The sequence below is a fragment of the Methylobacterium sp. 10 genome (genome assembly GCF_000519085.1).
In the GTDB taxonomy this organism is placed as follows: domain Bacteria; phylum Pseudomonadota; class Alphaproteobacteria; order Rhizobiales; family Beijerinckiaceae; genus Methylobacterium.
The window spans coordinates 3,261,863-3,316,797 of sequence record NZ_KI912577.1 but is presented as its reverse complement, the minus strand read 5'-3'; the positions used below and the strand labels follow the sequence as shown (position 1 = coordinate 3,316,797).

General features: G+C 66.2%; 56 protein-coding genes and 1 pseudogene (1 of these 57 cut by a window edge). 28 read left to right on the top strand and 29 right to left on the bottom strand.

Annotation, left to right across the window (positions count from 1 at the left end; translation table 11 throughout):
- Positions 1 to 383: 383 nt before the first annotated feature.
- Together K368_RS0115500 and K368_RS0115495 are read right to left on the bottom strand one after the other, a co-directional pair.
- A complete protein-coding gene (locus K368_RS0115500; RefSeq protein WP_245259585.1) occupies positions 384 to 641 on the bottom strand; it encodes a hypothetical protein in 258 nt (85 codons plus the stop codon).
- A gap of 11 nt (positions 642 to 652) precedes the next feature.
- Complete coding sequence (locus K368_RS0115495; RefSeq protein WP_027173129.1) at positions 653 to 1,279, bottom strand: GNAT family N-acetyltransferase; 627 nt, start codon at positions 1,277 to 1,279, stop codon at positions 653 to 655.
- 315 nt (positions 1,280 to 1,594) lie between these two features.
- On the opposite strand from K368_RS0115495, the gene K368_RS0115490 reads away from it, so the two are divergent.
- From K368_RS0115490 to K368_RS0115465, 6 genes are all read left to right on the top strand, one after another.
- Positions 1,595 to 2,512, top strand: a complete 918-nt coding sequence (locus K368_RS0115490; RefSeq protein WP_027173128.1) for a branched-chain amino acid ABC transporter permease — start codon at positions 1,595 to 1,597, stop codon at positions 2,510 to 2,512.
- A 25-nt stretch (positions 2,513 to 2,537) separates the two neighbouring features.
- Positions 2,538 to 3,872, top strand: a complete 1,335-nt coding sequence (gene livM / locus K368_RS0115485) for a high-affinity branched-chain amino acid ABC transporter permease LivM (RefSeq protein ID WP_027173127.1) — start codon at positions 2,538 to 2,540, stop codon at positions 3,870 to 3,872.
- Positions 3,873 to 3,928: 56 nt separating this feature from the next.
- Entirely contained in the window at positions 3,929 to 4,789 is an 861-nt protein-coding gene (locus tag K368_RS0115480) for an ABC transporter ATP-binding protein (RefSeq protein WP_027173126.1), read from the top strand.
- Positions 4,786 to 5,556, top strand: coding sequence for an ABC transporter ATP-binding protein (locus K368_RS0115475; protein ID WP_051439887.1), 771 nt, complete (start codon positions 4,786 to 4,788; stop codon positions 5,554 to 5,556). Before K368_RS0115480 ends, K368_RS0115475 begins: the two co-directional genes overlap by 4 nt.
- On the top strand, positions 5,553 to 5,909 hold the full coding sequence (locus K368_RS0115470; RefSeq protein ID WP_027173124.1) for a DUF6867 family protein: 357 nt from the start codon (positions 5,553 to 5,555) through the stop codon (positions 5,907 to 5,909). The genes K368_RS0115475 and K368_RS0115470 overlap by 4 nt, the downstream gene beginning before the upstream one ends.
- A gap of 76 nt (positions 5,910 to 5,985) precedes the next feature.
- Positions 5,986 to 7,107, top strand: coding sequence for a branched-chain amino acid ABC transporter substrate-binding protein (locus K368_RS0115465; RefSeq protein WP_027173123.1), 1,122 nt, complete (start codon positions 5,986 to 5,988; stop codon positions 7,105 to 7,107).
- Positions 7,108 to 7,304: 197 nt separating this feature from the next.
- Here the strand turns inward: K368_RS0115465 and thrS are convergent, their stop codons facing one another.
- Entirely contained in the window at positions 7,305 to 9,332 is a 2,028-nt protein-coding gene (gene thrS, locus K368_RS0115460) for a threonine--tRNA ligase (protein WP_027173122.1), read from the bottom strand.
- A 352-nt stretch (positions 9,333 to 9,684) separates the two neighbouring features.
- On the opposite strand from thrS, the gene K368_RS0115455 reads away from it, so the two are divergent.
- Positions 9,685 to 11,046, top strand: a complete 1,362-nt coding sequence (locus tag K368_RS0115455) for a 2-hydroxycarboxylate transporter family protein (protein ID WP_027173121.1) — start codon at positions 9,685 to 9,687, stop codon at positions 11,044 to 11,046.
- Here the strand turns inward: K368_RS0115455 and K368_RS0115450 are convergent.
- Genes K368_RS0115450 through K368_RS0115440 form a run of 3 tightly spaced genes read right to left on the bottom strand, consistent with a single transcriptional unit; the run spans position 11,033 to position 12,324 of the window.
- Positions 11,033 to 11,503 carry an OsmC family protein gene (locus tag K368_RS0115450; protein WP_027173120.1) on the bottom strand — a complete coding sequence of 157 codons (471 nt, stop codon included), beginning with the start codon at positions 11,501 to 11,503 and terminating at the stop codon, positions 11,033 to 11,035. The genes K368_RS0115455 and K368_RS0115450 overlap by 14 nt on opposite strands.
- 40 nt (positions 11,504 to 11,543) lie before the next feature.
- Positions 11,544 to 11,876, bottom strand: a complete 333-nt coding sequence (yidD, locus tag K368_RS0115445) for a membrane protein insertion efficiency factor YidD (RefSeq protein ID WP_027173119.1) — start codon at positions 11,874 to 11,876, stop codon at positions 11,544 to 11,546.
- Positions 11,877 to 11,880: 4 nt separating this feature from the next.
- Positions 11,881 to 12,324 (bottom strand): iron-sulfur cluster assembly scaffold protein, encoded by a 444-nt coding sequence (locus K368_RS0115440; protein ID WP_027173118.1) that lies wholly within the window; start codon positions 12,322 to 12,324, stop codon positions 11,881 to 11,883.
- Positions 12,325 to 12,555: 231 nt separating this feature from the next.
- Between K368_RS0115440 and folE the strand changes: the two genes are divergently transcribed.
- From folE to K368_RS0115425, 3 genes are read left to right on the top strand one after another with little or no spacing between them, the layout of a single operon-like run.
- The gene (folE, locus tag K368_RS0115435) at positions 12,556 to 13,383 is read left to right on the top strand and encodes a GTP cyclohydrolase I FolE (protein ID WP_027173117.1); all 828 of its coding nucleotides are present in this window, start codon (positions 12,556 to 12,558) and stop codon (positions 13,381 to 13,383) included.
- Positions 13,384 to 13,400: 17 nt separating this feature from the next.
- Positions 13,401 to 13,841 carry a phosphoribosyl-AMP cyclohydrolase gene (gene hisI, locus K368_RS0115430; RefSeq protein WP_051439886.1) on the top strand — a complete coding sequence of 147 codons (441 nt, stop codon included), beginning with the start codon at positions 13,401 to 13,403 and terminating at the stop codon, positions 13,839 to 13,841.
- A complete protein-coding gene (locus tag K368_RS0115425) occupies positions 13,838 to 14,902 on the top strand; it encodes a patatin-like phospholipase family protein (RefSeq protein WP_155935163.1) in 1,065 nt (354 codons plus the stop codon). Before hisI ends, K368_RS0115425 begins: the two co-directional genes overlap by 4 nt.
- Positions 14,903 to 14,969: 67 nt before the next feature.
- Here the strand turns inward: K368_RS0115425 and K368_RS0115420 are convergent, their stop codons facing one another.
- Entirely contained in the window at positions 14,970 to 15,401 is a 432-nt protein-coding gene (locus K368_RS0115420; protein WP_027173114.1) for a CBS domain-containing protein, read from the bottom strand.
- A gap of 129 nt (positions 15,402 to 15,530) precedes the next feature.
- A complete protein-coding gene (locus K368_RS0115415) occupies positions 15,531 to 16,355 on the bottom strand; it encodes a rhomboid family intramembrane serine protease (RefSeq protein WP_027173113.1) in 825 nt (274 codons plus the stop codon).
- A gap of 352 nt (positions 16,356 to 16,707) precedes the next feature.
- On the opposite strand from K368_RS0115415, the gene K368_RS0115410 reads away from it, so the two are divergent.
- The 4 genes from K368_RS0115410 to K368_RS0115395 all read left to right on the top strand — a co-directional run bounded on the left by K368_RS0115410 (position 16,708) and on the right by K368_RS0115395 (position 19,955).
- Positions 16,708 to 17,325, top strand: a complete 618-nt coding sequence (locus K368_RS0115410) for a PAS domain-containing protein (RefSeq protein ID WP_027173112.1) — start codon at positions 16,708 to 16,710, stop codon at positions 17,323 to 17,325.
- A gap of 114 nt (positions 17,326 to 17,439) precedes the next feature.
- Positions 17,440 to 18,066, top strand: a complete 627-nt coding sequence (locus K368_RS0115405) for a PilZ domain-containing protein (RefSeq protein WP_051439885.1) — start codon at positions 17,440 to 17,442, stop codon at positions 18,064 to 18,066.
- Positions 18,067 to 18,491: 425 nt separating this feature from the next.
- Positions 18,492 to 19,118, top strand: a complete 627-nt coding sequence (locus K368_RS0115400) for a transglutaminase-like cysteine peptidase (RefSeq protein WP_027173110.1) — start codon at positions 18,492 to 18,494, stop codon at positions 19,116 to 19,118.
- 153 nt (positions 19,119 to 19,271) lie between these two features.
- The gene (locus K368_RS0115395; protein WP_027173109.1) at positions 19,272 to 19,955 is read left to right on the top strand and encodes a transglutaminase-like cysteine peptidase; all 684 of its coding nucleotides are present in this window, start codon (positions 19,272 to 19,274) and stop codon (positions 19,953 to 19,955) included.
- Between the two features lie 112 nt (positions 19,956 to 20,067).
- On the opposite strand, the gene K368_RS0115390 is transcribed toward K368_RS0115395, so the two are convergent.
- The 8 genes from K368_RS0115390 to K368_RS0115355 all read right to left on the bottom strand — a co-directional run bounded on the left by K368_RS0115390 (position 20,068) and on the right by K368_RS0115355 (position 27,151).
- Positions 20,068 to 20,394, bottom strand: a complete 327-nt coding sequence (locus K368_RS0115390; protein ID WP_027173108.1) for a hypothetical protein — start codon at positions 20,392 to 20,394, stop codon at positions 20,068 to 20,070.
- A 186-nt stretch (positions 20,395 to 20,580) separates the two neighbouring features.
- Positions 20,581 to 20,793 (bottom strand): DUF3126 family protein, encoded by a 213-nt coding sequence (locus tag K368_RS0115385; RefSeq protein ID WP_027173107.1) that lies wholly within the window; start codon positions 20,791 to 20,793, stop codon positions 20,581 to 20,583.
- 121 nt (positions 20,794 to 20,914) lie between these two features.
- Positions 20,915 to 21,775 (bottom strand): serine O-acetyltransferase, encoded by an 861-nt coding sequence (gene cysE, locus K368_RS0115380; RefSeq protein ID WP_027173106.1) that lies wholly within the window; start codon positions 21,773 to 21,775, stop codon positions 20,915 to 20,917.
- A 208-nt stretch (positions 21,776 to 21,983) separates the two neighbouring features.
- Positions 21,984 to 22,940 carry a helix-turn-helix transcriptional regulator gene (locus K368_RS0115375; RefSeq protein ID WP_081739583.1) on the bottom strand — a complete coding sequence of 319 codons (957 nt, stop codon included), beginning with the start codon at positions 22,938 to 22,940 and terminating at the stop codon, positions 21,984 to 21,986.
- Positions 22,941 to 23,369: 429 nt separating this feature from the next.
- Entirely contained in the window at positions 23,370 to 24,281 is a 912-nt protein-coding gene (locus K368_RS0115370) for a transglycosylase SLT domain-containing protein (RefSeq protein WP_027173104.1), read from the bottom strand.
- Positions 24,282 to 24,507: 226 nt separating this feature from the next.
- Positions 24,508 to 25,335, bottom strand: a complete 828-nt coding sequence (locus K368_RS0115365; RefSeq protein ID WP_027173103.1) for a Cof-type HAD-IIB family hydrolase — start codon at positions 25,333 to 25,335, stop codon at positions 24,508 to 24,510.
- Entirely contained in the window at positions 25,332 to 25,865 is a 534-nt protein-coding gene (locus tag K368_RS0115360) for a gluconokinase (RefSeq protein ID WP_027173102.1), read from the bottom strand. The genes K368_RS0115365 and K368_RS0115360 overlap by 4 nt, the downstream gene beginning before the upstream one ends.
- Before the next feature lie 32 nt (positions 25,866 to 25,897).
- The gene (locus K368_RS0115355; protein ID WP_027173101.1) at positions 25,898 to 27,151 is read right to left on the bottom strand and encodes a hypothetical protein; all 1,254 of its coding nucleotides are present in this window, start codon (positions 27,149 to 27,151) and stop codon (positions 25,898 to 25,900) included.
- Between the two features lie 334 nt (positions 27,152 to 27,485).
- Between K368_RS0115355 and K368_RS0115350 the strand changes: the two genes are divergently transcribed.
- The 7 genes and pseudogenes from K368_RS0115350 to K368_RS24740 all read left to right on the top strand — a co-directional run bounded on the left by K368_RS0115350 (position 27,486) and on the right by K368_RS24740 (position 35,886).
- On the top strand, positions 27,486 to 28,655 hold the full coding sequence (locus tag K368_RS0115350; protein ID WP_027173100.1) for a polysaccharide biosynthesis/export family protein: 1,170 nt from the start codon (positions 27,486 to 27,488) through the stop codon (positions 28,653 to 28,655).
- Between the two features lie 194 nt (positions 28,656 to 28,849).
- Entirely contained in the window at positions 28,850 to 30,025 is a 1,176-nt protein-coding gene (locus K368_RS0115345; protein WP_155935161.1) for a branched-chain amino acid ABC transporter substrate-binding protein, read from the top strand.
- Positions 30,026 to 30,135: 110 nt separating this feature from the next.
- Positions 30,136 to 31,233, top strand: coding sequence for an ABC transporter substrate-binding protein (locus K368_RS0115340; protein WP_027173098.1), 1,098 nt, complete (start codon positions 30,136 to 30,138; stop codon positions 31,231 to 31,233).
- Between the two features lie 439 nt (positions 31,234 to 31,672).
- A complete protein-coding gene (locus K368_RS0115330) occupies positions 31,673 to 33,091 on the top strand; it encodes a deoxyribodipyrimidine photo-lyase (RefSeq protein ID WP_027173097.1) in 1,419 nt (472 codons plus the stop codon).
- Positions 33,092 to 33,381: 290 nt separating this feature from the next.
- On the top strand, positions 33,382 to 34,752 hold the full coding sequence (locus tag K368_RS0115325; protein WP_051439884.1) for a chloride channel protein: 1,371 nt from the start codon (positions 33,382 to 33,384) through the stop codon (positions 34,750 to 34,752).
- 48 nt (positions 34,753 to 34,800) lie between these two features.
- Positions 34,801 to 34,980: a DUF1328 domain-containing protein gene (locus tag K368_RS0115320; protein ID WP_018044058.1), complete on the top strand. Its 180-nt coding sequence runs from the start codon at positions 34,801 to 34,803 to the stop codon at positions 34,978 to 34,980.
- Positions 34,981 to 35,026: 46 nt separating this feature from the next.
- Positions 35,027 to 35,886 (top strand): annotated as a pseudogene (locus K368_RS24740) (SDR family oxidoreductase).
- Between the two features lie 237 nt (positions 35,887 to 36,123).
- Here K368_RS24740 and K368_RS0115310 read toward each other — a convergent pair.
- Positions 36,124 to 37,803, bottom strand: coding sequence for a lysine--tRNA ligase (locus tag K368_RS0115310; protein WP_027173095.1), 1,680 nt, complete (start codon positions 37,801 to 37,803; stop codon positions 36,124 to 36,126).
- A 247-nt stretch (positions 37,804 to 38,050) separates the two neighbouring features.
- Between K368_RS0115310 and K368_RS24735 the strand changes: the two genes are divergently transcribed.
- On the top strand, positions 38,051 to 39,556 hold the full coding sequence (locus tag K368_RS24735) for a calcium-binding protein (protein ID WP_051439883.1): 1,506 nt from the start codon (positions 38,051 to 38,053) through the stop codon (positions 39,554 to 39,556).
- Positions 39,557 to 39,608: 52 nt separating this feature from the next.
- Here the strand turns inward: K368_RS24735 and uraD are convergent, their stop codons facing one another.
- The 4 genes from uraD to K368_RS0115285 are packed head-to-tail and all read right to left on the bottom strand — an operon-like array spanning position 39,609 to position 42,493.
- Positions 39,609 to 40,127, bottom strand: coding sequence for a 2-oxo-4-hydroxy-4-carboxy-5-ureidoimidazoline decarboxylase (gene uraD / locus K368_RS0115300; RefSeq protein WP_027173094.1), 519 nt, complete (start codon positions 40,125 to 40,127; stop codon positions 39,609 to 39,611).
- 4 nt (positions 40,128 to 40,131) lie between these two features.
- Positions 40,132 to 40,485 (bottom strand): hydroxyisourate hydrolase, encoded by a 354-nt coding sequence (gene uraH / locus K368_RS0115295; protein WP_027173093.1) that lies wholly within the window; start codon positions 40,483 to 40,485, stop codon positions 40,132 to 40,134.
- Between the two features lie 51 nt (positions 40,486 to 40,536).
- Positions 40,537 to 41,079 carry a hydroxyisourate hydrolase gene (gene uraH / locus K368_RS0115290; protein WP_027173092.1) on the bottom strand — a complete coding sequence of 181 codons (543 nt, stop codon included), beginning with the start codon at positions 41,077 to 41,079 and terminating at the stop codon, positions 40,537 to 40,539.
- Positions 41,080 to 41,125: 46 nt separating this feature from the next.
- Positions 41,126 to 42,493, bottom strand: a complete 1,368-nt coding sequence (locus K368_RS0115285) for an MFS transporter (RefSeq protein WP_027173091.1) — start codon at positions 42,491 to 42,493, stop codon at positions 41,126 to 41,128.
- A gap of 230 nt (positions 42,494 to 42,723) precedes the next feature.
- Between K368_RS0115285 and K368_RS0115280 the strand changes: the two genes are divergently transcribed.
- Positions 42,724 to 43,794 (top strand): nitronate monooxygenase, encoded by a 1,071-nt coding sequence (locus K368_RS0115280; protein ID WP_027173090.1) that lies wholly within the window; start codon positions 42,724 to 42,726, stop codon positions 43,792 to 43,794.
- Positions 43,795 to 43,825: 31 nt separating this feature from the next.
- On the opposite strand, the gene K368_RS0115275 is transcribed toward K368_RS0115280, so the two are convergent.
- On the bottom strand, positions 43,826 to 44,683 hold the full coding sequence (locus K368_RS0115275) for a transporter substrate-binding domain-containing protein (protein WP_027173089.1): 858 nt from the start codon (positions 44,681 to 44,683) through the stop codon (positions 43,826 to 43,828).
- Positions 44,684 to 44,811: 128 nt separating this feature from the next.
- Between K368_RS0115275 and K368_RS24730 the strand changes: the two genes are divergently transcribed.
- The 3 genes from K368_RS24730 to K368_RS0115260 all read left to right on the top strand — a co-directional run bounded on the left by K368_RS24730 (position 44,812) and on the right by K368_RS0115260 (position 46,943).
- Positions 44,812 to 46,050, top strand: a complete 1,239-nt coding sequence (locus K368_RS24730; RefSeq protein ID WP_245259584.1) for a glycosyltransferase — start codon at positions 44,812 to 44,814, stop codon at positions 46,048 to 46,050.
- Between the two features lie 133 nt (positions 46,051 to 46,183).
- Positions 46,184 to 46,600, top strand: coding sequence for an addiction module toxin RelE (locus K368_RS24725; RefSeq protein ID WP_245259583.1), 417 nt, complete (start codon positions 46,184 to 46,186; stop codon positions 46,598 to 46,600).
- Between the two features lie 28 nt (positions 46,601 to 46,628).
- The gene (locus tag K368_RS0115260; protein ID WP_051439882.1) at positions 46,629 to 46,943 is read left to right on the top strand and encodes a type II toxin-antitoxin system MqsA family antitoxin; all 315 of its coding nucleotides are present in this window, start codon (positions 46,629 to 46,631) and stop codon (positions 46,941 to 46,943) included.
- A gap of 421 nt (positions 46,944 to 47,364) precedes the next feature.
- Here K368_RS0115260 and K368_RS26070 read toward each other — a convergent pair whose 3' ends face one another.
- Positions 47,365 to 47,601, bottom strand: coding sequence for a helix-turn-helix transcriptional regulator (locus K368_RS26070; RefSeq protein ID WP_197031020.1), 237 nt, complete (start codon positions 47,599 to 47,601; stop codon positions 47,365 to 47,367).
- A 105-nt stretch (positions 47,602 to 47,706) separates the two neighbouring features.
- Here K368_RS26070 and K368_RS0115250 point away from each other — a divergent pair, with 105 nt between their 5' ends.
- Complete coding sequence (locus K368_RS0115250; protein WP_027173087.1) at positions 47,707 to 48,666, top strand: IS1595 family transposase; 960 nt, start codon at positions 47,707 to 47,709, stop codon at positions 48,664 to 48,666.
- Here the strand turns inward: K368_RS0115250 and K368_RS26710 are convergent.
- The 3 genes from K368_RS26710 to K368_RS0115245 form a co-directional block, all read right to left on the bottom strand.
- Complete coding sequence (locus tag K368_RS26710) at positions 48,593 to 49,489, bottom strand: hypothetical protein (protein ID WP_155935157.1); 897 nt, start codon at positions 49,487 to 49,489, stop codon at positions 48,593 to 48,595. The genes K368_RS0115250 and K368_RS26710 overlap by 74 nt on opposite strands.
- A gap of 7 nt (positions 49,490 to 49,496) precedes the next feature.
- A complete protein-coding gene (locus tag K368_RS26705; protein ID WP_155935155.1) occupies positions 49,497 to 50,000 on the bottom strand; it encodes a hypothetical protein in 504 nt (167 codons plus the stop codon).
- A 654-nt stretch (positions 50,001 to 50,654) separates the two neighbouring features.
- Positions 50,655 to 51,119 carry a hypothetical protein gene (locus K368_RS0115245; RefSeq protein ID WP_027173086.1) on the bottom strand — a complete coding sequence of 155 codons (465 nt, stop codon included), beginning with the start codon at positions 51,117 to 51,119 and terminating at the stop codon, positions 50,655 to 50,657.
- Positions 51,120 to 51,182: 63 nt separating this feature from the next.
- On the opposite strand from K368_RS0115245, the gene K368_RS24720 reads away from it, so the two are divergent.
- Positions 51,183 to 51,839 carry a glycosyltransferase gene (locus K368_RS24720; RefSeq protein ID WP_348625548.1) on the top strand — a complete coding sequence of 219 codons (657 nt, stop codon included), beginning with the start codon at positions 51,183 to 51,185 and terminating at the stop codon, positions 51,837 to 51,839.
- Between the two features lie 4 nt (positions 51,840 to 51,843).
- On the opposite strand, the gene K368_RS0115235 is transcribed toward K368_RS24720, so the two are convergent.
- From K368_RS0115235 to cysG, 3 genes are all read right to left on the bottom strand, one after another.
- A complete protein-coding gene (locus tag K368_RS0115235; RefSeq protein WP_027173084.1) occupies positions 51,844 to 52,422 on the bottom strand; it encodes an SCO family protein in 579 nt (192 codons plus the stop codon).
- 114 nt (positions 52,423 to 52,536) lie between these two features.
- The gene (gene ampH, locus K368_RS0115230; protein ID WP_027173083.1) at positions 52,537 to 53,652 is read right to left on the bottom strand and encodes a D-alanyl-D-alanine-carboxypeptidase/endopeptidase AmpH; all 1,116 of its coding nucleotides are present in this window, start codon (positions 53,650 to 53,652) and stop codon (positions 52,537 to 52,539) included.
- A 139-nt stretch (positions 53,653 to 53,791) separates the two neighbouring features.
- Positions 53,792 to 54,935, bottom strand: the 3' portion of a protein-coding gene (gene cysG, locus K368_RS0115225) for a siroheme synthase CysG (protein WP_027173082.1). The gene runs 347 nt beyond the window's last position; only the last 1,144 of its 1,491 coding nucleotides appear in the window; the start codon falls outside the window, past its right edge; its stop codon occupies positions 53,792 to 53,794.

Sequence of the window (54,935 nt, the reverse complement as noted above, 5' to 3'; positions counted from 1 at the left end):
TGCCCTTGCTCCCCGACGATGGCGTCCTCGCCCTCGCTGGCAGGGATGCGGTCGTTCATCGCTCCGCCACGAGAGCGGCCTGCCCGTGCGCACGTACCCGTGTCGATGCACGGGCCGTGCCCGTCGCCGCCGATGGTGTGGCGGCGTGGGCGGCTCGGCACGCGAAGCGGCGAGCGATGCTTCGTTGAGAGAGCCAGTCTGCGCCCGGTCCAACGAGGTGAATCCGATGACGATCGCGGCCCGAGTTTCGGTCCCTGGCCGCATGCCGACGCGTCGCGCAGGCTTTGAAGGCGATGCGTCCCCCGCCTCGTTCGAGGGGGCAGGTTCGAGCAGGCAGGACCGAGACGGCGCGGACTCGAGTGGGGATCGCACCCGCCGCCGCGTCAGTTGCTGCGTATCGCCTGCCGCTCGGTCTCCGTTGCCTTTGCCATGGCCACGCCGATCTCGAACAGTAGAAGGTCGATCAATTGACGCATCACCGATGTGCCCGATGCCTCGATGATGTCTCGTGCCGCGATGCAATGTTCTGCCAACGAGTCGAGACTTTCGTCTCTCTCGATTACCGATGCGTACATGATGTCAGCCCTTGTTGTTCTCTTGTCGAAGAGCCCGTCTTCGAAACGTCCTGGATGGTCCGGCAAGCGGCCTACGCTCAGGCGGCGAGGTAAGCGTAGGAGGACGGCGCGAGCACCGAGTCCGGATTGCCGCTGACGTTGCGCAGCCGCGCCAGGGTGCGCTCGTCGAATTCCGCGGTCGCCGCGATAATGTCCTCGCCGCTGATCGCGTGGGGCAGGCCGAGCGGTCGGGCGCGGAAGTGCAACTGCACCACATGCAGCAGGTAGAGGGTCGGCATCTGCAGCACGAGCCGGTTCACACCGTGGTGCATCCCCCATTCGACGATGCCGGTGAGGAGTGCGAGGGAGACCGGGTTGACGGCCTTGCCCCGCGCGCGGTGCGAGCGCGCCACCGCCTGCCGCGTCCATTCCCAGCAATCGCTGCCGCGCGGGAGTTCGCCTTCGCACAGTTGAGGCATGATGTCCGATAGCAGGTGTGGGCGTGTCGTGGGGAGAAGCCGGCTATAGCCGATGACCCTGCTATCCTCGATCGCCAGAAAATGGATGGCATGCGGCGTATCGAATTGGTCGATCTCGCGACGATCCGGCTTGGCGAGATCCGTCCAGCCTTTCTCAGTTACGAAGATGTCGTGGCGCAGGCGCCAAACCTGTTCCATCTCGTCGCGATACATGGTCTCGTTTGCGGGGGTAACGATGTGGATCATGCCAGCCTCTCCGTCTTCGGATCCTGTCTGGCAGTGCCGGGGGAAGCTGCGTACTACGGGAAACCGTAGGGTCGATGGCCAGATGTTCCACGCCGGCGTGCTCGGGGAGCGTATTCGTCTCCTCTCGCCGCCGTGTTCCGGGGGCGGCTTCGTGACGAGGCCTGACAATCCCTACGGACCGTGGCGATTTCCGCATTGACCCCGAAGCGTTCTTGCAGACACTCGCCCGCGCCGGAACACGCTCGATCCTGGCGGTGGGCAGGCTCGGGACAGCCCCGGGCGGCCATCTGGCATGCCATTCGCGAAAGCCCATCGATGGAATTCTTCGCCCAGCAGTTCATCAACGGCCTGACCCTCGGGTCGATCTACGGCCTGATCGCCATCGGCTACACCATGGTGTTCGGCATCATCGGCATGGTGAATTTTGCCCACGGCGACGTGTTCATGGTCTCGGCCTTCATCGCCCTCATCGCCTTCCTCATCCTCACGACTTGGCTTGGCCTGTCCTCGGTGGCCCTGGTCTTCCTGATCGTGCTGGTGGTCGCCATGGTGCTGACCGCCCTGTGGGGCTGGGCGATCGAGCGGGTGGCCTATCGGCCCTTGCGCGGCTCGTTCCGCCTCGCGCCGCTGATTTCAGCGATCGGCGTGTCGATCTTCCTGTCGAACTTCGTCCAGGTGGTGCAGGGCGCCCGCAACAAGCCGGTGCCGCCCCTCGTGCGCGACGTCATCGTGCTCTACCAGAACGAGCAATACACGGTGACCCTGTCCTACAAGCAGGCGATCATCATGGTCACCACGGCCGTGCTGCTCGCGGGCTTCTGGTACCTCGTGCAGAAGACGCCCTTCGGCCGCGCCCAGCGCGCCGTGGAGCAGGACCGGCGCATGGCGGCCCTGCTTGGCATCAACGTCGACCGCACAATCTCCCTGACTTTCGTCCTTGGCGCCGCGCTGGCCGCCGTCGCGGGCACGCTCTACCTGCTCTACTACGGCGTGGTCTCATTCTCGGACGGGTTCGTGCCAGGTGTGAAGGCCTTCACGGCGGCCGTGCTCGGCGGCATCGGCTCGCTTCCCGGCGCGGTGATCGGCGGCATCATCATCGGCCTGATCGAGACCTTCTGGTCTGCCTATTTCTCCATCGAGTACAAGGACGTGGCCGCTTTCCTGATCCTCATCGTCGTGCTCATCTTCAAGCCTTCGGGCATTCTCGGCCGGCCCGAAGTGGAGAAGGTCTGACGTGGCATCCGGTTCGACCACCCCCATCGCCGCGACCGCCCGCGCCGAGGCCTCTCCCCTGCCCGGCCTGATCAAGGATGCGGGGCTGTTCGCCCTGGTGACGCTCGGCCTCTGCGTGCCCATCGTCAGCTACCGCACCGACCTCGGCCAGGGCATCGGCCTCGTCATCACCAGCCGCTGGGGCACCGTCTTCGCCCTCTGTGCGGCCATCTTTGTCCTACGCTTCCTGCAGCAGCTTTATCTCGGCGGCCGTGACAGACGGCGCGCTGCCCGCGCTCCCATAGCAGTGGTGGAAGGAGCGAGCAGGCTCGGTGCCATCCTCGCGCCGATCACCCTCGGAATCGCCCTCACGCTGCCCCTCCTCGCCGCCCTCGGCGCCGGGTCCCTGGGGGAAGGCCGCTACTGGATCGATCTTGGCATCCTGATCCTGACCTACGTCATGCTCGGCTGGGGCCTCAATATCGTGGTCGGCCTCGCAGGCCTTCTCGATCTCGGCTACGTCGCCTTCTACGCCGTGGGGGCCTATTCCTACGCCTTGCTCTCCACGGTGTTCGGCCTGTCCTTCTGGGTCTGTCTGCCCATGGCCGGCCTGTTCGCCGCCGCCTTCGGCGTGCTGCTGGGCTTTCCCGTTCTGCGGCTGCGCGGCGATTATCTGGCCATCGTGACGCTGGCCTTCGGCGAGATCATCCGTCTCGTCCTCATCAACTGGACCGACTTTTCGGGCGGCTCGGCGGGCATCTCGTCGATTCCCCGAGTCAGCTTCTTCGGCCTGCCCTTCACCGCCGGCGAAAGCGGGTTCGCCGCGACGTTCGGGCTCGCCTTCAACCCGATGCACCGCCTGGTCTTCCTCTATTACCTGATCCTCGTGCTGGCGCTGGTCACCAACCTCGTGACCCTGCGCATGCGCCGCCTGCCGCTCGGGCGGGCCTGGGAGGCCCTGCGCGAGGACGAGATCGCCTGCCGGTCGCTGGGCATCGACACCACCATCACCAAGCTCACCGCCTTCGCGCTGGGGGCGATGTTCGCTGGGTTCGCCGGCTCGTTCTTCGCCGTACGGCAGGCCTTCGTGTCGCCGGAGAGCTTCAACTTCCTCGAGAGCGCAATCATCCTCGCCATCGTCGTGCTCGGAGGCATGGGCAGCCAGATCGGGGTTGCCATCGCCGCCATCGTCATGGTCGGCGGCCCCGAACTCCTGCGCAATCTCGGCTTCCTCAAGGCGGTGTTCGGGGAAGGCTTCGACCCCAACGAATACCGCCTGCTGCTGTTCGGTCTCGCCATGGTGGCGATGATGGTGTTCCGCCCCCGCGGCCTCATCTCCGAGCGAACGCCCTCGGTCACCATCGCGGAGCGCGGCCGATGACCCTCGCCGCAGGCCCCACCCGGCTCGCCACCGTGAAGGACGAGCCCCTCGCCGCGATGCCCGGCGGCCCGGCGGACCCGGTGCTGATCGTCGACCACCTGACCATGCGCTTCGGCGGACTGACCGCCGTCAACGATCTCTCGTTCAAGGTCGGGCGTGGTGACATCACCGCCCTGATCGGCCCCAACGGTGCCGGCAAGACCACGGTCTTCAACTGCATCACCGGCTTCTACAAGCCGACGGAGGGCATGATCCGCTTGGTGCAGAAGGGCGGCGAGACTTACATGCTGGAGCGCCTGCCCGGCCACGACGTCAACCGCCTCGCCCGCGTTGCCCGCACCTTCCAGAACATCCGTCTGTTCCCACGCATGACCGTGCTGGAGAACCTGCTGGTGGCCATGCACAAGCCGCTGATGCGGGCATCCGGCTTCAGCATTCTCGGCATCCTCGGCCTGCCGGCCTATCGCAGCGCCGAGAAGGCCGGGATCGATAAGGCCGCCGCCTGGCTCGATCGGATCGGCCTCACGGCGCGGGCCGACGATGCCGCCGGCGACCTGCCGTATGGCGATCAGCGTCGCTTGGAAATCGCCAGGGCCATGTGCACCGATCCGGTGCTGCTCTGCCTCGACGAGCCCGCCGCTGGCCTCAACCCGCGTGAATCCTCGGAGCTGAACACCCTGCTGCGCCTGATCCGGGACGAGTACGATACTTCCGTCCTTCTCATCGAGCACGACATGTCGGTGGTGATGCAGATCTCCGACCGGATCGTCGTGCTCGATTACGGCATCAAGATCGCCGACGGCACGCCCGACGACATCCGCACCGACACGCGTGTCATCGCCGCCTATCTGGGCGTCGACGACGAGGAGGTGGCGGCGGTGGAGGCCGAGGTCGGCCTGACGGGAACGCAAGCTTGAGTGTCGCCGGCATCAACGTCCTCGTGGAGGAGACCCGCGCTCTGCAGGCGCCTCTCCTCGATGTGCGTGGCGTCTCTGCTTATTACGGCAGCATCCAGGCTTTGAAAGGCGTCGATCTGCACGTGAACGAGGGCGAGATCGTCGCCCTGATCGGCGCCAACGGGGCCGGCAAGTCGACCCTGATGATGACGATCTTTGGCCAGCCGCAGGCCCGCACCGGCGGCATCACCTATGCGGGCCGCGACATCACCCGCATGGCGACCCACGAGATCGCGCGGCTCAACATCGCCCAGTCGCCGGAAGGCCGGCGCATCTTCTCCCGCATGACCGTGCGCGAGAACCTGCAGATGGGCGCGGCCGTGCATGGCGGGCGGCATTTCGCAGAGGACCTGGAGCGCATGTGCGTCCTGTTCCCGCGCCTGAAGGAGCGGCTCGACCAGCGCGGTGGCACCATGTCGGGGGGCGAGCAGCAGATGCTCGCCATTGCCCGTGCCCTGATGAGCCGCCCGCGCCTGCTCATGCTCGACGAGCCGTCGCTCGGCCTCGCGCCCCTCATCGTCAAGCAGATCTTCTCCGCCGTGAAGGATCTCAACGAGCGCGAGGGGCTCACCGTCTTCATCGTCGAGCAGAACGCCTATCACGCCCTCAAGCTGGCGCATCGGGGCTACGTCATGGTGACGGGTGCTGTGACCATGAGCGGCACGGGCCGCGAACTCCTCGACGACCCGCAGGTGAAGGCGGCCTATCTCGAAGGAGGCCAGCATTGACCGAGACCCTGTCCCTCGACACGCCCAATCTCGGCATCTTCCTCCTCGTCACGGTGGCGATGGGCGGGGGCGCCGCCTGGATGGCGGGCAGCGGCTTCGCCAGGGGGTGGCGTCCATTCTGGCATTGCGTGCTGGCGGGGCTCGCCATCGCGGCGGTGTCCCGCTTCCTCCACTACGCCCTGTTCTCGGGCACGCTGCTCTCGCCGGCCGGCTACGCCCTCGACGCGGTGGTGATCCTCGCCATCGGCGCGCTTGGCTACCGCATTACCCGCGCTCGGCAGATGACCACGCAGTACCGCTGGCTCTACGAACGGACCGGCCCGCTGACATGGCGAGAACGGTCAGGGACGTGAGCCCGACACATCTTCGTGCAATCCTGCGCATGCGGTCAGGGCTTCGGGCCGCAGCGCCGATCCAAGGGAAATGACCATGAAAAAACTGATGGCGATGAGCGTGGCGCTGGGCGCCCTGATGCTGGCGGGCGCGGCGCAGGCCGAGATCAAGATCGGGGTGGTCGTCCCCGTCACCGGCCCCAACGCGGCCTTCGGCGCGCAGATCAAGACCGGCGCGACCCAGGCGATCGCCGACATCAACAAGGCCGGCGGCGTCAACGGCGAAAAGCTCGTCATGACGGTGGGCGACGACGCGTCCGATCCCAAGCAGGGCGTGTCGGTGGCCAACAAGTTCGCCTCCGAGGGCGTGAAGGCCGTGGTGGGCGCGTTCAATTCCGGCGTCTCGATCCCGGTCTCCGACGTGCTGCAGGAAGCCGGCATCATCGAGATCAGCCCCGGCTCGACGGCGATCAAGTATACCGAGCGCGGCAACTGGAACACATTCCGCACCTGTGGACGCGACGACCAGCAGGGCGCCGTGGCCGGGAACTACCTCGCCGACAAGTTCAAGGGCAAGAAGATCGCCTTCGTCCACGACAAGACCCCCTACGGACGCGGCCTCGCCGACGAGACCCTGAAGGCGCTCAAGGCCAAGGGCGGCACCAACGTGATGTTCGAGGGCATCAATCCCGGCGAGAAGGACTTCTCGTCTCTCGTCTCGAAGCTGAAGCAGGCGGGCGTCGATGTCGTCTATTTCGGCGGCCTCTACACCGAGGCCGGCCTGCTGATCCGCCAGATGCGCGACCAGGGCCTCGCCGCTCCGCTCATGGGCGGCGACGGCATCGCCGACCGCGAGTTCTCGCAGGTGGCCGGTCCCGGCTCCGACGGCACCCTCATGACCTTCTCGCCCGACGCTCGCAAGAACCCGAAGGCCAAGACGACCATCGACGCCTTCAAGGCCATGAACTTCGATCCCGAGGGCTACACCCTCTATTCCTACGCCGCCGTTCAGATCCTGAAACAGGCGATGGAGGCGACGAAGTCCAGCGACGGGCAGAAGCTCGCCACCTACCTGCATCAGGGCAAGCCGTTCGACACGGTTATCGGCGACATTTCCTATGACAAGAAGGGCGACATCACCCGGCCCGACTACGTCATGTACGTGTGGAAGAAGGGCGCCGACGGTTCCATCAACTACGCCGGCAACGAGGTGCCGTAAGGCCGCGCCAACGCCTCTCCCCGCATGCGGGGCTACCGGATTCATAGATCTGCTCGAACGCTGTTCACTCGATCCAGGCGGGTTCGACATGAGGCGCGACGGGCTCCCTCTCCTTTCAGGAGAGGGAGCCCGCGCATCCCACGAGATGTGTGAATGCCGTACACATGCGGGGAGAGGCAGTGCTCACCGAGACTGCCTCAAGGCGTCGGGCTTTCCCCGTGCTGGCCGTCGAGCGCCACGTCGGCGCTCGGCACGCTCTCTTCCACCGCCTGCTTGCGGCGCAGATCCGGTGAGGTCGCCTCCGCGACGAGATCCGCCAGGGCGATGTCAAGGGCGGCGGTGCGGGTCTGCTGGCTGCCGAGACGGCGGATCGAGACGGTGCGCTCCTCGCCTTCCTTGCGGCCGACGACGAGCATCACCGGCACCTTGGCCAGCGAATGCTCGCGGACCTTGTAGTTGATCTTCTCGTTGCGCAGATCCGACTCGACTCGCAGTCCTGCACGGTCGAGGGCGGCCACCACTTCGCGGGCATAGGGATCGGCGTCCTGGGTGATCGTCGCCACCACCACCTGAACCGGTGCCAGCCAGAGCGGGAAATGGCCGGCGAAATGCTCGATCAGGATGCCGGTGAAGCGCTCCAGTGAGCCGCAGATCGCTCGGTGGACCATCACCGGCGCCTTCTTCTGGCTGTCGCCATCGACGTAGAACGCCCCGAAGCGCTCCGGCAGATTGAAATCGACCTGGGTCGTGCCGCATTGCCAATCGCGGCCGATGGCGTCGCGGAGCACGTATTCGAATTTCGGCCCGTAGAAGGCGCCCTCGCCCGGATTGATCTCGGTCTTGATCCGCCCGGCCGACTGCTCCTCGATCTGCGCCAGGACGCGGGTCATCACCTCCTCGGCATGGTCCCAGAGGGCATCCGAACCGACCCGCTTTTCGGGCCGGGTGGAGAGCTTCACAACGATGTCGCCGAAGCCGAAATCGTCGTAGGTCGAGAGGATCAGATCGTTGATCTTGAGGCACTCGTCGGCGAGCTGATCCTCGGTGCAGAAGACGTGGGCGTCGTCCTGCGTGAAGCCGCGCACGCGCATCAGCCCGTGCATGGCGCCCGATGCCTCGTAGCGATGGACGATGCCGAACTCGGCCATGCGCAGGGGCAGGTCGCGGTAGGATTTCAGGCCGTGCTTGAAGATCATCACGTGCCCGGGGCAGTTCATCGGCTTCAACGCGAACCAGCGCTTGTCCTCGGCCTCGTCGCCGGCGGACTGCGCGGCGAACATGTTCTCGCGGTACCAGTCCCAGTGGCCGGAGGTCTCCCAGAGGGACTTGTCGAGGATCTGCGGCGCGTTCACCTCGGCGTAGTCGCCCTTTAGGCGGCGGCGCATGTAGGCGATGAGCTCCTGGAAGATGGTCCAGCCCTTGGCGTGCCAGAACACCACGCCCGGCCCCTCCTCCTGGAAGTGGAACAGGTCCATCTCGCGGCCGAGGCGGCGATGGTCGCGGCGCTCGGCCTCCTCCAGCCGGTGGAGATAGGCGTCGAGGTCTTCCTTCGTGGCCCAGGCGGTGCCGTAGATGCGGGTCAGCATCGGGTTGTTGGAATCGCCGCGCCAATAGGCGCCCGCCACCTTCATCAGCTTGAAGGCGGTGCCGACCTTGCCCGTGGAGGTCATGTGCGGGCCGCGGCACAGGTCGAACCACTCGCCCTGGCGGTAGATGTTCAGGTCCTCGCCGGGCGGAATCGCGTCGACGAGCTCGACCTTGTATTGTTCGCTCTTGGCCTCGAACAGGGCCCGCACGTCGTCGCGCTTCCACACCTCCTTGGTGAAGGGGGCGTCGCGGGCGATGAGCTCGCGCATCTTCGCCTCGATCATGGGGAAGTCCTCAGGGGTGAACGGCTGGTCGCGGGCGAAATCGTAGTAGAACCCGTTCTCGATCACCGGGCCGATGGTGACCTGGGTCTCCGGCCACAGGGATTGCACGGCCTCCGCCAGGACGTGGGCGCAATCGTGCCGGATCAATTCCAGGCTGCGCGGGTCGGCGCGATCGAGGAACTCGATGCGCATATCCGCCTCGATCAGGTCGTCGAGGTCGCGGACCCGCCCGTCCAGCGCCATGGCGACGGTGCGCTTGGCCAAACTCTTGGCGATGCCCTCGACCACGGTACGGCCGGTCACCGCGGCGTCGTAGCTGCGGGTATTGCCGTCGGGAAATGTCAGGATGGGCATCAGATCGGGTCTCCTCGCGCTCACTCCTGCGAACGAGGCAGGTAAGCGGCTCATGTTCGGACGGCGCGCGCTCGGCGCGACGGGCGCGGTTTAGACCGTTTCGCAGGAGGAAGAAATCCGCGCGGTGCCTCAGCCGGCCATTTGCTCGGCTCTCGGGGACGTGAACGGCCTTCCGAGACGATCCGACCGGGTTGATACGACCTGCGATTGACAAGCCGTCGACCCCATCCGCCCATGGCCGCATCACGGAACCGGGAGGGGCCGGCGGCGGGTGGAAGCTCGTCCCGGTTCGCCGAGAAGGTCCGATCAAGGAGGCCGGCCCGAAAGGTGACCGGCCGATGGGAGAGTATCGATGGCGAACCCAGCTTCCGCCTCGGCTGCCGCATCCGGACCGGCGGCGGAGACGCCCGCCCGCAGGTTCTGGCCGCAGGGCTGGTGGCGCCTCGTCGATGTCAAGATCGGCATCATTCCCCTGCCGGTCTATCTCATCCTCGCGATCCTGCTGGCGGTCCTGACGTCGGAGGGCGAGATCAAGCCCGATGCGCCGACGATGATCGCGGTGCTGGCGCTCGGCGGATTCACCTGCGCCGAGATCGGCAAGCGCCTGCCGGTCCTGCGGCAGATCGGGGCGGGCGCGATCTTCGCGACCTTCATCCCGTCGGCCTTGGTCTATTACATGCTGATCCCGGTGCCGCTCGTGAAGGCGATCACGGATTTCACCAAATTCACCAACTTCCTCTACCTGTATATCGCCACGATCATCGTCGGCAGCATCCTCGGCATGGACCGGGAGGTGCTGATCAAGGGCTTCCTGAAGATTTTCGTGCCCCTGGCGGCCGGCTCCGTGGCGGCGGCCTGCGTGGGCACGCTGGTCGGCACCCTGCTCGGCCTCGGCGCCTACAACACCTTCTTCTTCATCGTCGTCCCGATCATGGCCGGCGGAGTCGGCGAGGGGGCGATCCCCCTCTCCATCGGCTACGCGGCCATCCTCGGTCAGGGCCAGGGCGACGTGTTCGCTCAGGTGCTGCCCCCCGTCATGCTCGGCAGCCTGACGGCGATCGTGCTGGCCGGCACCCTCAACGCCGTGGGCAAGCGGATGCCGCATCTCACCGGCGAGGGCCGCCTGCAACCGGACCGGGACAACGACGTCACCGCCGCCAAGGTCGAAGACGCGCCGGTGGATGCGGCGACGGTGGGAGCGGCCGCGCTCACTGCCGTAACGCTCTACCTCCTCGGCGTGATGATGCACCACCTCACCGGACTCCCCGCCCCCGTGGCGATGCTGTTCCTGGCGGTTCTTGCCAAGCTCGCCAGCGCGGTCTCCCCGCGCCTCCAGGCCGGCGGATTCATCGCCTACAAGTTCGTGCAGATCAGCATGACCTATCCGCTGCTCTTCGCCATCGGCGTGTCGATGACGCCCTGGGACAAGCTGGTGGCGGCCTTCACCCTGGTGAACCTCATCACCATCGTCTCGACGGTGGTGACCCTCATGGCGACGGGCTTCTTCGTCGGCCGCCGCCTCGGGATGTATCCGATCGAGACCGCCATCGTGAACGCCTGCCATAGCGGCCAGGGCGGGACCGGGGACGTGGCGATCCTCACCGCCGCCAACCGCATGGCTCTGATGCCCTTCGCCCAGATCGCCACCCGCATCGGCGGCGCGCTCACGGTGACGGGGACGCTGGTCGTGATGCGGTGGGTCAGCGGGGGCTGAGGGGGACGGCCACGACGACCTCCGTCCTGACCGAGTTCGCGATGAAGCACTCCTCATGCGCGGCCTCGTGGAGCGCTGCGAGGTGTTCGGCATCCGGAGCGGCGCCGGCCCAGTCGATGTCCGGACGGAGCGTGACCCGCGTCACCGCGCGCCGTCCGGGCCGCGTCTCCTCCAGCACGCCTTCGGCATGGTCCCGATAGGCGGCGACGCGAAAACCCGCGAGGCGCGCGAGGTGGAGGACGGTCAGCATGTGGCAGCTCGACAGCGCCGCGACCAGCATCTCCTCCGGGTCGACGGCCTCGCGAGCAGCCCATTTCCCGACCACGTGCTCGGATGCGGTGCCGGCGAGCGTCACGCCGCCATCGAACGTCACTGTGTGCCCCCGGCCGTAGCGCCCGGCGGCGAAATCCTCCCCGGGCTTCAGGGCCCAGGTGACATCCGCGATATGGGTCGACATGCGGCGCCTATTCCGTTGCATCGCTGGTGGCGGGTCAATGCTACCCTCCCCCGCGCTCGTCCTCCACCGCCTCGCACGCAAACGGCGAAGGCGGGGCGTTCACCCCTCGCCAGCGCCCATAGGTCCAGGGGGCGTACCAGGCCGAGCGTGGCGGCAGGACGTCCGGCACGAGGTCGATTCCGTGGGTGCCGAACGGGCCGCAGCGGCAGATGCGCGAAAACCCGATCCAGCCGCCCGGCCACATGCCGTGCCGGCGGATGGCCTCGTCGGTGTAGTCCGAACAGGATGGCCAGTGTCGGCATTGCCGGCCGATCAGGCCCGACAGGGAGAGCTGGTAGCCCCGGATCGCCCAATGGGCCGCGCGGCGGACCATGGCTCTATTCGGCGGCCTGGGCCTTGGCGGCGACCTGATCGAGGGCATTCACCACGGCGTCGAAGGTGAGGAGGGTCGAGGCGTGGCGCGCCTTGAAGTCCCGCACCGGCTCCAGCACGGCGAGGTCGGCCCACTCGCCCTGCGGTGCCGGCCCGTTCTCCTTGAGCATGCGACGCACCGTGTCGCGCACCTCCCGAAGCTCGTCCGCTTTGGCGCCGACCACGTGTCGGGCCATCAAAGAGGAAGAGGCCTGACCCAGGGCGCAGGCCTTCACCTCATGGGCGAAGTCCGTCACCGTGCCGTCCTTCACCGAGAGATCGACGGTGACGGTGGAGCCGCAGAGCTTGGAATGTGCGGTGGCGCTGGCATCCGGCGCGTCGAGCCGGCCAAGACGCGGGATGTCGGCGGCGAGTTCGAGAATGCGGCGGTTGTAGATATCGTCGAGCATATGGGAGGTCCCGTCGGGGCGCCGGCAGCGAGCCGGCTTCCGATCACGATGGTATGATCCGCATTCCCCGCATTGCGCGGCGGCGCGATAACGACGATATAGGCGCCAGCGTACCGTTTCGCGAGGAGGCGGTTCGTCGACCAGGGTCGCGCCCACGGCCAAGGAAATTCTCATCGTTCGGGCGCCGGCCTGCGGCAACGCGGCTGAAAACGCGACCGAGATGGTTCGACGATGTACGCAAAACCAGATAGTTCGACGATGAACGCACGTGTCGCCCGTGCGGGAGATGCCATGGATGCCGCGCTCAAATCCCTGTCCTACCGGCTGACCGAGACGGATCATCAGGGAATGGACCCGACTGCCAAGGCCGTGCCCGCACCACTGAACGGGATGCGCAACGACAATTCTCGTCCCGTGGAGGACCCCGTAGAGGTCGCTCCTCTGCCGTCTTCCGCCAAGCGCGTGCCCGATGCTGTGGCCACCGGCCGTCCGAGCCGGGAGGAGGCCGAGGCCGCTGTGCGCACCCTGCTGCGCTGGGCCGGTGACGACCCGAATCGCGAAGGCCTCAAGGACACGCCCGCCCGTGTGGCGAAGGCCTATGGCCAGCTCTTCGGCGGCTACGAGCAGGATGCCGACGCCCTGCTCGAGCGCGTGTTCGAGGAGGTCGAGGGCTATTCCGATATCGTCCTCGTGCGCGACATCCCGTTCTATTCCCATTGCGAGCACCACATGGTGCCGTTCATGGGTCTGGCTCACATCGCCTACTACCCCACCAAGGGCGTGGTCGGCCTGTCGAAGCTCGCCCGCGTGGTGGACACCTTCGCCCGCCGCCTGCAGACGCAGGAGACCATGACGGCCCAGATCGCCGACGTGATCGAGAGCATCCTGAAGCCGCGTGGCATCGCCGTGATGGTGGAGGCCGAGCATCTCTGTATGGCCATGCGCGGCGTGCAGAAGGCCGGTGTCTCCACCCTGACCACGCAGTTCCGCGGCGTGTTCAAGGACGATGCCAACGAGCAGGTCCGGTTCCTGACCCTCGTCCGCAACAACAAGAACTGACGCGGGCATTCCACGCGATGACGGTGAGCCAAGCTTCCGCCGCACCCGGTGGGTTCTCCCCGCCCGGTTCGCGCAAGGATGTGGAGGAAGGCGCAACGCTGACCCCGCGCTTCGACGCGAATGGTCTCGTCGCCTGCATCGCCGTCGATGCCCATGACGGCCGGGTGCTGATGCTCGCCCACATGAATGCCGAATCCCTCCGGCTCACCCTCGAGACCGGCGAGGCTTGGTACTGGTCGCGCTCGCGGAGCGAGCTCTGGCACAAGGGCGCCACGAGCGGGCAGGTCCAGCGCGTCGTCGAGATGCGGGTGGATTGCGACCAGGACGCGCTCTTGATCTCGGTGGAGGTCGGGGGCGATGGCGGATGTTGCCATACCGGGCGGCGCTCCTGCTTCTACCGCGCCGTCTCCCTCGATCCGGTATCCGGCGAGGCCCTGCTCGGACCCGCCGGGCCGTGACCTGGGATGGGCTGTCCTTTCGCGGGGTCGCCCTCTACCGCCAGGGCATGCTGTCCACCCTGTCGCAGAAGCCGGTCTTTCCACGGGGCAATGTCGAGCCCGTGGCCGAACAGCCGCCGCCGCGACCGCGAATCGGCCTCGCTCTGGGCGGCGGGTCCGCGCGGGGTTGGGCGCATATCGGCGTCATCGAGGTGCTGGAAGAGGCCGGCATCCACCCCGACATGGTGGCGGGCTGCTCCATCGGTGCCGTCGTCGGCGGCTGCTACGCCGCCGGCAAGCTCGATCTGCTCAAGGATTTCGCCCTGTCGCTGACGCGGCGGCGGGTCATGGGGCTCCTCGACCTGCGCCTGGGGTCTGGCCTCATCGCCGGTGAGCGGTTGAAGCGCCGCCTCGAAGGCGATCTCGGCACGCGGCGGGTGGAGAACCTGCCGATCCGCTTTGCCAGCGTCGCGACGGATCTCGGCTCGGGCGACGAGGTCTGGCTGACCCGCGGCTCCCTCGTGGAGGCGATCCGGGCCTCCTACGCCCTCCCCGGCCTGTTTCCCCCCGTGCGCCTCGACGGGCGCCTGATGATGGACGGAACGCTGGTGAATCCGGTTCCGGTCAAGCTGGCGCGCGGGCTCGGGGCCGAACTGGTGATCTGCGTGAACCTCAACGGCGATCCGCGCACGGAGCCCGGTCTGGTGATCGGCCCGGAAAGTGACGGAATCGCTTCGCCGGCCATGCCCCTCGGCACGTCGCGCCGGGGGTGGAACCTCCTGCGCCGCATGCGTGGCACTGGTCGACGCGCTGCGGGGCCACGTCCCGCTTCGCTTCGGGAGCCCGGCTCCCCCGGCATGGGGCGGGTGATGTTCGATGCGTTCAACATCACGCAGGACCGCATCTCACGAGCGAGGCTGGAGCGTGACCCACCGGACCTGATGGTGTCTCCACGGCTTGCGGAGATGGGCCTGTTCGAGTTCCATCGCGCCGAGGAGGCAATCCGCCTCGGGAGGGAGTCGGCCAAGGCGGCGCTGCCCCGGATCCGGGAACTGGTCGCCCTGGCGGCGGAGCGGGTGTGAGCAGGCGCGTCGGTGCCGACCTCCGGATGCCGTCTTCGAATGGGGCTTCCGGGTCGAGCAGTCGTTCTCAGGCCATGGTGATGTAGTCGCGCATGGCCTGATGCTCCGCCTCCACGGCGGCGATCCGGCGCTTGACAACGTCTCCGATGGAGACGAGGCCGGCGAGGCGCCCGTCTTCGACCACCGGCACGTGGCGGAAGCGCCCGGCGGTCATCAACTGCATCACGTCCTCGACGGTGCTGGAGCGGCCGCAGGTGGTCACCGCCGTCGTCATGTGCTCGGAAATCGGGGCATCGAAGGCCCCTGCTCCCTGGCGCGACAGGGCACGAATGATGTCGCGCTCCGACAGGATGCCGAGGACGGCACCCGCGTCGTTGCTCACGACGATGGCGCCGATCCGCTTCTCCGCAAGGAGGTGAATGGCTTCGTCGAGGGTCCGGTGCGGCTCCACCGTGACGACGGAGCCGCCCTTCTCAGCTAGAATGCGTGCGACGGTCATGGACGTGGTCTCCCGTATGATGCTTGTCGCGGGCCGGGTCGATTCCGGCGCATCACGGAATTGTGTGACGCAAGGTCTGACGTGACAACCCACGAGCCCCCGCATCCGATGCCAAAACATGCGGAAAAATTACGCTTTCGTGCTCCATGAGCGGTCAAGGATCGGGAAAAGGAAAAATCCTGCCAGGAATCCGCCCAGGTGAGCGTCCCATGCCACCGTCGAGGACTCGGCTCCCAACGGCAGCGAAATGATCCCGAACACGAAGTTGGTGACGAGCCAGATGCCCAGGAACATTACCGCCGTGCGGTTCCTCAGCAATTCGGGGATAGTCTGAAGTGGCGGATGCGCCACGCGCTGCCAGGGCTGGCCGGCGAGGAAGGATGGCGGCGGCTGGAACACGAAGCGCGCGGCGGCGGCCATCAGAGCCGAGACCCCGGCCGAGGCGCCGATCAGCGGGGCGGTGCTGAGCGGATCGATCGCCACGTGCAGGATGCCGCCGCACACCGCGCCGATGAGTCCGAGCAGACCGTAGCGCCAGGGACCGCATCGCCGCGCCACGGGGGAGCCGAAAGCGGCAAGCCAGACCACGTTGAAGATGACATGCGTCCACGAGCCGTGCAGCAGGGCATAGGTGCCGAAGGTCCACAGACTCGCGGAAGGGTTCGCCACGACATACTGGGCGAAGGCCGCGCGGGCTTGCCCCGTCTCCGGATCGGCCACGGCCGCCGAGGCAGCCGACAGGATCTCCGCGGCGCGGTCTGGGGCCACCGAGACGAGCCAGCGGCCGGGGATCAGGGCCAAGTTGAGGAGGAGCGTGATGTCCCATTCGTCAGGCAGGACGAATTCGCGCAAGGCGTGAAGGCCAAGCAGCAGGGCGATCGATGCCGTGACCGCGCTCGGCATGTTGAAGACGGGGACGCGACTCTGGCGCGGAAGGTCGGGCGTGGCATCCATGGCGCCACCATGTCGGGGCGGATGCCGCCGCCGCAAGCCCCCGAGCCATGCAAATTCAGGCGAGCGGCAAGCAATTCCGGCGAAGGGCCGCCTCATCCCAAGGACGTCGCCTGAACGATCGAGCGGTGACCGGCATCGTCTCCTCAGCGTCTCGGATGGCGGCACGCCCCAGCGCCAGCCGTGTCGACGCTCAACAGCGTTAACCCTAATCAAAGCTTAAGCGGGCGTGCCGCGTTAGACCGGCATAAGGTGTGCGGCAGGCTTGTTAACCGAACCGCACGCTGTGTCCAGCGCTCCACGGATCGGGCCGATTTCGAACAGGTCCCCCGGGACCGTGCCACGACGGGACGCCATGAAGCATCCGACCAGCCGTATGCTCTATCATTACTGGGACCGGCTTCGTGGAACACGGGCCGCGCCGGAGCGGAGCGAGATCGAGCCCGGCGAGATCCGAAACCTCCTGTCCGAGAGCCTCATTCTGGAACTGGACATGGCGCGTTCCGACGCGACGGTCCGGCTGGCGGGAACCCGCGTCTGCGCGTTGTTCGGGCGCGAACTGCGTGGCAGCGCCTTCGCCGACATCTGGGGTGCGGGGCAGGCTGATCCCTGGCGCCTCGTGGAGACGGTGGCGGTCGATACGGTGGGGATCGTCGCGGGTCTGCAAGGGAAGACACAGCGGGACGAACAGATCGACCTCGAACTCCTGCTCCTTCCCCTGCGCCACCGTGGGCAGACCCAGGTCCGCCTGCTCGGAGCGCTCAGCCCGAAAGTCGTTCCACAATGGCTAGGGCTTCGCCCCGTGGAACGGCTCGAATCCGTGTCTCTGCGCGTCCTCGATCCGACCTACGACGTCATCGATCTCGCCAGGAACGACGCCGCAGCCAATCTCAGGAACCTGCCGGAACCTGCCAATGACAGCCTGCCGGTGCGTCGCGGTCACCTCATGGTGCATCCCGGCGGACGGTCCTGATCGGCCATCTATTGGAGGAAGAACCGGACTTGTTTGTTCCCGGCAAAGAGTTTCGTAACCAGCCGACCTATACGATTGTGCCGACGACGATCTAACCCGAGTGCGGATTCCGCGATGATCGAGGCACTCGCACAGACTGAAGCGAAGCCGTTGCGCTTGCTACGGCCGTCGGATCTGCGTCGCCATCAACGGGTCAAAGTCGCCCTCCTCGGTCGCTACATGCTGGCCGACCGCCGCGAATTCCCCTGCCAGACCGTGGACATGTCACCGGGCGGCGTGCGCCTGACCTGCGCGGTTCCGGGAGAACTCGATGAGCGCGTCGTGCTGTATCTCGAGAGCATCGGGCGCATCGAGGGGACCATCGCCCGGTTCCCTAGCGGCGGCATGGCAGTTCGCTTGAACGCGACTCAGCGCAAGCGCGACAAGATCGCGTCCCAGCTCACCTGGATCTCCAACCGCGAGGCCCTCGGCTTGCCCGAAGGGCGCAACCATGAACGTCTCACCCCGCAGGAAACGGGAGTGACGGTGAAGCTTGAGGGCGGGCGCGAGGTCGCCGCCCGCATCATCGACGTCTCTCTGTCCGGCGTCGCCCTCTCGACCCAGGCACAGCCATCGATCGGAACAAGCGTCATGGTCGGGCGGACGCCGGGGCGCGTGGTGCGCTACTTCGAGGGCGGCATCGGCGTCGGCTTCATGCTGCCGATCTCGCCGGACCTGTTCCATGAGGGCCTGACACTCTGAGAGCGGCCTCCCACCCCGAGCCGGGTGGGAGGGCGACGTGACGGAGGGGCGCGGCGACGGAATCCCCACGTCTGTCGGCTCGCATCTCCGATTCGAAAGTCGATCCGCTCTCGGTCGAGGCGTCGATCAGCGCGAGCGATCGTTCCTCCAGGACTGTCCCACGGTACGGCTGGATGGCGTGATCTCCGCTTCGGACGGGGGTCTCACGATTTGTCAGCACTCGTCCCGTCTCCCATCCCGCGCCCTCATGATTACGGTTTCCTGATCTCGGTCGCGCAAATGCGAGTCTTCGATTCAGGCGCCGGTTGGCTCTGTCCGCCGGCGGCCCCGCTCCGAGGCCAGATCGATAAAATTGCGCCTATCCGTTTCAGCGCAGCACAGGAAGCGTGGCGGCATCGTGGTCCTCGTTGGACGAGGTGGTCGCGATGTCACGGACGAAATCACTTTTGGTCGGGATGCTCGCGGCCCTCGCATTGTTCGGCGCCGGGGCCTCGCAGGCTCAGACGCTGGCGGCCCTGCCCTCGCCCTCCCAATCCGCCGACGTCCTCGGTACCGCCCGCCCGATCGTCGGCTGGGTCTCGTTCTGCCAGCGTTATCCGGCCGAATGCGCCGTCGACGCAAATGAGCCACCGCGTATCGCCCTCACTCCCGCGACCTGGAGCTTGATCGTCTCGGTGAATCGCCGGGTGAACACGGGCCTGCGCGCCGTCACCGACATGGACCATTGGGGCGAAGCCGACCGCTGGGACCTCGCGGAGGACGGGATGGGCGATTGCGAGGATTTCCAGCTATTGAAGCGCAAGCGTCTCACCGATGCCGGCCTGTCCCGCCGGGCCATGCGGATGACCGTGGTCATCGACGAGAAGGGCGAGGGTCATGCCGTGCTGACGCTCCTCACCGACCGTGGTGAACTCATCCTCGACAACAAGACCAGCGAGATCCTGCCCTGGTACCGGACGGGATACGTCTTCATCAAACGCGAGAGCCAGGACTCCGTGGCCTGGGTGTCACTGGGCGGCGTTACGTCTCCGGTGACCACCGCGAACCGTTGAACCGGTTTCTCTCGGGTTGCCCGAAAACATCAGTTCTCTGCCATGGAACCCATGGTCGCGTGGGAAGTTAATTCGGGTTTAACTTTTGGATTGAGCCCCGGCCCCGGGCATGCCAGTTTCTTGCCTTCGGCAACGAATGGCAGGGCGACCGGAATGCGGCACGCGATTCTGCGAGGCGTCGACGGCGGAAGCTTCTCCGGAAGCGAGCTGTGGCAACGGGTCGGCCGCATGGCCAAGGTATCCCTGGTCGGCTCCATCTTGCTCCTCGGCGGGGCCGCGACGCAAGCACGCCCGGTCACAGCCCTTCCCGATGCGCCGGCCGTGAGCGAGAATGGCGGCGCCCGGCCGGTAGCGGCCTGGAACGGGTTCTGCGCCAAGTATCCCGCCGAATGCATCGTCGATACGTCGCAGCCGGCCTCAATCACCCTCAACCCTGCGATCTGGCGCACGCTCACCAGCGTGAACCGCCGCGTCAACGGGCGTATCCATCCGATCACCGACATGGCCCATTGGGGTGTCGTCGACCGGTGGGACTTTCCCGATGACGGTTTCGGCGATTGCGAGGATTTCCAGCTTCTCAAGCGCCGGATGCTGGTGGAGCGCGGCCTCCCCCGTCGCGCCCTGCGGATGACCGTGGTCATCGACGATATTGGCGAAGGGCATGCCGTGCTGATGGTCCGCACCGACAAGGGCGACCTCATCCTCGACAACAAGACCGCCGCCATCCTGTCCGCGCCGCGCACCGGCTACACCTATGTCAAACGCGAGGGCCAGGACAGCATGGCCTGGGTTTCACTCAACGGCGTCGCCTCGCCGGTGGCCACCGCCAATCGTTGAGGGGGGGCATCGGCTCGCTCTCACCCCCTTTTCCCATGCGGGTGAAGCGAAGCGGAGCCTGGTTCGGAGTTAGGCGCCTTCCGATCGTGACGCTTGGCGCGCCGCGTTCCGCTCAGCCGGCGATCATACGGGCGAGGTCGAGGGCGACGCGGCCAGAGAGCAGGCTCCAGCCGCAGGCGATGATCGTCGCGATCATGACGAAGGGGATCGGCCGGCGCTCGATCCGGCGGCCGCGGACGGTGTTGCGCAGAATGATGAAGGGGGCGCCGAAAGCCAGGATCGGCAGGGCGGCCACCGCCCCGACACCGCCGCGTTCCAGCAGGCTGAAGCTCGCGCGTCGGTCAGAGACCAGTTCGAAAGCGCTGGCGAGCAGGCCCGACAAGGCCAAGCCTACGCACAGCGTGTGGATCGATTCGATAGCGGAAGGGCTCATATCCATGGCGCACTCGACCGTTGACAGCGGATTGAGCACACACTCTGCCAGAGCGTTTACGGGTTGTTAAGGATTTCCCGGCGTCAGGATTAACCGACGCACAGGGAGAACTACGTGGATCGGGGCGTCATGCGGACCACGGCTCCGGTGAGCCCGCGATCGAAATGCGAAGCCTCGCTGCTTCCGGCGACCTCAGTCTTCGAGATCGATGTCGAGAATCGCCATGGCGAAATTGAACGAGCGATCGCCGTCCTCGTCGTCCACGGAGACCACCCCAAGGAATTCCTCGCCGATATAGACTTCGGCCGAATCGTCCTTCTTGGGTCGGGCCACGAGGCGGATATTCGTGTTGGCGAACGTCCGGCGCATATAATCCTGGACCTTCGTGATGTCGGTCTTGTTCACGCTTTCGCCTCTTGCTTTATCGGTGGTCGGTGGAGGCGGGGCCGGTTCGAGCGGCCCGGTGCCTCGGGATGGGCACCGCTTGCCATGCCGCTTCGCGCCGGGCAAGCGCGGGCGAACGGGTTCAGATGCCCTCGGCCATGTGGATGAACTGGTCGATATTGACGAACTGGTCCATGGCGCGGGCCGGTTCTGCGCAGCCGGCGGTGCCGACCACGCGGGCAGGCACACCCACCACGGTGGTATGGGCCGGAACCGGGCGCAGGACCACGGAGCCGGCGGCGACGCGGGCATACTCGCCCACTTCGATATTGCCGAGGATCTTGGCGCCGGCACCGATCATGACGCCACGGCGGATCTTCGGGTGCCGGTCGCTGCCCTGCTTTCCGGTGCCGCCAAGGGTCACGGCATGCAGGATCGAGACGTCGTCCTCGATCACGGCGGTGGAGCCGATGACGACGCCGGTGGCGTGGTCGAGGAAGATGCCGCGCCCGATGCGGGCGGCCGGATGGATGTCGGTCTGGAAGACCTCGGACGAGCGGCTTTGGAGGTAGAGCGCGAGGTCGCGGCGACCGCTGGTCCAATACCAATGCGCCAACCGATGTGCCTGGATGGCGTGGAAGCCCTTGAAATACAGCACAGGTTCGATGGCCCGGGCCGCTGCGGGGTCGCGATCCAGCACCGCCCCGATATCGGCGCGGAAGCTGTCGCCAATGCGCGGGTCAGCGGCGATGGCCTCGTGAAAGCCATGAGCCACAAGTTCCGCTGGCAGCGATGGATGGCCAAGGCGCGCGGCGACGCGGTGCGATACCGCCGCTTCGAGCGTCGATTGGTTGAGGATGGTCGCGACGATGAACGAGGCGAGTTGCGGCTCCTCGCGAACGACAGCTTCGGCCTCGCCGCGCAGGCGCGACCAGACCGGATCGACGGTCCCGGCAATGGACTCATGTCCAATCGCGGGATTCGAGAGTGGACTGGCGGACATGGACTCCTCCGCGATGCGGAATCTAAGGCGGGCGGTGCGACCCGTACGGCTGGATCACGTCGTCCGGGCTCGGACGGGCAACGGTACGGGAGAACACTCTCCTGAAGGTCAAGGACGGACGGGGCAGTCCGTTCCCTCAGACCCGCTCCAAAGCGTGGGGAAAGGCATCCCCGGTATCAAGGGGCATCGCTCCCGTGCCGACGGCAGATCAGGCGCTGCGCCGATAATCAGCCGATCCGAAACGCGCATCGATCACGGCGGCGAGCCGATCGATCATCTCTTCCAAGGGGACGTCGGACGTGTCCACCACCGCCGGGGCGCGGGCATAGAGCGGCTCGCGGCTGAGAAGCACGGCGCGCAGTTCCTGCATGGCCGAGGCGTGATCGCCCGTGGTGGCGAGTTTTCCCTGGTCGCGCACGCGCTGCATGTGCTCCTCGGGCTTGGCGCGGAGCCAGACCGTGAAGAAGGCCTGGAGGAGGAGGTCGTAGGTCAGGGGCTCGGCCACGATGCCCCCGCTCGTGGCGAGGATCATCGGGCCGGGATGTTCGGTCAGCCGGCGCAGGGCGGCCTGTTCGAGGCGGCGATATCCCTCCTGGCCGTAGATGGCGAAGATCTCCTTCACTGACAGCGCGTTCTCGCGCTCGATCTCCGCATTGAGCTCGATGAAGGTCCAGCCCAGGCGCTCGGCCACCCGGCGGCCGAGGGTCGATTTACCCGCTCCACGCAGGCCCACCAGGGCCACACGCGGCATCGGGGTCTCGCCGTTGGCTGTGGCATGGCCGGACAGGATGCCCTTCGCCAGGGTGATCTGTTCCGCCGATGCCGTAGCGAGGAGGTCGCGGATCACATGCCAGTCCGGCGGGGTGTCCTGCACGGTGATCATGTCGTCGAGCCGTACGCCCATCGCATCCGCCACGCGGCGCAGCAGGATGATCGAGACGTTGCCCTGCCCGCTCTCGAGCTGGGCGATGTAGCGCTCTGACAACCCGGAGGTCTGGGAGAGGAGTTTTCGTGACAGGCCGCGCACCGTCCGCGCGTGCCTGACACGCCGACCGAGTTCGGCCAGGAAAATCGATTCTTGTTCAGCCGCGCCGGCCATGCCGTCGTCCGTCTTCCGTGTTCGCGTCCCGGACCTGACCGTCCCGGAGGCTGATGGCCTCACCATATCCCACCACGCAATTCATGCTCGGCACGAATTCGTGCCGGCGAAATCGCTTGCAGCGGGCTCCCGAGCGCCGGTCGCGGTCCTTAGTTCCATGGCTGTTCGGCCAAGATCAGGCTCGCGACTACGCTTCACTATCGTCGGCGTTGGGCTTGATGTCCAAGACTTGCACTTCGCGCCCTGCGTTGGAAGCCCGATCCTGCAAGTCCGTCGTCACGAAATGCCGCACTGCACCATGTGATGTGGACGTCGCTCATACGCAAGAGAAACATTTGTTGTCTCTGCCGCAATCAGCATGGCCGAGGGAGGGTCTGCGTGGGTTGATTTTAGAGGCGATCCTCGTTTGTCCCAGACGGCGACACGAAGCTGATTCAGGCCGCGAGGATTGCCGGCGCGGTGAGGGGCGCGTCCGGTGCCGAAGACCGTTGAGACCTACTGGCTCGGCGGGAGGGCCGAGGCTTCCATGATGGTGCCGGGCGTCGGCGCCCTCTTTGCCACGATCGGCCGGCCGACCGCGGCGAGGACGACGGCCGAGGGACGACGCGGCGGCAGCGGTACTTCCACGGTCTCCGTGACGGTGATCTCGGTGGCGACCACCGCTGCGGCGGCCTGGGGCACGGCCGGATGGACCGACAGGGAAGCGAGCGCCGTGGCCGGTGAGGCGGTGGCCGGCGCATGGGCGGGACCGATCTCCGCCACGGCTGGTGCGAGGCCGGACAAGGCGGCCGGGCGGCGCGGCGGCAGCGGGACTTCAACTAGTTCGCTCGGCATGGGCGGAGTGGTCAGGCTCGGAGCGTAGGCCAGGGCCGTGCCGGCGGCGGTGACGTTCGCATCGGGCTGCGCCTTGCGCTGCCCGCCGAAGCCACGGGTGAACACGTCGCTGAAGGCGGCGCCCGATTGCGGTGAGGCGGTCGCGGTATCTTCGATGCCGGCGACCAGGGTGCCCTGGCGCTTGCCCGCATGGTAATAGCCGCGGTTATAATAGCTATAGGCTTGGTGAACATTGCCTTTTGCGGTGCGATACGCACCGGCGAGATAGGCGATCCCGTAACGCAGGTTGATCTTCGGATCGTAAAGCCCGGCCGCGTCGCCACGATAACCCAGGCCGCGCGCCGTGGCGTGCTTGATCTGCATCAGACCGAGGGCACTGCCGCCCCGCGCATTTGGATTGTAGTTGCTTTCGCGCTTGACCACCTGATGCACGAAACTCGCCGGGACGCCGTTTGCCTTTGCCTGCTCCTCGATCAGCGCATCGATGTTGTCGCGGGCCGGAGTGCCCTGGCCGAAAACCGGGCCAGGCAGAACGGCCGCAACCACGGCGAGGAGCAGGAGGCGCTGATTCATTCGGAGACCCGGTGGCGTCGTTCTTGATCTGATGGCCAGGGTCGAGGCCAATTGAGGCCGGAAGGCGGCTCCGTTGCCATGATTGCGGGGAAGCGCAGCCGTTTCTTCCTGTGCTGTGGCGCACATGGCACAGGCCCGGATTTTCCCCTGGCACCTCAACCGGCGATTCTGCGAGCGCCGCCAAGGGGCTGGCCGGTGCCGGGAAAATTTGGGCGAGATGGGCGCGTCAGCGCGTCAAGAGAAATTCATCCACCGCTTTTGCGAACCCTTCCTCGTCGTTTCCCGTCGTCACCGCCGAAGCGGCCCGCTTCACGGCCTCCGTCGCATTGCCCATGGCGACCGAGAACCCGCTGCGCGCGAACATAGCCATGTCGTTGGCGGCATCGCCCAGTGTCGCGATCCGTGCGTTAGGTATCCCGAGGCGGTGGGCGATTTCGTCGACGAATGTCCCCTTGCCGCGCCCATGCGGCGTCACGTCGAGATAATAGGCCTGGGAACGATGCACGTCGGCGCCGTTCCCCAGAGCTTCGGCGACCCGCTCCTCGCATTCGGCCAGATGATCGGTATCGGCGCTGACGCCGACGATCTTGGACGCGACGGCGAGGAGTGGAGTGAGATCCTCAACGCAGGTGGGCTCGGCCTGCAGGGTCCGGCGCTCGAGATCGGTATAGGGTCCGTGAGGGTCGCGCAGATTCCATCTGCCTCGCGCGAACACCCAGATCGCGAGGCCGAGCCCACCGAAGAGCCGCACGGCCTCGCCGGCCGTATCCTCCGGGATGAAATGCTCGGCGATGATTGTGCCATCGGGGTCGAGCAGGGTGCTGCCATTGAAGGCGCCGATCGGCTGGCGCAGGCCGAGTTCGGCGATCAGCGATGTGAGCCCCATCGGCGGTCGGGCGGACGCGATGGTGAAGCCGATGCCGGCCGCGTCGAGCCGCCGGACCGCGTCCCGGCTGCGCGGTGTCAGGCTCTTGTCGGAGGTGACGAGGGTGCCGTCCACGTCCGAGATCACGGAGGCGATCTGCCGATCGCCGGAGGGGTGGCCCGACTTCATGCTGTGTCCCGTGCCGTCTCAATCGTCGGGGGCAAACCCAGTTCGGTCAGGATCGTTGCCACGATCGCCTCCGCGCTTCCGGCGATCGGTACCGCCAGGGCCCCCTCCTCCGGTCCCGGGGGCTCGAGGATGGAAAATTGGCTGTCGAGGAGGGCTGCCGGCATGAAGTGGCCGGCCCGTCGGGCAATGCGGGCCGCGATCAGGTCCCTGTTGCCGTCGAGATAGACGATGCGGATGCCTGCCCGCCCCTGGACGAGCGCATCGCGATAGGCCCGCTTCAGGGCCGAGCAGGCAAGGATACCCGGTCGGCCAGTCGCGAGGCATGTGCCGATCCAGGCCGCCATGGCCGCGAGCCAGGGCGCGCGGTCGGAATCGTCGAGGCCGTGGCCATCCCGCATCTTGGCCACATGGTCCGGGCTGTGAAAGGAGTCGCCATCGACGAAATCCCATCCGAGACGCTCGGCCAGAAGGCCGGCGACCGTGCTCTTGCCCGAGCCCGAGACACCCATGACGACGATGATTCCGGGCATGTCCGCTTCCGCCCTCGGCTCCGGTCCCGACCTCACGGCTTGTCCGCCGGGCTGATGACGATGCGGGGGCCGGTCACCCGGTCCCGCAGGCGCTGCGGGCCGAGCGCCATGGCGAAGAAATCGTACTCGCCGCGACGGTCGTTGGCGAAGAGAAACTGGAAATGCATGCGGAACGGCCGCCATCGTACCTTAATGTATGTCTCCGGGTCGATGATCTCACGGAACTTGGCCGAACGCACCAGCGGGTTGCGCGGGGCTCGGCCGCCGAGGTCGAGGGGCAGACGCTCCACCGGATCGAAATCGGGGAAGTTCATCCAGTCCTGCGGGGCATAGTAATCGACCCAGACGATCCGGTCCGAGACGACGAGGCTCGCGATGTCCGAGTGCACCCGGCGCGCCCCGCTCTGCAGCGCCACGATGGGCAGGCCCGAGCCGAGGGTCAGCAGGGAGAACGCCGTCGTTCCCGTGCCGATCTCAGGGTCGACGGCGAGCACGCGGGCGGCGACTTCCACCGCCGTGAGCGCGCCCGTGGAATGGCCGAGGATGAGCACCTCGTCGATCTCGGTTCCCTCCGCACGGAATGCCGCCAGCCGCTCCACCACCAGGTCGGCGAAGGCATCGACACGGGTTTCGTAGTCGCGCCGCCAGCCCTGGCCATGCTGCCAGTTGAAGACCCAGTCGTTGAGCAATTGCCAGAAGAACGCGCGGTCGAGCAGGATGTCGAGGGACTTGATCCAGACGATACCGGCCGCGACCCCCAGCGGCACGGTCACCCAAGCCGGCCAGTGTGCACTGTGTCCGAACCCATCGCCCAGATGCGCATGGATCTGATGCGCGATCAGGCCGCTCACGAGGGTGAGCAGGAGTATCAGGCCGAGCGGATAGAGGATGACGTTGCCGTATTTCCAGTTCAGACGGTAGAACTTCACCATCATGCCGGAGACGATGGCCTGAAGGCTGCCAATGAGCAGCAGGACGACGCTGACGATGCGCCAGCGGGCAAAATCCTTGAGGACGAGATCGTCCCACAGCAGCACGTCGTAGCTCGTCTCCGCTCCGCCGACCTCCGGTTCTGCGGCCACCGTCCAGCGCTGGGAGAGCCCGTCCGCGCCCATGACCGCGCGCCCGGGGCGACGCTTGGGCTCACCGAACCGCTTGGCGTGAAGTGTCAGTTCGCGCACGAACAGCATGCGGTAGCGGGTACGCCCCTCCGGGTCGTAGCCCGGCACATAGAAGACATGCCGCCGCAGGACGGGCCTCTGGACGCCGGCATCCTGGGGCAGCATGCCGGAAGTGCGTTCGGGGATCGTGTCAGACAAAGGCGTCCTGCTTTGGCTCGGGTGTCCTCGCAGGTGCCCCCCTGCTCGGGACCCTGAAATTCGCATGGCGATCCGTCCACCGTCGAGCGGTTTCGGCCGCCAAACGAGGCTTATGCGGCTAAGTAGCCGAGTGCGCCGTTCGGTCTGGAGCGGTGAAGAAGATCTGGAAGTCCTGCATGTGCGTATCGGGGATGATCCGTTGCGCGCGTCCCGTCGGGTCGGCACTGTGACCGGCCCGCCACGGACAGTGACGTGGCTTTGGTTTAGGCAGCGGATGAGAGAAACCGACAGGCGAAACTGCATGCGCACTCTGCCTATCGTCCTTATCACCACGCTTTCGGTGTCGGGATGCGGCGCCTTCCTGCCCGCCGCCGGTCCGTCGACCTCGGCCGTGGTAGACGGCGCGGATCAGGCGACGAGCGAGGGGACCTTCGCCCGTTACGAATTCATCGACATGAACTCCGCAGTGGTCGAGGCCCTGCGCGGGCGCTCACTCGATAGCCTCTTCGCGTCCTTCGGCGACCGTCGCGCCCCCGCGGAATCGGTCATCGGTGTCGGTGACGCCGTCGCCGTTTCGGTGTTCGAGGCGGGTTCGGGCGGCCTGTTCTCCGGCCCCCTCACGGTCAATTCGTTCTCTCCTGGCTCGAAGGCGGCGCAGCTGCCCGAGCAGGTCGTCTCGCGCGATGGTGCCATCTCGGTGCCCTATGCAGGCCGGATCCAAGTGGCCGGCCGGCGGACTCAGGACGTCCAGGCGCTGATCGAGACCGAACTCTCCGGCAAGGCGATCCAGCCCCAGGTCATCGTCACCGTGATCCGACCGGTCTCGCAATCGGTGACGGTCGGTGGTGAATCCATCGGCGGCGCCCGCGTCCCGCTCGGAACCCAGGGGGATCGCCTCCTCGACGTCATCGCCACCGCCGGCGGCGTCAAGACGCCCGTGAACGAGACCTTCGTGCGCCTCTCGCGCGGCGGCACGACGGCGACGGTGCCGCTGACGACGGTGGTGTCGAACCCCAAAGAGAACATCTACCTGCGGCCCAACGACAATCTCACCCTGGTACGCGATCCCCAGACCTTCCTCGCTGTGGGCGCACTGGGTCAAGCGACCGAAATCCCGTTCCAGGCCGAGGGCATCACCCTGGCGCAAGCGCTGGCCAAGGCGCGTGGGCAACGCGACGCCGATGCCGATCCGACCGGGACGTTCATCTTCCGCTTCGAGCCGGCGGCTGTGGTGCGGCGCCTCAAGCCCGGAAGTCCGCTTCTCGGCACGCCGCTGGTGCCGGTGGTCTATCGCGTCGACATGCGCGACCCCAACAGCCTGTTCCTCACCCAGGCGTTCCGCATGCGCAACCGCGACATGATCTACGTCTCGAACGCGCCGTTCACCGAGATCAAGAAGGTCCTTTCCGTCTTCGCCGCCGCAGCCCAGCCGATCACGACCGGCGTGCGCGTCGGGAGCGCGTTTGACTGAATCCGCCCCGATCGTCACGGATCGGGATAGGCCCTTCGATGAGGGCGCCGGCTCGGGCGGACAGGTCGGGGTACTTGCGTTCTCGTCGGCCTTGCCGCACGGCATCCGCGATGCCACGGGTGCCTTGGGGTCACTCGCGGGGCTCGCTTGTCTTTCAGTGGGCCGGACGGGAGTTGGGGCGGGGCGACATGAGGATGAGACGGGTGGCCCGCTTTTTCGGGCCGGCGAGCGGGGTCGTTCGTAAGGCCCTGCTGGGGCGGGCGATCGGCGCACCGAGCATGGTCGCTTCCGGATTTCTGGCCGTCTTCTCCGTCGTTTCCTTCGCTCGAGCCGATGTGACGGTCGGCGTGGCGGTACCGCAATCGGGCGCCTATGTCGCCGTCGGCGAGCAGGTCCTTCGCGGCGTCCGGGCCGCGGTGCGGGACGCCAATGCCAAGGGCGGCCTCGCCGGCCAGACCATCCAGCTCGACGTGCAGGACGATGCCTGCGATTCCAACAAGGCCGTGGCGGTGGCCAAGCACTACGCCCTGAGCGACGTGCGCCTCGTCGTCGGCCATGTCTGCTCCAATGCCTCGCTTGCCGCCTCGGAAGTCTATGCCGCCAACGGCATGACCATGGTCACCGCCGCCTCCGTCGCCGCGAAGCTCACCGATCGCGGCCTGCCGAACGTCTTCCGGGTCTGCGGGCGCGACGACGATCAGGCCAAGCTTTCCGCCACCGTGCTCGCCGAGCGCTTCCGCGACAGGAAGATCGCCATCCTGAACGATCAGAGTCCCGGTTCGCGAGCACTGGCCGCCGCCACCAAGGACAATCTCAACCGGATCGGCATCAACGAGGCCCTGGCCACGGCCTTCGTCGCCAGCGACGCTGACGACGCGGCCCTCGCCGACCGGTTGAAGGATGTGGGCATCGCCGTGGCCTATTACGGTGGTGACGCCCAGGAGATGGGGCGCCTCGTGCGGATCTCGGCGGAGCGGGGCTTCCGGCCGCAATGGTTCGGCACTTCCGCCATTGCCACGCAGGATTTCGCTACCGCGGCGGGACCGGCAAGCAACGGCGTGCTGATGACCTTCTATCTCGATCCGCGCCGCAAGCCCGAGGCGGCTGCCGTGGTGCAGGCGCTGAAGGCCGAGGGCGGCGACGTGGAGGGCTCGACGATCTACGGCTACGCCGCCCTTCAGGCCCTCGTGGAGGCAGGCAACTTCGCCCGCAGCACGGATGCGAGGCGCATCGCCTCCGCCCTGCACACGGAGCGTTTCGACCTCGTCCTCGGCCCGGTGGGATTCGACGGCAAGGGCGATGTCACCGCGCAGGGCTACGTGCTCTATGTCTGGAAGGACGGCACGTTCACCTATGCTCCTCCTCCCTGACACGGTCGGGCGGGCGAGGAGGAAGGGACGGTGCGCGGGGGGAATGATCGGATCGATTTGCCTCCTGCCTCGTTCGTGAACGAACCGAGAGACCGGTGAAGCGAGATTCCATGCCCCCACACCCTGCGCGCCGCAGCCTGCTCGCCGCCGGATTTGGCGGTGCCGCCGCCCTGTCGATGGGGACGGCCCGGGCCGAGACGATGCCTGAGACGCGTTGGCGGCTGGCCCCCCACTACCCGAAATCTCTCGATATCCTGTTCGGCGCGCCTGAGACCCTGGCCCGCCTCGTGGCGGAGGCGACGGACGGCCGTTTCCAGATTCAGGTTCTTTCTCCGGGCGAACCTGTGCCTGCCGAGGGCGTGATCGACGCCGTATCGGCAGGGACGGTGGAGATGGGGCATGCGCCCGCCAGCCTCGGCGCGGGGAAGGACCCGACATTCGCGCTGGCCACCGCCCTGCCCTTCGGCCTCAATGCCCGCGGTCAGAATGCGTGGTGGCTGCAGGGCGGCGCCGCTGACCTGTTCGCCGAGGTCTTCGCCAAGCATGGGCTCGTCAGCTTCCCCGGCGGCAATACCGGGGCGCAGATGGGCGGCTGGTTTCGCCGCGAGGTGAAGAGTGCCGGCGACCTCCAGGGGCTCAAGATCCGCATCGGCGGTCTCGGCGGTCAGGTCCTTGCGAAGTTCGGCGCCGTGCCACAGGGAACGCCGGGGCCGGAGATCTATGCCGGCCTCGAATCGAAAGCCCTCGACGCGGCCGAGTGGATCGGCCCCTACGACGACGAGAAGCTCGGGTTGCAGAAGGTGGCGCCGACCTACCATTACCCGGGCTTCTGGGAGGGCAGCGCGATGCTGCATTTCTGGATCGGCGGCGAGGCGTGGAAGGCCCTGCCGAAGGCCTATCGCGCCATCCTCCAGGCCGCCGCCGCGCAGGCCCATGCAGAGGTTCTGGCGAAATACGATGCGCGCAACCCCCGCGCCCTGCGCCGCCTGGTGGCTGCCGGCGCACAGCTTCGTCCTTTCCCCCAGGACGTCATGGAGACGGCCCTGAAGCATTCCAACGATGTCTATGCCGAGATCTCGGCCAAGAACGCCGATTTCAAGCGTATCTACGAGGCGATGAAGACGTTCAGGAACGAGGAATATCTCTGGTTCCAGGTGGCGGAATACACCTACGACAATTTCATGATCCGAGCGCGCGCCCGCGGATGAGCATCGCGTGGCTTACAGGCACTGCGTGGCTCCGGCCAGAAAAAAGGCCGCTCCGAAGAGCGGCCCGAAGTCTAGGGAGGAAACGCCCAAGAAGGGCAGCAGGACCGCGACGCCATCGCGTTCCCGCAATGCACAATCTGAGCGTCCCACATGGAATTGCAAGGTCGTTCGTGCAACGGCGCCCTGTCTTTTCGTGTGACGCCGCACTTCGTAATCCGTCTGTGTCGTAAATGTCGCGGGGCAAGATCAGCTCAGTCTTTCGGCTCGCCGGCGCCGCCGGAGGCAATGACCGCGACGTGAGACGCCCTATCTGCATTACCCGAGCGGTCGCGAATTCTGGTGCAGTCGTCTCCCTGACGACGGGCTTTCGAGATCGATAATTCCTGATTCCCGCCTGGCGGGGGCATAAACTTCGACGGCGACGGGGCGATCTAACACGATGGCGATACAGGCGAAGCGGGTTCGGTCGCTCAACGACCTCGAACCGGATGCGGGCGGCTCCTACGTCCTCTATCTGCTGCAACAGGCGAACCGCGCTCATTTCAACCCGGCCCTGGAACTCGCCATCGAGGAGGCGAACCGGCTCGGTCTCCCCGTAGTGGCGTGTTTCGGGCTGCTCGATGGTGCGAATGGGTTTCCCGAGGCCAATGCGCGCCACTATGCCTTCCTGCTGCAGGGGCTCGCCGATGCAAAGGCGGGACTTGAGGAGCGCGGGATCCATGTCGTGATGCGCAAGGCGTCGCCGGCCGAGATCGCCATCGACCTTTCGGACAAGGCAGCGCTCCTCGTCCTCGATCGTGGCTACCTCGCCATCCAGAAGCGCTGGTACGGCGAGATCGTCGAGGCGGTGAAGACCCGCGTCGTCCAGGTGGAAGGGGACGTGGTGGTGCCGGTGGAGGCCGCTTCGCCCAAGCACGAATACGCGGCCCGCACTCTGCGTCCCAAGATCCTGAAGCTCCTCGACGAGTATGTGGAAGAACTCAAACCCAGGACCGTGAAGCACAAGGCCGGGCGCGGGCTGCCGAAGAGCGAGATCGACGTCTCGGACCCGGAGGCGGTGTTGGTCGGAATGAGCCTCGACCGCGAGGTCGCTCCGGTGACGCGCTTCACCGGCGGCGAGACGGAGGCGCGCCGACGCCTGAAGGCTTACCTCGCCGGGCCGTTCCGTTCCTATGGCAGCGACCGCAACCGGCCCGAAGCGGGGGCCGCCTCGCATATGAGCCCCTACCTGCATTTCGGGCAGATCTCCCCCGTGGAGATCGCCCTCGCCGTGAGGGCGTCGAAGGCGGGCGCCTCGGAGGACAAAGCCTCCTATCTCGAGGAACTCGTCGTGCGGCGTGAGCTCGCCATGAATCATGTCCACAACACCGAGCACTACGACAGTTTCCAGCACGCGGTGCCGGACTGGGCGCGCAAAGCCCTGGCCGAGCACGCCGATGACGAACGCCCGCACCTCTACACCGAGGCCGAACTCGCCGAGGGCAAGACCCACGACGAATACTGGAACGCCGCCCAGGCCGAGATGCGGGTGACCGGCTACATGCACAACCACCTGCGCATGTACTGGGGCAAGAAGATCCTCGAATGGTCCCCGAGCGCGGAGGAAGGGTTCAAGCGCACCCTGCGCCTCAACAACCGCTACTTCCTCGACGGGCGCGACGCGAACTCCTTCACCAACGTCGCCTGGGTCTACGGCCTGCACGACCGCCCCTGGGCGCGCCGTCCGATCTTCGGGACGGTACGCTACCAGAGCGAGAACTCGCTCCGGAAATTCGACGCCAAGGCCTATCTCAAGACCGTCGGCGAACTCTGCCAAGCCGAGGAGAAGGCGGGAAAGACGCCGCGCAAGAAGAGCTGAGGGGCGGTACGCGCCTTGCGTCACGGGCCTTGTTTGGCAAGTGTCCTTGCTCGGTGAGTGTCGTCGGGCCTTCATGTCGTGCCGGCACATGCGCCGTACGTTCTCGTGATCCTTCCCGTCTTTCCGGGGCGCCAGGGGCGAGCCCGGAATCCAGGACCGCCGGTGGAGTAGAATGAACATCGACCTCTGTTTCTGGATTCCGGGTTCTGCTCCGCAGGCCCGGAAAGACGAGGTCGGTTCACGGACTTGTCGCCCATCCGACGATCGACCGCCCGCGCAGGCCGGCGATCATGCTTGAACCCGCTCCCACTTCCTTTCCGCCGCGCAAGCCACTGGACCGCCTGCGCGGTGCCGCCGCCGATGCAGCGCCGCTGTGGCGGCAGCGCTTGCTGTTCCTGCTCGGAGGCCTCTGCGTCGGGCTTGCCGCCGTGGCGATGGCCAAGCTCGCGGACTTCGCGCATGTGGTGTTCCGCTGGATCGTCTCGCCCTCCCCCCTCGTCGCCCTGGTGCTGACGCCGCTGGGCTTCGCCATCGCGATCCTGCTCTCCCTCCGGGTGTTTCCGAACTCACAAGGCTCCGGGATCCCCCAGGTGATCGCGGCGCGCCATACGGAGGATCCGGCGATCCGCAATGCCCTGGTGTCCCTCAGGACGGCGTTCGGTAAGATCCTGGTCATGACGCTGGGGCTCGTCTGCGGCGCGTCGACGGGGCGGGAGGGGCCGACCGTTCAGGTCGGCGCCGCGATCATGGCCGCTGTTGGCCGGCTCGACGCGGAACGCCTGCCGGGCGTCATCCTCGCCGGCGGGGCGGCGGGCGTCGCCGCCGCCTTCAATACTCCCATCGCCGGCATCGTCTTCGGCATCGAGGAACTGAGCCGGACCTACGAGGCGCGTACCAGCGGCCTCATCGTCGCCACCGTGATCGCGGCCGGGCTGACCGCGCTGGCGATCCAGGGCGACTACACCTATTTCGGCACCACCAAGGCCGCCCTACCCTTCGGGCCGGGCTGGCTCGCGGTGGCGATCCTCGGCGTGCTCGGGGGCATCGCGGGCGGCGTGTTCGGCCGCGTCACCCTCCTCTTCGCCAGGGGGCTGCCGGGGCGGATCGGCGGCGCTATCCGCCGCCACCCTATCGTCTTCGGCGCCCTCTGCGGGCTCGGCGTCGCCCTCTGCGGTCTCGCCTCCGGCGGCACGGTCTACGGCACCGGCTACGAGGAGGCCCGCGCCATGCTCCACGGCACCGATACCGGGCATCCGGCCTATGCCCCGCTGAAGTTCCTGGCGACGGTGTTCTCCTCCATCAGCGGCATTCCCGGCGGCCTGTTCGCCCCCTCCCTCAGCGTCGGGGCGGGCATGGGCGTCTGGCTGCACGGCCTGTTCGCGGACGTGCCCATCGGCGCCCTGGTGCTGATCGGCATGACCGCCTACCTCACCGGCGCGCTGCAGGCGCCGATCACCGCTTTCGTCATCGTCACCGAGATGACCCAGGACCACGCGATGATGATCCCGCTCATGGTCACCGCCCTCATCGCCGACGCCGTCTCCAAGCTGATCTGCCGCGAAGGGCTCTACCACGCCCTGGCCGCCACCATTCTGGAGAAGGCCGAAACCGATGCCGCGCCCGTCATCGCGACGCCGCACAAGCTTGAGCGGAACGCTTGACCTGGCAGGAGGGTTATCGGTCGTTCCGCACGCTGGAGTTTTGCGCGTATGACCCTTCTCAAATGGGCCCTCATCTGTTTCGTCATCTCGCTCCTGGCGGGCGGCCTCGGCTTCACCGGCATCGCCTCGGGCGCGCGCTCCCTGTCGCGCATCCTGTTCGGTGTGTTCCTGGTGATCGCCATCGTGATCGTGGTGCTCGCCCTGGCGGTCGGCCAGGCGGTCTTCTGAGCGGTCTTCCGATCGTTGACCGGGGCTGGGGGAGTTCGTGACGTCCATGGCGAACGCCGCACCCATCCCCGGCAAGATGTGTCTCGTGACCGGCGCCACCTCGGGCATCGGCCACGAGACGGCCCTGGGTCTGGCACGGGCGGGGGGCCGTATCGGGATTGTCGGTCGGGATGCCGGTCGCACCGACGAGACGGCGTCCCGCATCCGCGCCGCCGTACCGGGCGCCGTGATCGACGTGTTCCTCGCGGACCTGTCCTCGCAGGCGGAGATCCGGCGCCTCGCTGCCGAGGTGCGCGCGCTTTACCCCCGCCTCGACGTGCTCGTGAACAATGCCGGCGCCATCTTCGATGCCCGGTACCTTACCGTGGATGGTCTGGAGCGCACCTGGGCGCTCGACCACCTCGCCTACATGCAGCTGACCCTGGAACTCCTCGGCCTGATGAAGGCGAGTGCGCCCGCCCGCATCGTCAACGTCGCCTCGATGGCGCATAAGCGTGGCCGGATCGATCTCGGGATATCGACGGGGCGCGCCGTTACGGGGCTCTGAAGGCCTATTCCCAGGCCAAGCTCGGCAATGTGCTGTTCACCGCCGCCCTTTCCCGGCGCCTCGCCGGCACCGGGATCACCGCGAATTCCCTCCATCCCGGCGTGATCGCCAGCGGGTTTGCCGGCGGCACCGGGGGATGGTTCGGCGTCGGCTGGTCGCTCATCCGGCCCTTCCTCAGCAATCCCGCAGACGGTGCGGCGACCTCCCTGCATCTGGCGACCTCGCCGGAGGTGGACGGCGTCAGCGGCCTGTACTTCTCGAAGTGCCGCCCCGTCCCGACATCGGCGGCGGGCGGGGACCGAGACCTACAGGAACGGGTCTGGGCGTTGAGCCTGCGCCAGCTCGGACGGGAGGAATAGGGAGACGGAACTCCCAGGCTCTGAGCGAAGGGTAGTAAACAGAAGGTCCGCCTCTCCCATTCGCGGCCTCATCCTGATGCGCCCGCGAAAGCGGGCCTCGAAGGAGACGTCCAGAGATCTCAGTTCTCATTGGAGGCCTCCTTCGAGGCCTCCGCTACGCTCCGGCACCTCAGGATGAGGGGGTGACGGGGGAAAGATGTCGCTTTGATCTTGCGACGAGTTTAAGCCCGGGGAGTATCAAGGCGTCGGCACGAACGCGCCGGACAGGGCCTTTTCGATCAGCGCTTGCGTCTCCGCCACGCCGTAGAGCGCGATGAACGAGCCGAAGCGCGGTCCGCGCGCCTCGCCGAACAGCACGTTGTAGATGGTGGTGAACCAGGCCTGCGACACGCCGGGTCGGCCGTCCGGGCTCTTGGCCTTGCCGGACAGGTCGGGGAAGTGCCTGCGCCCGACTTCGTAGACGATGGCCTGCAGCCCCTCCGGATCGGTGGAGCCCTCATGGGCGTCCAGCGTCTGCGACAGGTCGGCGAGCGCCACCCTCTCCTCCTCCGTCGCCGCGCGGTAGGTTTTCGCCGGACGCACCAGATCTCGGAAATAGGCGAGCGCGTGGCCCACCAGCTTGTCGAGGACCGGATGGGTCTGCGGCCCGATCTCCGGGTCGTAGCGGCGGATGAAGCCCCACAGCACCGCCGGGTCCTCGGTATTGGCGACCGCCGCGAGGTTGAGCAGCATGGCGAAGTTCAGCGAGCCGCCCTTGCCCACGGCTTCGGCTGCCGGCGGATGGCCCGCATGCAGGTGCCAGACCGGGTTGCCGAGCTGCTGCGCCGGTTCCTGCCCGGGGAACTTCTCGAGGAAGTTCAGGTAATCGTCCACCTGGCGCGGGATCATCTCCACGAACAGGCGCTTGGCCTCGCGGGGCTTGTTGTACATGAACAGGGCGAGACTGTCGGCGGTGCCGTAGACGAGCCAGTCGTCGATGGACAGGCCATTGCCCTTAGACTTCGAGATCTTCTTGCCTTCCTTGTCGAGGAAGAGCTCGTAATTGAAACCTTCCGGCGGCTCGCCCCCGAGGGCGCGGGCGATCTCGCCCGAGAGCTTCACCGAATCGATCAGGTCCTTGCCGGCCATCTCGTAATCGACGCCGAGCGCCACCCAGCGCATGGCCCAGTCGGGCTTCCATTGCAGCTTGGCGTGGCCGCCGGTGACCGGAGTCTCATAGGCGGTGCCGGTCTTCGGGTCGCGCCAGACCAGGGTGCCGGCGGAGACCTTCACCTCGTCGATGGGCACCTGCATCACCTCCCCCGTCTCCGGGTGGAGCGGCAGGAACGGCGAGTAGCTCGCCGAACGCTCGGCCCGGAGCGACGGCAGCATGATCGCCATCACTGCCTCGTAGCGCTCCAGCACCGTGAGGAGGGCCGTATCGAACAGGCCGGCCTTGTAGCATTCGGTGGCCGAACGGAACTCGTACTCGAAGCCGAAGGCATCGAGGAAGCGGCGCAGTTCCGCGTTGTTATGGGCGCCGAAGCTCTCGTGCGTGCCGAACGGGTCGGGCACGCGGGTCAGTGGCTGGTTGAGCGCGCCGATCAGCATCGCCTTGTTCGGCACGTTATCCGGCACCTTGCGCAGGCCGTCCATGTCGTCCGAGAAGGCGATGAGGCGGGTCGGCACGCTGTCGTTGGTGAGCACGCGGAAGGCGTGGCGCACCATGGAGGTGCGCGCCACCTCGCCGAACGTGCCGATATGCGGCAATCCCGACGGTCCATAGCCGGTCTCGAACAGCACTTCGCTCTTGGGTTTGCGCTCGAGCCTCGCCACGAGTTTGCGCGCCTCCTCGAAGGGCCAGGCGGCCGCATGGGCGGCGGCCTCCACCAGAGCGGGGTCGAGGGCGAGCGGAGACGAGACGGGCGGGGCGGACATGTGGTCAGCGTCAGTTCTGCGAGAAGATACGGGAAGGCCGGAACCGGCCGAATGCGGCCCGGCACCCTAGGGAGCGGGTCAGGGAGGGTCAACGCGGGGAGGCGGCGATGATGGCGGCGAGGCTGAAGCGGCGACTGTCTGAAACCAGACTTTAAAGCTCGGCGCCGTAAGCAATCGGGCATTCCTGACGCTGGCGGGAACCATGCCGTTGCCCGATCCCGGCGTATCGAGCGGAAAGACAAATCCGATGGCGTCCGTTTCCTTCACCGTCGATGACGACTACGATTCCACCAAGACCGTCCGCCTGGACGGGAACCCCCTCGCCTCCTATGCCGGGCCGGCCAGCAGCCACGCCTTCGGCCCCGATGGTCAGGGCCGCTTCATCCTGAACGACACCGGCACCATCGCCGATGGCGGCTCGACCTTCACCGATGCCGCGCGAACCGTCCCGGGTGGCTACGCTGCTCTGACGAGCGACCGTTACGCGGTCTTCCTCGACATGTTCGACAACACGGCATCGCTGAGCCTGACGGGCGGGACGTTCGGAGATGTGCTCCGTGGCGGAAGCGGCGACGACGTGCTCACCGGCGGCGGCGGCAACGACGTGTTCGAGGGCGGCGAGGGCGACAACGTCATCAAGGGCGGCACGGGTTCCGATACCGTCAGCTACGAGCATGCCCAGTACAGCATCGAGGTGTATCTGGAGGATTCGCGCGCCTACACCGCTCCCACCGGCGATGAGGACACCCTGTCGAGCATCGCCAACGTCCGCGGCACACGTTTCGGCGATGTGCTCACGGGAGACGGCCGCGCCAACCGTATCGAGGGCGGCGCGGGGGAGGACGTCATCGGCGGCGGCGGCGGCAACGATGCCCTCGACGGTGGCGCCGGGAATGACAGCATCAATGGCGGCGGCGGCGACGATCTCATCGAAGGCGGCGCGGGAACGGACGTCATCCGCGGCGGCGGCGGGATCGACACCGCGAGCTACGAGCATTCCTCGTCCGGGGTCACGATCGACCTCTTCCGCACTTATCAGGTCAGCGGCGGCGATGCGAACGAGGACATGCTCTACGACATCACCAACGTGACGGGCAGCCTCTACGGCGACAGGCTCGCGGGCAACGGCAAGGACAATACCCTCGACGGGAGCGGCGGCGCCGACAGGCTCTATGGCAACAACGGCAACGACCGCCTGATCGTCTCGGCAACCCCCGTCGAAGTCGATGGCGGCGCGGGACGGGACGTCCTGATCGTCGAGGTGAACCCTAACCTCGATACGCTTCGCTTCAGCGACGAGACCTTCTCGGCCATCGAGAAAGTGGCCGTCCGCAGCGACGGGTCCATCGATATGAGGGATGTCACGCTCGGAACGTCGATCATCTCACAGAGCGTTGCGGGCGATCACGGCAAGATCATCGGCACAGCCGGGGACGATCGCATCAGGGCGGGGAGCGGCGGCGACCGGATCGACGCCTGGAGCGGCGACAACACGGTCCTCGGCGGTGTGGGCAAGGACCAGTTCATCTTCCGGTCGGAGAAGGGCCGCACCGAGATCCACGATTTCGAGCTCGGCAGGGACAAGCTGAACGTGGTGCCGCTGACGACGAATTTCGATGACGTCGTCATCACGTCGGTCCACGGCGGCGACGACACCCTCGTCACCTTCGCGAAATACACCGGCATCGAGCATCGCATCATCCTGCACGATGTCGCTGCCTCGTCGCTCGGCGAAGGGGACTTCATCATCTGATCCGGTCCGCACACGCGGTACCGAGTTCCTCCGCCGCAAACCCCAGGCGCTCTCAATCGCCCGGCCCGGAGATCATCATGTCCAGGCGCATCCGCGTGATCGCGCCGATCTCGTCGAGGGCGGTCGCCTCCTCCTCGGCCCGTCCCCGTCGGAGCCGGGCCTCGAACACCGCGAGGATCTCGGCTCGGCTGCGGCCGCGCACGGCGATGATGAAGGGGAAACCGAACGTTTCCCGGTAGGCGGCGTTCAGGCGGTCGAAGGCCGCCGCATCCTCGGGCGGGAGGTGGTCGAGGCCGGCGCTGCCCTGCTCGCTCGCGGACTCCGCGGTCATTGCCCGCGCCCGGGCCTCGGGGCCGGCGAGTTCCGGGTGTCCATTGAGGAAGGCGAGGCGCCGCGCCTCGGGCGCATGGCGCACGGCGTCCATCATCGCGGCGTGCAGGTCGGCGACACTGGCGAAGGGTCGCGCAGGGGCCACCGCCTCGGCGACCCAGGCCGCATGTTCGAACACCCCGCCGAGCAGGGCGACGAAGGCGTCCTGCTCAAGACGATGGATAGCGGCCAGATCCGGCAAGGGCTCAGCTCCCACGATAGGTGGTGCAATTGCCGGGCGTGCACAGCATCGGCACATGGTAGTGTTGCTTGGCGTCGAACACCGCGAACCGCACCACCGGGTTGTCCACGAAGATATCCGCCTCGCTCACGCCCGGCCGGCTCTTCAGGTAGCCGTCGATAAAGAATTCGAGCTGGTACTGGCCGATCTTCGCCTCGGCCGCCGGCAGGATCGGCGCGTCGGTGCGCCCGTCGGCATTGGTGACGACGCTCTTCACGAGGCGCCAGCGCCCCTCCTCCATCACTGAGAAGTCGATGCGCACGCCGGGCGCGGGACGCCCGCGCTCCGAGTCGAGGATATGTGTCGTGATGCCGGCCATCGGGTCTCTCTGATCGTGTCGTGACGGAGCGGTTGCGGAGGGTCGGGGCGTTCAGCTGCCGCGATAATACGAGTAGCCCCAGGGCGTGAACAGGATCGGCAGGTGGTAGCGCTGGCTCGCGTCGCGGATGTGGAAGCGGATCGGCACGAGGCCGAGGAAGTTCGGGCTCGGCAGCGTCACGTCGATCCGGGCGAAGTACTCCTCCATATGCATCAGCAACTCGTAGCGCCCGGTCTTCAGCGCATCGTCGATGAGAAGCGGCTCGGGCGAGCGGCCGTTGGCCCCCGTGGTGATGGTCTTGAGCGGCCGGTAGGCGTCTCCGTCGAGGACGGAGAGGTCGCAGACCATGCCCGCGCCCGGTGTGCCGTGGAAATTGTCGATGGCGTGCATGGTGAGGCGCGGGCCGAGGCCCGATTGCGTCGTCGGGCCGGTGGTCAGGGCTCCCGGCTGCGCCGGAGCCGAAGACGGGGCGGGCGCGCCCTGGGCCAGTACGGTGCCGGTAGCGGCGACCGTGCCGCCGAGACCGATCCCGGCGAGGCCGGCTCCAACGAGGCTGCGGCGCGTGAGGACGGGTCGCTCAGGGGGGTGGTTCAACGTTGTCTCCTGCAGAGGGCCGGTCCCGGCGCGACCGGGAGCGGGTTCAGGCCGGCTTATGGGCGGCGCGGGCGGCGGCCCGGCGTTCCAGCGCCGGGGTGGCGGGTGGGACGAAGGCGAGGATCAGGACGATCGTCGCCAGCTCGAAGGCCGCGACCAGCCACAGGCCGGCGGAGGCCGAGCCGGTATGCTCGCGCAGGTAACCCATGAGGGCGGGGGCGCCGAAGCCCGCGAGGTTGGCCACCGAGTTGATCAGGGCGATGCCGGCCGCGGCGGCGGAGCCCGCCAGGAACCGGCCGGGAATCTGCCAGAAGACGGGGATCGCGCTCATGGTGCCGACGATCGCCACGGCGAGCGCCAGCATGGCCAGAACCGGGCTCGCCGGGACCAGGAACCCGAGGAGGGCGATGGCCAGCGCCCCGATCGTCGCTGGGATCCCGCAATGCAGGCGCGCCTCGCCGGTTCGGTCGGAATGGCGCCCGTTAAGGATCATCCCGATGCCGCCGCACAGATAAGCTGCCGACATGATCCAGCCGACGGTGAGCGGATCGGTGAAGCCGGCATCGCGCACCACGCTCGGCCCGAAGAACGTCAGGGCCGAGTTCGCCATGATGATGCAGAAGAAGATCGCGATGCACTGCCAGACCCGGACATCCTTCAGGGAGGCGAGGATGCGGTGTTCGCGCGGGCCCAGCGCCTCGGCGTCGCGGGCGAGGTCGGCCTCGATCAGCGCCCGCTGTGCCGGCGTCAGCCAGTTGGCTTTGCTGGGGCGGTCGGTGAGGTAGAGGAGCGTGACAAATCCCGCGAGGATCGAGGGGATGCCCTCCAGCAGGAACACCCATTGCCAGCCGGCCCAGCCGTTCACGCCGTCCATGCCGGTGAGGATCGCCCCGGCCAGCGGCCCGCCGATCACCCCGGCGATCGCGGAGGCAGACATGAAGAGCCCGAACACCTTCGCCCGCCGCTCGCTCGGGTACCAGTAGGTGAGATACAGGATCACGCCCGGATAGAAGCCGGCCTCGAACACCCCGAGGAGGAAGCGCAGGACGTAGAAGAAGGCCGGCGTGGTGACGAACATCATCGCCACGCAGCAGACGCCCCATAGAAAGGTGATTCGCGCGATGGTCTTGCGGGCGCCGATGTACTCCAGCAGGAGATTGCTCGGCACCTCGCACAGGAAGTAGCCGATGAAGAAGATGCCTGCGCCGATGCCGTAGACGGTCTCGCTGAATGTGAGATCGGACAGCATCTGCAATTTGGCGAAGCCGATATTGACCCGGTCGATCCAGGACAGGATCCAGAGCGCCATGAGGAACGGCAGAAGGCGCCATGTAATACGGCGGTAGGTCGCGTCGAGAGCCGGAGGTGGTCCGGACGACGACGCACGATGAGCCGGATATGACTGAGCCGCCATTGATCGCCCCGAGGTCAGCCACACTATCGGCGCCAATGAAACCTCGCCGAACCACCAGCAATATATGGACCAGTGTCGCATGTGACCCGACGATCGATCGGGCCGCGAATTCCGGCCTGTCCCTCGCCTCTCCGGGCGTCGTCGCGATCGGATCCGATTGCCGAGCGGGTGGACGTCGTCCTGCTGCGATGGTGTAGACAGGTGGCTCCTCACCGCAAGGAAACCGCATCATGTGGCCCGACAGACGCTTTCTCGATCTCGTCGGTCTGGATCACCCCATTGTCCAGGCGCCGATGGTCGGGCCTCGGGCCGGGCTCGCGGCGGCCGTGTCCGGCACCGGCGCCCTCGGGTCGCTGGGCTGCGCCGCGCTCAACGCCGAACAGGTGCGCGGCGAGGTGGCGGTGATCCGCCGGGGCACGGATCGTCCGTTCAATCTCAATTTCTTCTGCCACGCGCCGGCCGCCCCCGATCCGGCCCGCGAAGTCGCATGGCTGGAGCGGCTGGCGCCCTATTATCGCGAACTCGGCCTCGACCCGGCGGCGCCGGTCGCCATGGCCAACCGCGCGCCCTTCGACGAGACGATGTGCGCCGTCGTGGAGGATCTGCGCCCGGCGGTGGTCAGCTTCCATTTCGGGCTCCCGGACGACCTGCTGCTTCGCCGCGTCAGGGATGCGGGCTGCCTCGTCGTCTCGTCCGCCACGACGGTGCGTGAGGCCCGCTGGCTCGATGCGCGCGGCGTGGACGCGATCATCGCGCAAGGGGCCGATGCCGGCGGTCATCGCGGCATGTTCCTCACCGATGCGGTGGCATCCCAGGTCGGCACCTTCTCCCTGGTGCCGCAGGTCGTGGACGCGGTGCGCGTGCCTGTGATCGCGGCGGGCGGCATCGCGGATGCCCGCGGGATCGCCGCGGCGCTCACGCTCGGCGCGTCCGCCGTCCAGATCGGCACCGCCTACCTCCTCTGCCCGGAGGCCGGCATCTCGCCCGTCCATCTCGCCGCCCTGCGGGCGGCCCGCGACGAGGATACCGCGCTCACCAACGTGTTCACGGGCCGCCCCGCCCGAGGTCTCGTCAACCGCGCCCTGGCGGAACTCGGCCCGCTGAGCTCGGAGACACCGGCTTTTCCCTCGGCCGCCGTGGCGCTTCAGCCTCTGCGCCAGCGCGCGGAAGCGGCAGGCTCAGGCGATTTCTCGCCACTCTGGTCGGGACAGGCGGTGTCCCTCGCGCGGGAAACGGGGGCGGCGGACCTGACCCTGTGGCTGGCGGAGGAGGCACGCGGGATCTTGCAGGCCCGCGGCTAGCCTGGCTGCCCGATAGGCATGGGCCGGCGAATCAGAACGGACTGACGGGGAAGAACCGCAGGTACAGCTCGGCGTATTTCCCCTCGTCCCAGAGCCGTTGGAGGGCTTCGTCGAGGGCGCGCGAGAGCGCCGTGTCCTCGCGCCGGGTGACGAGGCCGATGCCCTCGCCGAAATAGCGGTTCTCCAGGTAGTCGCCGCCCACCAGCGCGCAGCAATTCGAGGAATCGATGCCGCCGATCCACAAGGCGAGGTTGAGCCCGTCGGCGAAGACGTAATCCACGTCGCCGCGCCGGAGCGCGCCTTCGGCCGTGGCGAGATCGGTGAAGTCGCGCGCTTCCGCCGTGGGGAAAAACGCCTTGAGATAGGCTGCATGGGCGCTTCCCGTGACGATGCCCACGGACTTGCCGGCCAGGGCCTTGGCCGAGGGGGCGGGCAGGCCCTTGTCCGTCCGGGCCGCGAAGCGCGCCGGCCAGCGGAAGTACGGGCGGGTGGCGAGGAAGCGGCTGCGCAGGGTTGGGGTGAGCGGGATCGCAGCCGCGACCACGTCGCCCTGCCGATCGGCCAGGGCATCGAGCAGCGTATCGAACCGCCGTGCCTGAATCGTGCAGCTGATCGACAAGCGTTCGCATGCCGCCCGGACGAGTTCCACCACGAAGCCGGTGGGCGCGCCGTCGGGGCCGGCGAAATGCAGGGGTGGAAACTCGTCGTCGGTGAGGAAGCGGATGGCGCGCGCCGTCTGCGGTGCCTCGATGCGTTCGAGGCGGCTGCGCGGGTTCCAGAAGTTCGGGATCGCCACTTTCGGCGAGGCCGTATCCCGCGTTGTCGTGTCTGGCGCTGCCGTGTTTTGCGCCGCCGCCGGACAAGCCGAGAACAGCGCCGTCACCAGCAATGCGGCGGCGCACCAGGCGAGGCAGCTTGACGGTGTGGTTGCATGTGTGGCGCATTGGTTGTGCGCGGGAATCGTCTGGCTCACGGCTCTCCCCTATCACGTTCCCGGGCCTCGGGGAGCCGGTTCCGGTGTCGATCCTCGGTTTCAGGAGACTGCGCGGCGAAACGGTGGCATTGCCGCTGGAGATCGCGTTTCTCCTGAGCCACGCGGCCTCCCCAATGGTGCTGGCGAAGGCCGCCGCCCTCGCGCGGGCGAGCGGCACCGATGCCGCCACCGCTATGATCCAGTCCGGGCTGATGGAGGAGGAGCGCTTCTATCGCGCCCTCGCCCTCACCCTCGGCGCGCGCTATCTCGGCGAGACCCTGCCCCTCGGCGCCGGGGCGCGGTTTCCCGACAGTCTGGTCGCGGGTGTCGCGCCCCTCGATCCGGGGGCGGGGGCGGCCTTCGTCTACGCGCCGCGGGGACGGGCCGTCGTCGAATTGCTGCAGGGACGCAGCCCCACCGGGCTGATGCCGGCCATCACCACCCCGACGGCCCTCCGCCATGCGATCTTCGCCCAGCGCCCGGCGGGAGTCGCGGCCCATGCCTCGGACGACCTCCTCAGGCGGAGGCCGGACTGGGCCTACAATGCCGCTCCCGTGGCGCCGCTCCTCGCTCTGGCGAGCCTCATCTTCGGCGCGTTCCTCCTCGCCCTGGCCTGCCTGCCGGCACTCCTCGTCACGGCGACCTGGGTCCTGGTTCAGGTCGGGTTCCTCGCCCTGCTCACCTTTCGCGTGGCCGCCATCGGCCCGACCAGCGGGATCGCGCTGGAGGACACGCCCGGGCAAAGGATGCCGGAGAGTGAGCTGCCGGTCTACACGGTGTTCGTTGCGCTCTACCGGGAGGCGGCAGTGGTTCCCCGTCTGCTCGGGGCGCTGACGCGATTCGACTATCCCGTGGCGAAGCTCGACATCAAGCTCCTCACGGAAGCCGACGATGCCGCGACGGCGGCGGCCCTCGCGCGCCTCACACTGCCGGCGCATGTGGAGGTCGTCGTGGTGCCGCCGGGGCTGCCCAGGACCAAGCCGCGCGCCCTCAACGCCGCCCTGCCCCTGGCGCGGGGCAGCTGCCTCGTCGTCTACGACGCGGAGGACGTGCCCGATCCCGGCCAGTTGCGGGCGGCGGCGGAGGCTTTCGCCCGCGCCTCCCCGCGTACCGCCTGCCTGCAGGGCCGCCTCGTCATCGACAACGCCCGCGATTCCTGGCTGACCCGGTGCTTCGCCCTCGAATACACCGCCCTGTTCGACGTGCTCGGCCCGGCGCTGGCCGCCTGGCGGCTGCCGACGCCGCTGGGCGGAACCTCCACCCATTTCCGCGGTATTAGGTAGCAAGCTCACCCGTAGGCCATTGGCCGACTTTTGTTGACAAGGGTAGGCCAATGGCCTACTGACGTTCTCGGCCTTGGCGATTGCGCATGCTCAAGCTGGGGTTGCCACAACCCCTGGCCGAGAGATGTCCATCATGCCTGCCCCCTTCGAGGTGATCGAGTTCCAAGCCGAAGGCCATCCGATCGAGCTTCTTGTTGTGAGAAGCTTCAAACGGGAGGCCGATAAGATTTTCACGATGGAGGAGTACTCCGGCCTTCTGAACTATGTGGCGGCAAACCCCGAAGCGGGCGTCCGCATCCCCGGTACATCGGGTTTGAGGAAGATCCGGTGGCGAGCCAAGGGCTCAGGCAAAAGGGGTGGCGCGAGGGTCGTTTACTACTTCAGAGACCTCAATATGCCGCTGCTGATGCTGGCGGCATATCCGAAGGGCCAAGTCGCTCAACTCAGCGCGGCCCGCATGAAAGAGATCGACCGGAAGGTTGAGTTCCTCGTTGGGGAGCTCGCCTGTCCCGGCTCCGAGGCCGACCTTCAAGTGGGTCGGAGAGCATAAAATGAAAAAGAATCCGAGGAGAGATGCAATGGCGAGCGAGCGCAGGGTGTCCGATGGCGGCCAAAGGATCGTCGATGGCCTCGACGATGCCATTGCTTGGGCAAAAGGCAACGAAGGATCGGCGCGGCTTATCCCGTGGCAAGCGCCGACCAGCGTGGATGTGAAGGCGATCCGAGCCAAGCTCGGCATGTCACAGCGCGAGTTCGCCGCATGCTTTGGACTGCCCCTGGAATCGCTCCGCAACTGGGAGCAGGACAAGCGCGTGCCGCAAACGACGGCACTGGTTCTACTCAGGCTGATTGATAACGATCCTGAGTACGTGCGACGGGCGCTGGCCATTTAACGCAAGAATGCCCCGGTCACTGTGCCGGGGCATTCTCAATAAGTTGGGCCGGGTCTGGCGACGGGCGCACCCCTATCCACGGAAGCCCCCGAGGGTCCGATCCCCTCCCGGTCCACCCATAAATTTCAATCATAAAGACGCAGAAAATGCAAATAAGTTATGACACCAAAGGCCAGCCCTATGTGGAATGGGATATTGGCGGTGGGGCATATAAGCGGGCCTGGATACAAGACAGGCTAGGCTCCCCTGATGATTGGGCTCAAACGCGGTACTATCTCAATGTTGTTAGAGTACATGCAGGCAGAAAAGGCTCAGGGGGTATTCCGGCAGATTTCCCGATTTACACAGAAGCTAGTCCAATTACTATTCTGACAGATTTTGTCACAGAGATGTGCCGAATAACAGGGCGACCGCTGCCGCCCTAATTTTTCACTTGGGTCGATTTGCAGGCAATTCCAAATGTTTCGCCGTCGTTCACAAACTCGATCCCTTGAGCTTCAAGGGCAGCTTTCATGGCTGCAAGAGTGGTCGGAATCGGCGTCCGTCGCCCCTTCTCGTAGTCGCGCACGGTGGACAGGGAAACGGAAGCGGCCGAAGCCAACTCCTGCTGCCCCCAATCCAGCCATCCTCGGGCGGCTCTGCTCTGCTCTGGCGTCATCCTCACAAAATACGGACGAACGTGGATTAGGTCAACGCCAACGAATTTCGTTGACGCCAACGATGTCCGTGCTTATCACCAGTGCCAACGGAAAACGTTGGCCTCATGTCACAGCACTTCCTCCTCTCCCGCGCCGCCCGCACGCTCTCCCTGAGCAAGGTCGCGCGCATGAGCGACGAAGAGGCCTTCGAGACCTTCCGTATGGTCCGTTGGGCCGATACGGGCGGCGATCCGGTTTGCCCGCGCTGCGGCTGTCTCACGCATAGCTTCCTGACGACCCGCAAGCTCTGGAAGTGTCAGGCCTGCAAGCACCAGTTCAGCGTCACCAGCGGCAGCATCTTCGCTTCGCGCAAGATGGCCCTCCGCGACATTCTGATGGCCGTGGCGATCTTCGTGAACGGCGCCAAGGGCCACAGCGCCCTGCAGCTCTCCCGCGATCTTGATTGCCAGTACAAGACGGCCTTCGTTCTCACGCACAAGCTGCGTGAGGCGATTTCGGCCGAGGTTGCCACCCATACCGCGTCTGGCGTGGTCGAGGTCGACGGCGCCTATTTCGGTGGCCACATTCGCCCTGAGAACCGCAAGGAAGACCGGATCGACCGCCGCAAGGCCGAGCATCAGACCGGCAAGCGCAGCGTCGTCGTGGTGGCCCGCGAGCGCGGTGGCCGCACCCTCTCGTTCGTGTCCAAGACCGAAGAGGCTTCCGTTTCCGTGATCGCTAGCCGCATCGCGCTCGGCTCCACTGTTCATGCCGACGAAGCCGCCGGTTGGGACAAGCTTCACGCTCGCTTCCTGACGAAGCGCATCAATCACAGCGAGAGCTACAGCGACGGCGAGGCCTGCACCAACCAAGCCGAGTCGTTCTTTTCACGCCTTCGTCGGGCGGAGATGGGCGTTCATCACCGGATCAGCGGCACCTACCTGGGCGCCTACGCTGGCGAGATGGCTTGGCGCGAGGATCACCGCCGCAAGAGCAACGGTGTCCAGTACCTTATGGCGGTGTCGTCTTCTCTAGCGCATCCTGTTTCACGTCAGTGGAAGGGTTACTGGCAGCGGGCGGTTTAGCTTTGAGAGACTGTTCCGGCGTATTCTTAGCTACTTCTGCATCAGACGCTGAAGACTTCGAGGATTGCGTTTCTTTAGCCACTGACGAGGTAGAGGTAGGAGTACGCTTAAACAGGCTGTCGAGCACCCTTTCACTGACCGCTGAACTAAACCATGGCGCAAAAACCGAAGAGTAGAGACCAGCCACAAACGGAAATAAAAATAGAGCGGCAAGTAAACCGTAAATCAGTAATTGATTTTTATCTTTTTTAAGATTGGATACATCTTTCTCAAGCTCGGTTACCCTTGCAGATAGGGCAAAAGGTGAAGGATAGGTGCCATGCAACCTATCGGCCCAATCGCGCGGTATAGATTTGATCCCGCTTTTCACTACACTTCCAGCACCGCGAAAATCGCTGATCCAAAAGCGGAATAGTGGATCGCCACGAAATATACTCAATGGTGTTGGACCGGCATTAAATACGGTAAATATTAACCTGCCTTCATATCCAGCGTCCACGTGAAATCCAGAAATGTTTACAAGACCTTTGAGCTTTATCTTAGTAGCAACATTAATAAAACCAATAATAGAAGTCGTCAGATAAACGCTCTCCTCAGTTATTAGGTATGCAAACTGCCCGGGGAGCAACTTCAATTCTGCGCCAACATCTAGCTTTCGATAGGCGTTATCAGAACCCTGCTCAGAGTAACCCGAAGAAACAATAGCCTCGTCGCCTAGAGTAAGCTTGTATGCTCCATCTGAAAGATTCTTTTTATCAAATCCGGTGACATATGTATGATTTTTGCTGGCGTCTATCCAAGCTTCATCAGCCCAAAAAGCCATAATCTCCTCACAGATCCGTCACGTAAAACTGCCGGTCACTAAGTTCTATGCGTCTCTGAGCGAGCTCTAAGCCAACATCGATTTTCAACTCAACCGAGCATGAAAGCGCCCAATAAAATATATCCAAATTTGCTTCTTTGGCTATGGTTACGAATTCTTCTAAATGGTCAATTTTTTCGCAAGCGTCGGCAAATCGTCCAGCAGCATCGGCGATAGGCCGAAGTATATCTATCTGTGTGTTTGCATTACTGTTGTATCGCGCAACTGCGCCAAGTCGCTGATGCAGCGTATTTGCCGCACTTAGGCTAACGAGCACCGTGTCAACAACGGTTCGTTTCACAGATTTTTCTTCGTCTGGACCTCTTGCTAGGCGGCCTACATACTTGGAAAAATGCAGCCCGTAATGCTTCAGCCGCTCATTTTTGTGAAGGCTGAGAATATCGGAGTGATTGCGTCTATCGTGACGAAATTGCTCTTTTTGCATTTCGAGAACGTCAGCCGAAGAAAGCACGGAACCCTCCCGCCGAGTCGCCATCACAGAGCACCTGCATAACGCGCCAAATCGTTATGTGAGCCTTATGGCGGACTTTGAGGTGTGGATAAGGCGGGGGATGGAGAGGGACTCGCGGCCTACTGTTGCCCGGATGACGCTTCCCAGACAACCGGCACGGTGTCAGCCCGCACGTAAAGAGGATGTTTCGGCGAGCCGTTTTGATTGATGGATAAAACGCGCAGATCGCAGCCGGTGGAGCGTATCAGTGTTTCAACCCGTTTGATTCGCTCCTTGGCCATTAAGCGATGTGAGACTGGTGGATTCACAGCTCCCCATGCCGCTACCATGAAGCCGCCACTCCCGGCGCATTCCGCTGACGCAGACAAAATGTGCTCGTCACATTCTGGGCCGACTGGGTCATCCATTAGCCAGAGATCTGAAGGCTTTGTCGCACAACCAGCCCAAGGGTTGACGTAGATCAATCGCGACCCACCCCACGCGGTGACGAAACCAACGCCGCGCCGAGATGTCGGGTCGTCCTTGTCCGCACACGCCGTGCTCGGATTATGCAAACAAAATCCTATTGTGGGTCCACCTAGCATGTCGATGTGGCGGTCAAGCCGATACCGATAAGCTCCGCATGGCGAGAAAACCGCGCTCCTCATCACTCCTTCACTGCCTCCTAACGCGCCAAAGGACGTTTCCTCGTACATCATTGGATTGCGCTATGGTCCCGCCTTCTTTGAGCAAGCGCAGGGCCTTGGATACGCGCCGCGTGTGTGCCGTCATAAGCCCCCGGTCGCGCGCGTCATGCCCTGTCAGTGATAGAACGCTCTGCGCGACCTCACGGCTTGTCATGGGCACCGTGGCATCCCTCAGCGTGTCGAGGATGCCGCGCGTAAGCTCACCCCGCCCGAACAGAACCTCGCGCTTCTGGCGGGGCATGGCGGCGTCTAGATCGCCCTCGTAGCCTAGCGTGGAGAGCACGCGGTCTATCGCTGCCGTGTCGTTCTTAATCCCGGCCATCCGGTCGCGGAGCCGGGTAGCCTCATTGTACAAATCGGCTCGCTTGGTGAGCAGGCCGGAGATGGTATGTTCGAACGTGTCAGTGCGGGAGCGGCGGATCGTTTCGGTCATCCACGCATCATAGCCGGAACGGACGCCAACGATAAGCGTTGGCCTGGGTGAGCTTGCTACCTAATACCGCATTTCCGCACCCACATCCTGCGCGCCGTCCATGGCTGGGATGCCTGGAATGTCACCGAGGATGCCGATCTCGGCCTGCGGCTGGCACGGGCCGGCTACGATGTCGGCGACCTGCCGAGCAACACGATCGAGGAGGCGCCGGCCCGCTACAAGGCCTGGCTCAACCAGCGGACCCGCTGGATGAAGGGCTTCCTGCAGACCAGCCTCACCCATGGCCGTACCCCCCTGGTCACGTTCCGCGAGCTCGGTCCGTTGGCGAGCCTATGCGCCATCGCCCTCATCCCCGGCACGGTGGCCTCGGCTCTGGCCTATCCGTTTCTGATGCTTCCGGCCGTGGTCTCCCTCTGGCCCAGCCGGATCGAGGCGGGGAGCGATTTCTGGACGAACCTGCCCATGGGCGCCGCGATCACGGTGCTCGTCTCCGGCTTCGTGGCGATGCTCCTGCCCGCCTATATCGGCTGCCGGCGCCGGGGCTGGCACGACCTCGTCCCCTTCGTGCCGCTGCTGCCGGCCTACTTCCTGCTCGTCAGCTTCGCGGCCTGGCGCGGGGTGATCGAACTGATCCTCGCGCCCGATCGCTGGAACAAGACCGAGCATGGCCTGTCCCGCACCTCGCGTAGCGGGGCGCTGACACCGCACCCGCCGCGATGACCCGTCACAGCGCCTTGGCGAGTTCCGCCGCCGCCTGGTCGGCGGGCTTCGTCAGGTTGAGGGCGTTCACGAAGCGGTTCCTGCCATCCATGATGTAGACCAGCGCCGTGTGCTCCATCGTGTAGTCGCCCTCCTTGGTCGGCACCTTGCGGATATAGGCGCGGTAGGCCTTCACCGCTGCGGTGACCTCCTCCGGCGAACCGGTGAGGCCGATGATGCGAGGATCGAAACTGGCGAGATAGGTCTTCAGCGCCTCCGGCGTGTCGCGCTCCGGATCGACCGCGATGAACAGCGCCTTCGTGTCCTTGCCCTTGGGGCCGAGCGCCTGGAGCACGTCGCCGATCTGCTGCAGCGTGGTCGGACAGACATCGGGGCAATGGGTGAAGCCGAAGAAGACGAGATGGGTCGCCCCGGCGAAATCCCGCTCGGTGACGCGCCGTCCGTTCTGGTCCGTCAGGGTGAAGGGGCCGCCGACGCTGCTGGTCGCCACCTGACCGGCGTTGGGCACGAGCACCACGGTAGCCGCGACGCCGAGCGCCACGAGTCCGAGGGCGAAGAGGATGAGGGGAAGGGCACGCCGCATGGGAAGTCTTCAGGCCGTTTCCGAAGGGATGCCGCGGCAAGAGCATGGGCCGGGGATGCGGGCAACCGTCAATATGTCGCCGTGGGGCTTGGTGGCCAGGCTTCACCGCCGGGGTCAGCGGGTCGCGAGGGCGGCGATCAGCTTGTGGGTCGTGCTGGTCAAGGCGGAGAACGCCGCGAAATCGATGCTGTTGATCACGACGAAGACCCCGACATCGCGCCCCGGCGCGAAGGCGATGTAGCTCATGAAGCCGGCACCTCCCCCGCTCTTCGTCAGCAGCGCCGGTTCGTTCCCCTTGGCCGCCAAGGCCACCCAGCCGAGGGCGAGACCCGCCATCGGCGAGGCTTCGTCGAAGCCGATCGCCGCCGGCATCGATTGGCGCTGACGATAGACCGCATGGCTCAGGGCGAGCGCGCCGCTCGTGGCGGTGACGTTGTGCCGGAGCCAGCGCGCCATGTCGTTGCCGGTGCTGTAGAGGCCGCCGCTTCCCCCCGTCGCCTGGGTGTCGACGCAGGTGGCCGGGCCGCCGAGGCCCGAGCCGATCATCAGCCGCGCGCATTGGTCCGGTGTCGGCGACAGCCCCGTATCGGCCATTCCCAGCGGCGTGGTGACGTTGCTGCGTAGCAACTGGGGATAGGCCGCGCCCCCCGCCGCGCCGACGGCATCGGCCAAAAGGTCGAACCCCACATTCGAGTAGGACGTGACGGTGCCGGGCGCCCATGGCAGCGTGTACTTGCCGAGCCAGGACCAGCGGTCGTCCCAGGTGGGCCAGGCGCGAGGGTTCGTACCTTCGGGAGCGTGTCCCATCTCGCGCGGCAGGGCGCCGGAATAGGTCGCCAGATCGAGCAGGGTGATCGGTCGTCCCTTGAAGTCGGGAATCTTCGCCCCGGGGGCGAAGCTCTGCAGCGGATCGGTGAGGGAGAGCTTTCTCTCCGTGGCAAGGGACGCCAGCACCTCCGTCGTGAAGACTTTGGTGATGGAGTTGAGCCGCACCAGGCTCGTTCCATCGGGCGTGATGCCGTTGCCCTTCTCGGTCTCGCCGTAGCCGCGGATGAGGGTCCCATCCCCGCGCACGACAACCAGGATCATGCCGGGCGCGCCGGATTCGAGGAACAGGACCTCGCCGGTGAGGTCCGTCGCCGCCGCGATCACCGGATCGTCGGCGCTCGCTGCGGGCGTAGCGGCCAGGAAAGACAGGCCGAGGGCGAGGACAGCGAATCGCTTGATCACGGCGGCTCCGATTCTGGTCGGAACTCTACACGCTTTGGCTTCAGCGCGAGCCCTTCGGTCAACGTGAGAGCAGAGCGACATCACCGATCTTCGCCCTTTCACGCCACCGTGGAAAGGGAGCGCCTTCGAACCGGGCGTTTCAGATCGCAAGCTTGTCTTCGAGCGCCGAGACCGCTGCCTCGGCGCCCATGCGACGCAGGGCTTCACCCACCATCAGCAGGGCCGGCCCCTCGAAGCCGGATGCCTCCACCCGGTCCGCCAGATCGGCGGCGGTACCCGTGACCACGGCCTGATTCGGCCGGGTGGCGTTGAAGACGAGGAGCGCGGTTGTGTCGGGAGCCAGGCCTTCGGCGGTGGCGCGGTCCAGCAGCACGCGCAGGGTCTTCTTCGGCATGTAGACCACGGTGGTGACGCTCGGATCGGCGAGCGCGCCCCAGTTCAGGTCTTCCGGCAGGGCGCCGCGGCGGTCGTGGCCGGTGACGAATTGCAGGCGCCGCGCCGCGTCGCGGTTGGTCAGCGAGACGCCGAGGGAGGCGGCCGCCCCCTGGGCCGCCGAGATGCCCGGCACCACGCTCACGGGGATGCCGGCCTGATGGCAGGCATCGATCTCTTCGCCGGCCCGGCCGAAGACGAGGGGATCGCCCGATTTGAGGCGCACCACCTGCTTGCCGGACTTGGCGAGCTGCACCATCAGCGCGTTGATGTCGTCCTGGCGGCAGGAGGGGCCGTGCCCGGTCTTGCCCACCAGCATGGTGCGCGCCTCGCGGCGGGCATAGTCGAGGATCTCGGGCGCTACGAGGTCGTCGTAGAGGATCACGTCGGCGTTGCGCAGCGCCCGCAGGGCCTTCAGCGTCAGGAGCTCGGCATCGCCCGGCCCGGCCCCGACCAAGGTCACCGCCCCGCCCTTCGGGGCGGTCTCGGTCTGGCCGAGGAGTTCGGCTAGATCCGCCTCGGTGGGAGCCCGGTCGGGCTCGGCGAAGGCGCGGTCCGTGAAGCGCTCCCAGAAGGCGCGGCGGTCGGAGAAGGCGTGGAAGCGGCCCGTCACCTCCTCGCGCCAGTCGCGGGCCGCCGTGATCCAGGCCTTGAACCCGCGCGGGAGCATGCCCTCGATCCGGGCGCGCACGGTCTGCCCGAAGACCGGGGCGGCGCCCTCCGTGGAGATGCCCACCACCATGGGCGAGCGGTTGACGATGGCGCCGAACTTCACGTCGCAGAGATGCGGCCGATCGACGGCGTTGACGATGGCGCCTGTCGCCCGCGCCGCCGCCACGAAGGCGATGCAA

Excerpts from the sequence above, each read along its gene's own strand:
- K368_RS0115355 (WP_027173101.1), bottom strand. The coding sequence starts at position 27,151 with ATGCTGCCCCAGGATGCCGGCGTCCAGAGGCCCGTCCTGCGGCGGCAT.
- K368_RS0115250 (WP_027173087.1), top strand. The coding sequence starts at position 47,707 with ATGTCACAGCACTTCCTCCTCTCCCGCGCCGCCCGCACGCTCTCCCTG.
- uraH (WP_027173093.1), bottom strand. The coding sequence starts at position 40,485 with ATGGCCGGCATCACGACACATATCCTCGACTCGGAGCGCGGGCGTCCC.
- K368_RS0115340 (WP_027173098.1), top strand. The coding sequence starts at position 30,136 with ATGCCCCCACACCCTGCGCGCCGCAGCCTGCTCGCCGCCGGATTTGGC.
- hisI (WP_051439886.1), top strand. The coding sequence starts at position 13,401 with ATGACGGTGAGCCAAGCTTCCGCCGCACCCGGTGGGTTCTCCCCGCCC.
- K368_RS0115400 (WP_027173110.1), top strand. The coding sequence starts at position 18,492 with ATGTCACGGACGAAATCACTTTTGGTCGGGATGCTCGCGGCCCTCGCA.
- K368_RS0115245 (WP_027173086.1), bottom strand. The coding sequence starts at position 51,119 with ATGACCGAAACGATCCGCCGCTCCCGCACTGACACGTTCGAACATACC.
- K368_RS0115410 (WP_027173112.1), top strand. The coding sequence starts at position 16,708 with ATGAAGCATCCGACCAGCCGTATGCTCTATCATTACTGGGACCGGCTT.
- K368_RS0115405 (WP_051439885.1), top strand. The coding sequence starts at position 17,440 with ATGATCGAGGCACTCGCACAGACTGAAGCGAAGCCGTTGCGCTTGCTA.
- yidD (WP_027173119.1), bottom strand. The coding sequence starts at position 11,876 with ATGGTCCGCCGCGCGGCCCATTGGGCGATCCGGGGCTACCAGCTCTCC.
- K368_RS0115370 (WP_027173104.1), bottom strand. The coding sequence starts at position 24,281 with ATGAATCAGCGCCTCCTGCTCCTCGCCGTGGTTGCGGCCGTTCTGCCT.
- K368_RS0115320 (WP_018044058.1), top strand. The coding sequence starts at position 34,801 with ATGACCCTTCTCAAATGGGCCCTCATCTGTTTCGTCATCTCGCTCCTG.
- cysE (WP_027173106.1), bottom strand. The coding sequence starts at position 21,775 with ATGTCCGCCAGTCCACTCTCGAATCCCGCGATTGGACATGAGTCCATT.
- K368_RS0115415 (WP_027173113.1), bottom strand. The coding sequence starts at position 16,355 with ATGGATGCCACGCCCGACCTTCCGCGCCAGAGTCGCGTCCCCGTCTTC.
- K368_RS0115365 (WP_027173103.1), bottom strand. The coding sequence starts at position 25,335 with ATGAAGTCGGGCCACCCCTCCGGCGATCGGCAGATCGCCTCCGTGATC.
- K368_RS26710 (WP_155935157.1), bottom strand. The coding sequence starts at position 49,489 with ATGGCTTTTTGGGCTGATGAAGCTTGGATAGACGCCAGCAAAAATCAT.
- K368_RS0115390 (WP_027173108.1), bottom strand. The coding sequence starts at position 20,394 with ATGGATATGAGCCCTTCCGCTATCGAATCGATCCACACGCTGTGCGTA.
- K368_RS0115490 (WP_027173128.1), top strand. The coding sequence starts at position 1,595 with ATGGAATTCTTCGCCCAGCAGTTCATCAACGGCCTGACCCTCGGGTCG.
- K368_RS0115450 (WP_027173120.1), bottom strand. The coding sequence starts at position 11,503 with ATGTCGACCCATATCGCGGATGTCACCTGGGCCCTGAAGCCCGGGGAG.
- K368_RS0115325 (WP_051439884.1), top strand. The coding sequence starts at position 33,382 with ATGCTTGAACCCGCTCCCACTTCCTTTCCGCCGCGCAAGCCACTGGAC.
- K368_RS0115465 (WP_027173123.1), top strand. The coding sequence starts at position 5,986 with ATGAAAAAACTGATGGCGATGAGCGTGGCGCTGGGCGCCCTGATGCTG.
- K368_RS24725 (WP_245259583.1), top strand. The coding sequence starts at position 46,184 with ATGCCTGCCCCCTTCGAGGTGATCGAGTTCCAAGCCGAAGGCCATCCG.
- K368_RS24735 (WP_051439883.1), top strand. The coding sequence starts at position 38,051 with ATGGCGTCCGTTTCCTTCACCGTCGATGACGACTACGATTCCACCAAG.
- K368_RS0115310 (WP_027173095.1), bottom strand. The coding sequence starts at position 37,803 with ATGTCCGCCCCGCCCGTCTCGTCTCCGCTCGCCCTCGACCCCGCTCTG.
- folE (WP_027173117.1), top strand. The coding sequence starts at position 12,556 with ATGTACGCAAAACCAGATAGTTCGACGATGAACGCACGTGTCGCCCGT.
- K368_RS0115260 (WP_051439882.1), top strand. The coding sequence starts at position 46,629 with ATGGCGAGCGAGCGCAGGGTGTCCGATGGCGGCCAAAGGATCGTCGAT.
- K368_RS0115440 (WP_027173118.1), bottom strand. The coding sequence starts at position 12,324 with ATGCTCGACGATATCTACAACCGCCGCATTCTCGAACTCGCCGCCGAC.
- thrS (WP_027173122.1), bottom strand. The coding sequence starts at position 9,332 with ATGCCCATCCTGACATTTCCCGACGGCAATACCCGCAGCTACGACGCC.
- K368_RS0115480 (WP_027173126.1), top strand. The coding sequence starts at position 3,929 with ATGCCCGGCGGCCCGGCGGACCCGGTGCTGATCGTCGACCACCTGACC.
- K368_RS0115395 (WP_027173109.1), top strand. The coding sequence starts at position 19,272 with ATGCGGCACGCGATTCTGCGAGGCGTCGACGGCGGAAGCTTCTCCGGA.
- K368_RS26070 (WP_197031020.1), bottom strand. The coding sequence starts at position 47,601 with ATGACGCCAGAGCAGAGCAGAGCCGCCCGAGGATGGCTGGATTGGGGG.
- K368_RS0115345 (WP_155935161.1), top strand. The coding sequence starts at position 28,850 with ATGAGACGGGTGGCCCGCTTTTTCGGGCCGGCGAGCGGGGTCGTTCGT.
- K368_RS0115455 (WP_027173121.1), top strand. The coding sequence starts at position 9,685 with ATGGCGAACCCAGCTTCCGCCTCGGCTGCCGCATCCGGACCGGCGGCG.
- K368_RS0115375 (WP_081739583.1), bottom strand. The coding sequence starts at position 22,940 with ATGGTGAGGCCATCAGCCTCCGGGACGGTCAGGTCCGGGACGCGAACA.
- K368_RS0115350 (WP_027173100.1), top strand. The coding sequence starts at position 27,486 with ATGCGCACTCTGCCTATCGTCCTTATCACCACGCTTTCGGTGTCGGGA.
- K368_RS0115280 (WP_027173090.1), top strand. The coding sequence starts at position 42,724 with ATGTGGCCCGACAGACGCTTTCTCGATCTCGTCGGTCTGGATCACCCC.
- K368_RS0115285 (WP_027173091.1), bottom strand. The coding sequence starts at position 42,493 with ATGGCGGCTCAGTCATATCCGGCTCATCGTGCGTCGTCGTCCGGACCA.
- K368_RS0115420 (WP_027173114.1), bottom strand. The coding sequence starts at position 15,401 with ATGACCGTCGCACGCATTCTAGCTGAGAAGGGCGGCTCCGTCGTCACG.
- K368_RS0115235 (WP_027173084.1), bottom strand. The coding sequence starts at position 52,422 with ATGCGGCGTGCCCTTCCCCTCATCCTCTTCGCCCTCGGACTCGTGGCG.
- K368_RS0115360 (WP_027173102.1), bottom strand. The coding sequence starts at position 25,865 with ATGCCCGGAATCATCGTCGTCATGGGTGTCTCGGGCTCGGGCAAGAGC.
- K368_RS0115330 (WP_027173097.1), top strand. The coding sequence starts at position 31,673 with ATGGCGATACAGGCGAAGCGGGTTCGGTCGCTCAACGACCTCGAACCG.
- K368_RS0115495 (WP_027173129.1), bottom strand. The coding sequence starts at position 1,279 with ATGATCCACATCGTTACCCCCGCAAACGAGACCATGTATCGCGACGAG.